This window comes from Paracoccus sp. 08, assembly GCF_024105395.1.
Classification (GTDB): Bacteria; Pseudomonadota; Alphaproteobacteria; order Rhodobacterales; family Rhodobacteraceae; genus Paracoccus; species Paracoccus marcusii.
This window is the reverse complement of record NZ_WEKR01000018.1, coordinates 41758-98638: the sequence shown is the minus strand read 5'-3', so window position 1 is coordinate 98638 and position 56881 is coordinate 41758. Positions and strand designations below refer to the sequence as shown.

Sequence of the window (56881 nt, the reverse complement as noted above, 5' to 3'; positions counted from 1 at the left end):
GGGTGTGGAAGTGGATCGGCAGGCCGACCTCCTCCTTCAGGGCCTTGATCAGGATGCGGGCGGCGGGCGGCTTCAGCAGGCCTGCCATGTCCTTCAGGCCCAGCACATGCGCGCCCGCGGCCTTCAACTCCTGCGCGGTTTTCACGTAATACTGCAGGTCGTATTTGGACCGGTCGGGGTCCAGCATGTTGCCGGTATAGCAGACCGTGCCTTCACAGATCTTGCCCGACTCGATCACGGCGTCCATCGCGACGCGCATGTTCTCGACCCAGTTCAGGCTGTCAAAGACGCGGAACACATCGACCCCGGTCTCGGCGGCCTGTTTCACGAAGAACTGCACCACGTTGTCGGGATAGTTGGTGTAACCCACCCCATTCGACGCGCGCAGCAGCATCTGCGTCATCAGGTTGGGCATCTGCGCGCGGATGTCGCGCAGGCGCTGCCAGGGGCATTCCTGCAGGAAGCGATAGGCCACGTCGAAGGTCGCGCCCCCCCAGCATTCCACGCTGAACAGCTGCGGCAGGTCCGCGGCATAGCTGGGGGCCACGCGGATCATGTCGATCGACCGCATCCGTGTCGCCAGCAGCGACTGGTGCCCGTCGCGCATCGTGGTGTCGGTGATCAGCAGCTGGGTCTGGGCGGCCATCCAGTCGGCCACGGCTTGGGCGCCCTTGGTCTCCAGCAGCTGGCGGGTGCCGGGCGCAGGAGCGGCCTTGGGGGCAGGTGGGACCGGCGCGCGGGCCTGGGCCGGGGGCAGGGCGCGGCCCGCGGTCTCGGGGTGCCCGTTCACGCTGATGTCGGCCAGATAGGTCAGGATCTTGGTCGCGCGGTCCTGACGCTTCTTGAAGTCGAAAAGATCGTCGGTCGTGTCGATGAACTTGGTCGTGTAGGTGTCGTCCAGAAAGGTCGGATGTTTCAGCAGGTTGATGACGAAGTCGATGTTGGTGCTGACGCCGCGCACCCGGAACTCGCGCAGCGCGCGGTCCATGCGGCGGATCGCCTGGTCGGGGGTCTGCGCCCAGGCCGTGACCTTGACCAGCAGCGAATCGTAATAGCGCGTGATGACGCCCCCCGAATAGGCCGTGCCGCCGTCCAGGCGGATGCCCATGCCGGTGGCCGACCGATAGGCGGTGATGCGGCCGTAATCGGGGATGAAGTTGTTCTGCGGGTCTTCCGTGGTCACCCGGCATTGCAGGGCGTGGCCCGACAGGGTGATGTCGGCCTGGCTGGCATGGCCCGTGGCATCGGCCAGCGTCTCGCCTTCGGCGATGCGGATCTGGCTTTGCACGATGTCGATGCCGGTGACCTCCTCGGTCACGGTATGCTCGACCTGGACGCGGGGGTTCACCTCGATGAAGTAGAACTGCTGGCTGTCCATATCCATCAGGAACTCGACCGTGCCGGCGTTCTGATAGCCGACCGCCTGCCCGATCTTCAGCGCCAAGCCACAGACCTCGGCACGCTGGTCCTCGGTTAGGTAGGGGGCGGGGGCGCGTTCGACGACCTTCTGGTTGCGGCGCTGCACGGTGCAGTCGCGTTCATACAGGTGATACAGGCCACCATGCGTGTCGCCCAGCAGCTGCACCTCGACATGGCGGGCGCGCAGGATCATCTTCTCCAGATAACCCTCGCCATTGCCGAAGGCGGCCTCGGCCTCGCGGCGACCCTCGCGGACCTTCTCGACTAGCTCGGCCTCGCTGTTGATCGGGCGCATGCCGCGCCCGCCACCGCCCCAGGACGCCTTCAGCATCAGCGGATAGCCGACCTCCGCCGCCTCACGCTTGATGGCGTCGAAATCCTCGCCCAGCACCTCGGTCGCGGGGATCACCGGCACGCCCGCCTCGATCGCCACGCGCCGCGCGCTGGCCTTGTCGCCAAGCGCGCGCATCGTGTCGGCGCGCGGACCGATGAAGGTGATGCCGGCCGCCGTGCAGGCATCGACGAAATCGGGGTTTTCCGACAGCAGGCCGTATCCCGGATGGATCGCGTCGGCKCCCGACAGCTTGGCCACGCGGATGATTTCGGGGATGGACAGATAGGCCGCGACCGGTCCCAGCCCCTCGCCGATGCGATAGGCCTCGTCCGCCTTGAAGCGGTGCAGGCCCAGCTTGTCCTCCTCGGCATAGACGGCGACCGTCTTCTTGCCCAGCTCGTTGGCCGCGCGCATCACGCGAATGGCAATCTCGCCCCGGTTCGCCACCAAAATCTTCTTGAACATGCCAAGCCCCCTTCCTCGTTGCCAAGCATCCTATCCGTGCTGCGATGCAGCGCAAGTGTTAGCGATAACCAGAAGCCTCCGCCCCGCGATCTGCGACCAAAAGCTGATAGGCCACGCAGCAGATGTTACGGTGCCGCAGCGATGTTCCGCCTTCGTTCGCAGATGGAACTTGCTTTTCGCCCAAGCGTCCCTATCTGATGCGACTGGTCAGAGGGGCACGTATGGAACAGAAGTTCATCGAGGTTCGCGGCGCGCGCGAACACAATCTGAAAAATGTCGACATGGATATCCCCCGCGATCAGCTGGTGGTGATCACCGGTCTGTCGGGGTCCGGCAAGTCGTCCCTGGCCTTCGACACGGTCTATGCCGAGGGGCAGCGCCGCTATGTCGAAAGCCTGTCGGCCTATGCGCGCCAGTTCCTGGACATGATGGGCAAGCCCGATGTCGACCATATCAGCGGCCTGTCCCCCGCAATCAGCATCGAGCAGAAGACGACCTCCAAGAACCCGCGTTCCACCGTGGGCACGGTCACCGAGATCTACGACTATCTGCGTCTGCTGTTTGCGCGCGCCGGGACGCCTTATTCCCCCGTGACCGGCCTGCCGATCGAGGCGCAGCAGGTCCAGGACATGGTCGACCGCACCATGGCCCTGCCCGAAGGGACGCGCGCCTATCTGCTGGCCCCCATCGTCCGCGACCGCAAGGGCGAGTACAAGAAGGAGCTGGCCGAGCTGCGCCGCCAGGGCTTTCAGCGGGTCAAGATCAACGGCACCTTCCACGACCTGGACGACGCGCCGACCCTGGACAAGAAGTTCCGCCACAACATCGATATCGTGGTCGACCGCATCGTCGTGCGCGAGGGGCTGGAGACGCGGCTGGCAGACAGTCTGCGCACCGCGCTGAACCTGGCCGACGGCATCGCCCATCTGGAGCTGGCGCAGGAGGAGGGGGCCGAGGGCGAACCCGAGCGCCTGACCTTCTCCGAGAAGTTCGCATGCCCCGTCAGCGGCTTCACCATCCCCGAGATCGAGCCGCGGCTGTTTTCGTTCAACGCGCCGTTCGGCGCCTGCCCGGTCTGTGACGGTCTGGGGGTCGAGCTGTTCTTCGACGACCGCCTGGTCGTGCCCGATGCGGCCCTGTCGGTGGACAAGGGCGCGATCGTGCCTTGGGCCAAGACCAAGTCGGCCTACCTGACCCAGACCATCAACGCGCTGGCCAAGCATTACGGCTTTGACAAGAAGACCCCGTGGAAGGATCTGCCCGACAGCGTCCAGCAGATGTTCCTACGCGGGTCGGGCAAGGACGAGATCAAGTTCCGCTTCGACGACGCCGGCCGTGTCTATGAGATCAGCCGCGTCTTCGAGGGCGTGATTCCCAACATGGAACGCCGCCTGCGCGAGACCGACAGCGCCTGGGTGCGCGAGGAGTTCGAGCGTTATCAGAACAACCGCCCCTGCGGCGCCTGCGGAGGCTATCGCCTGAAGCCCGAGGCGCTGGCGGTCAAGATCGCCGGCAACCACGTGGGCGAGGTCGTGCAGCTGTCGATCCAGGAGGCGCTGGACTGGATCACCGACGCGCCGAACCACCTGTCCAAGCAGAAGGCCGAGATCGCCGCCGCAATCCTCAAGGAGATCCGCGAGCGGCTGGGATTCCTGGTCAATGTGGGCCTGAACTATCTGACCCTGTCGCGCGCGGCGGGCACGCTGTCTGGCGGCGAAAGCCAGCGCATTCGCTTGGCCAGCCAGATCGGGTCGGGCCTGACGGGCGTGCTGTACGTTCTGGACGAGCCGTCCATCGGCCTGCACCAGCGCGACAACGACCGGTTGCTGACCACGCTGATGAACCTGCGCGACCAGGGCAACTCGGTGTTGGTGGTCGAGCATGACGAGGATGCGATCCGCCATGCCGACTATGTCTTTGACATGGGGCCGGGGGCGGGGGTGCATGGCGGCACGGTCGTCAGCAAGGGCACGCCCGCGGAAATCGCCGCCGATCCGAACAGCCTGACCGGCCAGTATCTGTCCGGCAAGCGCGCGATCGAGGTCCCCGAGACCCGCCGCAAGGGCAACGGCAAGAAGGTCACCGTGGTCAAGGCGACCGGCAACAACCTGAAAGACGTCACCGCCGAATTCCCGCTGGGCCGCTTCGTCTGCGTGTCGGGCGTGTCGGGGGGCGGCAAGTCCACCCTGACCATCGAGACGCTGTTCAAGACCGCATCCCTGCGCCTGAACGGCGCCCGCCAGACCCCCGCACCCTGCGAGACGATCCGGGGGCTCGAGCATCTGGACAAGGTCATCGACATCGACCAGCGCCCTATCGGGCGCACGCCGCGGTCGAACCCGGCGACCTATACCGGCGCCTTCACGCCCATCCGCGACTGGTTCGCGGGCCTGCCCGAGGCCAAGGCGCGCGGTTACAAGCCGGGTCGGTTCAGCTTCAACGTCAAGGGGGGCCGCTGCGAGGCCTGCCAGGGCGACGGTGTCATCAAGATCGAGATGCATTTCCTGCCCGACGTCTATGTCGAGTGCGAGACCTGCAAGGGCAAGCGCTATAATCGCGAGACGCTGGAGGTGCAGTTCAAGGGCAAGTCCATCGCCGATGTGCTGGACATGACCGTGGAGGACGCGCAGGAATTCTTCAGCGCCGTCCCCTCGATCCGCGAGAAGATGGACGCGCTGATGCAGGTGGGCCTCGGCTACATCAAGGTGGGCCAGCAGGCGACGACCCTGTCGGGTGGCGAGGCGCAGCGCGTCAAGCTGTCCAAGGAGCTGTCTCGCCGGTCCACAGGCCGCACGCTGTATATCCTGGACGAGCCGACGACCGGTCTGCATTTCGAGGATGTCCGCAAGCTGCTGGAGGTGCTGCACGAACTGGTCGACCAAGGCAATTCGGTCATCGTGATCGAGCATAATCTGGACGTCATCAAGACGGCGGACTGGATCATCGACATCGGCCCCGAGGGCGGCGATGGTGGCGGGGTGATCGTGGCGGCAGGCACGCCAGAGGACGTCGCGCAGGTCGAGGCTAGCCATACCGGGCGCTACCTTGGACCCATGCTGAACCCCGCCCGCAGCCGCGCCGCGGAGTAGGGCAGGGGATGCAAAAGAAAATCGCCGATGGTGCGTTTTTTCCTCTTGCACCCCCCGGCGGGCTTTCGTAAACACCCGCTCACCGAAGGCGAGACGGTGAAACGGATCGCAAGAGGAACTGGAGTGCGGGCGTAGCTCAGGGGTAGAGCATAACCTTGCCAAGGTTAGGGTCGGGCGTTCGAATCGCCTCGCCCGCTCCAAAAACAAAAGGCCAGACCTTCGGGTCTGGCCTTTGTCATTTATGGCCTGCGGCTTGGCATCAGGCGGCAATAGCCCGAATTCCATCATGATTGCCTGTTACAATGGTCTGGGTGATTCCGGGTGCACAAGCAGCCTTTGTTGGCACGCGGAGGATGATCCGCCGGATGCGGCGACCATGGTCAGTCCCGCTGCCCCGTACGCCGATCAATCGGTGACGACATAGGCCTATTCAACCATCGGCACCCTTGGCGTCCGTGCGCAGGCGATCACGGGGGACCGCCTGCGCAACCTTGTCAGCCGTCGACGCGAATGCGGGCGTTCTGCGGGTCGTGCGGGCTGTCCTCGGTCACCACCGCGTCATACAGCTCGCGGAACATCCGCACCTGAAGCTTGGTGCCGGGCGTCGCCAGGTCGGGGCGGACATAGCCCATGCCGATCTGCTTGCCGAAGGCCGCCGAATAGCCACCCGAGGTCAGGCGCCCGATCTTTTCCCCGTCCAGGAACAGCGCCTCGCGGCCCCAGGGGTCCGCATCCGCCGGCCCGTCGATCAGCAGCGTGACACAGGTGGACCGGATCCCCTTGGCCTGCATCGCGGCCTTGCCGCGGAACTCCTTGCCCAGGTCCACGAATCGGTCCAACCCCGCCTCCAGCGGCGTCGCATCCCGGCCCAGTTCGGTGCCGAAGGCGCGGTACGACTTCTCCTGGCGCAGCCAGTTCTGAGCCCGAGCGCCGACCAGCTTCATGCCGGACGGCTCTCCGGCGGCGATCAGCTTGTCGAACAGGTGGTTCTGCATCTCGATCGGGTGGTGCAGCTCCCATCCCAGCTCGCCGGTATAGGCGACGCGGATGGCCATGACCGGTACCATGCCCAGCTCGATGTTGCGCATCGACAGCCACGGAAAGCGCTTGTTCGACAGGGCGGTCGCAGGTTCCGCGTCACGGATCATCCGGGCCAGGATGTTCCGGCTCTCAGGCCCTGCCAGGGCAAAGACGCCCCATTGCGTGGTCACGTCCTGCACATGGACGTACTCGCCCCCGGCGGCCATGAAATCCTGCGCCGACTTCACAAAGTTGTCGCGGTCGTAATCGGTCCATGCCCCGGCGCTGACCAGGTAATAGTCCTCCTCTCCACGCCGTACGATGGTGTATTCGGTCCGCACCGTGCCTGCATCGGTCAGCGCATAGGTCAGGTTGATCCGCCCCACCTTGGGCAGCTTGTTGGTGGTCAGCCAGTCCAGGAATGCCGTCGCCCCCGGCCCGGTGACGGTGTGCTTGGCGAAGGCCGTCGCATCGACCAGGCCTGCCGTCTGGCGCACGGCCTCTGCTTCGGCCTTGGCGTATTGCCACCAGCCGCCGCGACGGAAGCTGCGGCTGTCATGGTCGTCAAAGCCCTCGGGCGCGTAGTAGTTCGGGCGTTCCCACCCGTTCACATGCCCGAACTGCGCGCCATGCGCCGCCTGCCGGTCATAGGCCGGGGATGTACGCAGGGGGCGGCAGGCGGGCCGCTCCTCGTCGGGATGGTGCAGGATGAAGACGTGGTCATAGGCCTCCTCGTTCTTGCGGGCGGCGTATTCCGTGGTCATCCAGGACCCGAACCGGCGGGGGTCCAGCGAGGCCATGTCGATCTCGGCCTCGCCCTCGGTCATCATCTGCGCCAGGTAATGGCCCACGCCCCCGGCTGCGGTGATGCCAAAGCTGAACCCCTCGGCCAGCCACATGTTGCGCAGGCCCGGCGCGGGGCCGACCAGCGGGTTGCCGTCGGGCGTATAGCAGATCGGGCCGTTGAAGTCGTCCTTCAGACCCACCGTCTCCGAGGTCGGAATCCGGTGGATCATCGCCATGTACTCCTCCTCGATCCGCTCCAGGTCCAGGGGGAACAGGTCGGCGCGGAAGCTGTCCGGCACGCCGTATTCGAAGCGCGCGGGTGCGCCCTTCTCATAGGGGCCCAGGATCCAGCCGCCGCGCTCCTCGCGGACATACCACTTGGCATCGGCATCGCGCAGGACCGGATGCTCGGGGTTGCCTTCGGCGCGCCAGCGCATCAGCGCGGGGTCCGGCTCGGTCACGATGAACTGGTGTTCGACCGGGATGGCGGGGATCTTGATGCCCAGCAGCTTGGCCGTGCGCTGTGCGTGGTTGCCGGTCGCAGTCACCACATGTTCTGCGTGGATGTCATAGACCTCTCCGGACGGGATCAAGTTGCCGCCGCGATCCACCATCTTTTCCACCGTCACGACCCATTCGCTGCCGGTCCAGCGATAGGCGTTCACCTGGATCTTGCGCTCGATCCGGCAGCCCGCCATCCGCGCGCCCTTGGCCATGGCCTGCGTCACGTCGGCGGGGTTGATGTATCCGTCGGTCGGGTGGAACAGTGCGCCCTTCAGGTCCTCGGTGCGCACCAGCGGCCAGCGCTCCTTGATCTGGGCGGGGGTCAGGAACTGATGCTCGATCCCGATCGTCTCGGCGGTGGCGGAATACAGCATGTATTCGTCCATCCGCGCATCCGTCTGCGCCATGCGCAGGTTGCCGCAGCGGGTGAAGCCCGCGTTCAGCCCCGTCTCGGCCTCCAGCCCGGCATAGAGCTTGACCGAGTAATCGTGGATATGGCTGGTCGCATAGCCCATGTTGAACAGGGGCAGCAGCCCCGCCGCGTGCCAGGTCGATCCGGCGGTCAGCTCGTCGCGTTCGACCAGCAGCGTGTCCCAGCCCGCGCGCGCCAGATGCAGCGCGATGCCGCATCCGACCGCGCCCCCGCCCACGACCAGAACCTTCACATGCGACGTCATCGCGCTCTCCTGTTGGAACCGTTTCGCCTGTGATGCCCCATCGGTGAAACGCCGCGTCAAAGGCGCCCGACATCTGCGGGCGAAAAACGACATGGCCTTGCCCAGACCCGCCCCCGTCGCTAGGTTGCGGCCCACGCCAACAAGGGGGCACCATGGACATCTGCCGCAGCACCGACGCCATGCGCGCCTGGCGCCGGGACGCGGGCCGCATAGCCCTGGTGCCGACGATGGGCGCGCTGCATCAGGGCCACCTGACCTTGGTCGCGCGGGCCCGCGACTGGCTGGACCGGCAGGGCGGCGGCCGGGTGGTGACCTCGATCTTCGTGAACCCCGCGCAGTTCGGCCCGAACGAGGATCTGGACAAGTATCCCCGGCAGGAAGCGCAGGACCTGGACCTGCTGCGCGAGGCCGGTTGCGACGCGGCGTTCCTGCCGCAGGCCTCCGACATCTGGCGCCCCGGCGCGCAGACCCATGTGCAGGTGACGCAGTTGGGCGGCATCCTGATGGGCCGCCTGCGCCCTGGCCATTTCCGCGGCGTGGCTACCGTGGTCACCAAGCTGTTCAACATCGTCCAGCCCCAGGCCGCGGCCTTCGGCGAAAAGGACTATCAGCAGCTGACCCTGATCACCCGCATGGTCGAGGACCTGGACATTCCCGTGTCCATCCTGCCCGTGCCCACCGTGCGCGAACCCGACGGGCTGGCCATGTCCTCGCGCAACCAGCGCCTGACGGCCGAGGATCGCGCAGCCGCCCCGGTGCTGGCCCGTGCGCTGAACCATGCGGCGGAATCGGTCGCGATGGGCACGCCCGTCAGCCTGCTGCGCCGCCAGATCCGCGCGATCCTGTCCACGGAACCGCGGGCCGACATCCGCTCGATCGACATCCGCGACGCGCGCGATCTGTCACGCATCGCCGTGGTGGGCGGTCCGGTGGCGATCCTGCTGGCCGTCCGTTTCGGCGACGTGCTGCTGATCGATCAGCGCACCGCCCATCCCTGACCCGCGCGGCCCCGCGCATCCCCTTGAAAGGCCGACCCATGTCCGCGCAAGCTCCCGTCCGCCGCGTCACCGCCCCCCAGATCGCCGACCGCAAGGGTGCGGCCCCCATCGTTGCGCTGACCGCCTATACCGCGCCGATGGCGGCAATGGTCGATGCCCATGCCGATGTGATCCTGGTGGGCGACAGCCTGGGCATGGTGGTCCACGGCCTGCCTTCGACGATCGGGGTCACGCTGGAGATGATGATCCTGCACGGCCAGGCCGTCATGCGCGGGTCCGACCGCGCCATGGTCGTCATCGACATGCCCTTCGGAAGTTATGAGGAATCGCCGGAACAGGCGTTCCGCAACGCCGCCCGCGTGATGGCCCAGACCAGCGCCGGCGCCGTCAAGCTGGAGGGGGGCGCCCGCATGGCCCCCACCATCCGCTTTCTGGTCGACCGCGGCATCCCGGTCATGGCTCATGTCGGCCTGACGCCGCAGGCCACGAACACGATGGGCGGCTTCAAGACGCAGGGCCGCGATCCGGCCACCTGGCCCGCCTTCGTCGCGGATGCCCGCGCCGTCGCCGATGCGGGCGCGTTCAGCGTCGTGGTCGAGGGGGTGATGGAGGCCTTGGCCGATCAGATCACCGATGCCATCGCCGTGCCGACCATCGGCATCGGCGCCAGCGCGCGCTGCGACGGGCAGATCCTGGTGCTGGACGACATGCTGGGCCTGTCGGGTCGCGTTCCGCGCTTTGTCCGCCGTTTCGGGGAACTGGGCAAAGAGGCCGACCAGGCCATCGCCGCCTATGCGGCCGCGGTCCGTGACCGCAGCTTTCCGGCCGCGGCCGAACTGTACCGTTAAGACGCGCTCAGTCGTCGCGCGGTTCGAAATCGGCGGTGGCGGCCAAGCGGGACAGCAGCAGCGGGATCAGCAGCAGGGCGGCAAGCCCCAGATAGATGGTGCCAAGGCTGAGGTGTTCCGCCAGGAAACCGATGCTGCCCGGCGCCAGCAGGATGCCGGAATAGCCCATCATCGTGACCACCGACAGGCCCATGCCCGCGGCCAGTCCCGGCACGTTCCCGGCCGCGGAAAAGGCGATGGGCACCATGTTCGCGATGCCGATGCCCGCCAGCGCGAATCCCGCGATCGCCGGGGCGGGGCTGCTCGACAGCCCGGCAAGGACCAGGCCCGCCATCGCCACGGCCGAACTGGCGCGCAGGGTGGTGACCGCGCCAAAGCGCCGGCGCAGCCCGTCGCCCGCAAAGCGCATCGCCGCCATCGTGCCCGCGCAGGCGGCAAAGCCCAGGCCCGCGACCGACAGCGACGCGCCCATCTCGCGCTGCAGATAGACGGCGGCCCAATCCAGGATCGCGCCTTCGGGAATCATCGCGGCCAGGGCCATCAGCCCGATCAGCCAGGGCAGGGGGCTGCGCGGCAAGCGCAGCGGCGCCTTGGGCGAGCCAGCCTCGGGGGCGTCCTCCAGCAGGCGGGACAGCGCCAACAGCAGCACCAGCGCAAAGACCGCGGTGATGACGACGGCATGGGCCAGCTCCCCGAATCGCTGGATCAGCCAGCCGCCCGCGGCGGCGCCGGCAAAGGCGCCCAGGCTCCAGAAGCCGTGGCAGGACGACATGATCGCCCGGCCGCGCGCGCGTTCCACCGCGACCGCGTTGGCGTTCATCGCCACGTCCATGCCGCCGACCATGCCGCCGAACAGCACCACGGTCGCCGCCACCATCCAATAGGTCGGCGCCAGAGAGATCCAGATCATCGACGGCGCGGCCAGCCACGCGGCCAGCCGCACGGCGCTGGCCGATCCGGCCCGTGCGACCATCGCCCCGAACAGCGGCATCACGCAGATCGAGCCCAGGCCCAGCCCCAGCACGATCACCCCGGCGCTGGCCTCGGTGATGCCAAGCCTTTCCATCAGGACGGGAATTTTCGGCGCCCAGCTGCCCACCAGCAGGCCGTTCACGAAAAACAGGGCCGACACGGCCCAACGCATCGTCATCACAGCATCGACGGCACGACCAGGTCGGGCGGGCGGTGCCCGTCGGCAAAGGTCTTGATGTTGATGATCACCTTCTCGCCCATCTCGGCGCGGCCCTCGACGGTCGCGCTGCCCATATGCGGCAGCAGGACGACGTTGGGCAGTTCGCGCAGGCGGGGGTTGATCTCGTGGCCATGCTCGAAGACGTCCAGGCCCGCGCCCGCAATCTCTCCGGCGCGCAGCATGCGGCGCAGGCGGCGGCGGTTGTGATAGTGGACCTGCATGCCGAATGCGGCGGCGCGGCGCGCGACGGCCTGGCCGATGCGGCCCATGCCCAGGATGCCAAGACGCCGCCCGCCGACGCGCCCGCCCAGATGGGCGGTGGGCGACCAGCCCTGCCAGCGTCCGGCCTGCATCTCGGCCAGGCCTTCGGGAATCTTGCGGGTCACGGCCAGGATCAGCGCCAGCGTCATGTCGGCGGTGTCCTCGGTCACGACGCCGGGGGTATTGCTGACCAAGACGCCGCGCTGGCGGGCGGACATCACGTCGATATGGTCGATGCCCGCGCCGAAATTCGCGATCAGCTTCAGCCGCTCGCCCGCGCGCGCCAGCATTGCGGCGGTGATCTGGTCGGTCACGGTCGGCACCAGGACGTCCGCGTCCTGCATCAGCGATACCAGTTGATCGGACGACATCTTGCGGTCGTCGTCGCGCAAGGCCACGTCGAACAGTTCGGACATGCGGGTCTCGACCGCCTCAGGCAGGCGGCGCGTCACGGCGACGCGCAGTCTGCTGCGGGGGGCTGCGGGGGTGGCGGGCATGGTCACCTCACTGTGTCAGAGCCTTGATCGGTCGCCTGCAGGCACGCCCTTCCCATCGGCGGACGCTTTTGGCAAACTGCCCGCGTTGAGGGGCAGGCACAAGACCCCAGAAGGGGCGTCCGCGCCCCGCACAGGACAGGAACGGACAACGCATGACGGCACGGCCAGGCAGGACGGGCGCAAGGGTGGCACTTGCGCTTGTGGCGATGATGGGGGCTGCCGCCCCGCAGGCGATGGCCCAAAGCGAACCGCGACAAAGCCAGGGTGCGACCGAACAGCGGGGTCCGGTGACCAACCTGCCGCTGCCCCGCTATGTCAGCCTGAAGGGCAACGAAGGCAACGCCCGTCGCGGGCCCAGCCTGTCGCACCGCATCGACTGGGTGTTCCGCCATGCGGGGATGCCGCTGCGGGTGGTGGCCGAATTCGGTCATTGGCGCCGGGTCGAGGACAAGGACGGGGCAGGGGGCTGGATCCACTATGCGCTGCTGTCGGGGGTCCGCACCGCACTGGTCACCCAGGACATGCTGGAACTGCGCGCCCGACCGCATCGCGATTCCGACATCGTGGCGCGGGCCGAGGCCGGGGCCATCCTGCGGCTGAACGAATGCGAACCCGAATGGTGCCGCGTGTCGGGCGGCGGCCAGCGGGGCTGGGTGCCCAAGACGGCGATCTGGGGCGTGGACGCGGGCGAAATCCGCGACTGATCCGCGCCGCATTGCAACAATTCGCCGCGCTTTCGATCCCCTGCGCCCGTTGACCCCGGACGGTCACGGGTCTAAACCGCACTCAGCCAACCCGTCGCGGGGTCAGCCGTGATCCCCGCGACCGACAAGGGGATCGTCACCCGTGCAAAACATTACGCAGGATTATCTGCCCGTCCTGGTCTTCGCGGCGATGGCATCGGCCCTTGCGCTGATCCTGCTGCTCTCCGCGTTCGTCATCGCCGTGCGCAACCCCGACCCCGAAAAGGTCAGCGCCTATGAATCGGGCTTCAACCCGTTCGATGATGCGCGGATGAAATTCGACGTGCGATTCTATCTGGTGTCGATCCTGTTCATCATCTTCGACCTCGAGGTCGCGTTCCTGTTCCCCTGGGCGGTCAGCTTCCAGGCGATCAGCGAGACCGCGTTCTGGTCGATGATGGCGTTCCTGGGCGTGCTGACCGTGGGCTTTGCCTACGAGTGGAAGAAAGGAGCCTTGGAATGGGCGTGATGGCAGGGGCGAATACCGCCGGACCCGATCGCGAATACGCGACCAAGGCCCTGAACGCGGAGCTGCAGGACAAGGGTTTCCTGCTGACCACGACCGAGGACATCATCAACTGGGCGCGCAACGGCTCGCTGCACTGGATGACGTTCGGCCTGGCCTGCTGCGCGGTCGAGATGATGCAGACCTCGATGCCGCGCTATGACCTGGAACGCTTCGGGACCGCGCCGCGCGCCTCCCCGCGCCAGTCTGACCTGATGATCGTGGCGGGCACGCTGACCAACAAGATGGCCCCGGCGCTGCGCAAGGTCTATGACCAGATGCCGGAACCGCGTTACGTCATCAGCATGGGCAGCTGCGCCAATGGCGGCGGCTATTACCATTACAGCTATTCCGTGGTGCGCGGATGCGACCGGATCGTGCCCGTGGACATCTATGTCCCCGGCTGCCCGCCGACCGCCGAGGCGCTGCTTTACGGCATCCTGCAACTTCAGCGCCGCATCCGGCGCACCGGCACGCTGGTGAGGTGATCATGGCGACCTATACCGATCCCGACGCGCTGGACCAGCTGGCCGAGCACATCAAGCTGCGCCGCCCGAACGAGGTCATCGGCACCGACGTGGCCTTTGGCGAACTGACCGTGACGGCCACGGCCAGCGGCATCCTGGATCTGCTGGATTTCCTGCGCAGCGACAGCAGCTGCCGGTTCTCCACGTTGGTCGACATCACCGCCGTCGATTACCCGTCGCGCCAGCAGCGGTTCGACGTCGTCTGGCACTTCCTGTCGATGTACCAGAACCACCGCATCCGCGTGAAGGTCGCCATCCGCGAGGATGAGATGCTGCCGACGCTGACCGCGATCTATCCCGCCGCAAACTGGTTCGAGCGCGAGATCTTCGACATGTTCGGGATCCTGTTCACCGGTCACCCGGACCTGCGCCGCATCCTGACCGACTATGGCTTTTCCGGCCATCCGCTGCGCAAGGACTTTCCGACCACCGGCTATGTCGAGGTTCGGTATGACGACGCCGAAAAGCGCGTGATCTATGAACCCGTGTCGCTGGTGCAGGAATACCGGCAGTTCGATTTCCTGTCGCCCTGGGAAGGCGTGCAATACGCCCTGCCCGGCGACGAAAAGGGGGCCGCGAAATGATGGACGGCGACATCCGCGCGAACAGCTATGACGACGGCAGCCACGACCTGGTGACCGGCGAACAGCGCATCCGCAACTTCAACATCAACTTCGGTCCGCAACACCCTGCCGCGCATGGCGTTCTGCGCATGGTGCTGGAGCTGGACGGCGAGGTCGTGGAACGCGCCGACCCGCATATCGGCCTGCTGCACCGCGGCACCGAGAAGCTGATGGAGAGCCGGACCTATCTTCAAAACCTGCCGTATTTCGACCGGCTGGATTACGTGTCGCCGATGAACCAGGAACACGCCTGGTGCCTGGCGATCGAACGTCTGACCGGTACGGTCGTGCCGCGGCGCGCCAGCCTGATCCGGGTGCTGTTCTGCGAGGTGGGGCGTATCCTGAACCACCTTCTGGGCCTGACGACCGGCGCGCTGGATGTCGGCGCCCTGACCCCGCCGCTATGGGGCTTCGAGGCGCGCGAGGATCTGATGATCTTCTATGAACGCGCATCGGGCGCGCGTCTGCACGCGGCCTATTTCCGGCCGGGCGGCGTCCATCAGGACCTGACCCCCGACCTGCTGGACGACATGGAGGCGTGGTGCGAACGTTTCCCCAAGGTTCTGGACGATCTGGACACGCTGCTGACCGAAAACCGCATCTTCAAGCAGCGGCTGGTCGACATCGGCATCGTGTCCGAACAGGATGCGTTGGATTGGGGTTTCTCGGGCGTGATGGTGCGCGGATCGGGCATGGCCTGGGACCTGCGTCGCAGCCAGCCTTACGAATGCTATGACGAATTCGACTTCAAGATCCCGGTCGGTACGAACGGCGACTGCTATGACCGTTTCCTGTGCCGGATGCAGGAAATGCGTGAATCGACGCTGATCATGAAGCAGGCGATCGCCAAGCTGCGGGCCGAAGGGCCGGGCGAGGTTCTGGCCCGCGGCAAGCTGACCCCGCCCAAGCGGGGCGACATGAAGCGGGACATGGAAAGCCTGATCCATCACTTCAAGCTGTACACCGAGGGCTTCCGCGTTCCCGCCGGAGAGGTCTATGCCGCCGTCGAGGCCCCCAAGGGCGAGTTCGGCGTCTATCTGGTCAGCGACGGCACCAACCGTCCCTATCGTGCGAAACTTCGTGCGCCGGGGTTCCTGCACCTTCAATCCATGGACTGGATGTCCAAGGGCCATCTGCTGGCCGACGTCCCGGCCCTGATCGCCACCCAGGATATCGTCTTCGGAGAGGTTGACCGCTGATGCTGCGCCGCCTGCACCCCGTCCAGCCGGACAGTTTCGAATTCACGCCTGCGAACCTGGAATGGGCGCAGGCACAGATCACCAAATACCCCGAGGGTCGTCAGCAATCGGCGATCATTCCTGTCCTGTGGCGTGCCCAGGAACAGGAAGGCTGGCTGTCGCGTCCTGCCATCGAATATTGCGCCGAACTGTTGGGCATGGCCTATATCCGGGCGCTGGAAGTGGCGACGTTCTACTTTATGTTCCAGCTGCAACCCGTTGGGACTGTTGCGAACATCCAGATCTGCGGCACCACGACCTGCATGATCTGCGGGGCCGAGGACCTGGTCGCGGTCTGCAAGCGCAAGATCGCGCCCACGCCGCATACCCTGTCGGCGGACGGCAAGTTCAGCTGGGAGGAGGTCGAGTGCCTTGGCGCCTGCGCCAACGCCCCGATGGCCCAGATCGGCAAGGACTACTATGAGGATCTGACGCCCGAGAGCCTTGAGGCGCTGATCGACCGCATGTCGGCCGGAGAGGTTCCGGTGCCCGGATCGCAGACCGGTCGCTTTGCCTCCGAACCCGTCAGCGGACTGACCAGCCTGGCCGATCTGAAGGGACAGGAGGGTCACAACGCCAGCGTGCAACTGGCCTCTGACCTGGGTGAGACGCTGAAGCGGATCGACGGGACCGAGGTTCCGATCCTGACGAAATGGCGCCGCAAGCCCGATGCCGCGGCGGACGACCAGACCGGGGTGGACACCGCGCCGGAACGCGAACCGCGCCCGTCGGACGGGGCACCGGTCGATTCGACCGGCGTGACCGAGCAGGAGGCGCAGGCCAGTTCGGCCGCGCGCCCGGTTTCGGCGCGCGAACCGGCCGATGTGCGCAAGGATGACAAGGACCGCGACTGACCGCAGCCCGACGACCCGCAGAAAGGACGCCAGCCATGACACCCGCCAGCACAACCACCGGAGCCGTCACGGCGCTGCTGGTCTTTCTGGGCATCGGCCTGTTCGGGCAGATGGGCTGGCTGGCGGCCTTGGTGCTGKCGCTGATCGCGGGTGGCCTGCTGGCCCTGATGATGGCTTGGCTTGGCGATCCCCGCGGGGTCCGAATGGACGAGCCGGACTGGGACGCGATGCCGCTGCCGTGTCAGCCTGTCGCGGCCGCGCCCGTCCGGCAGGCACCGGCGCCTGCGGCTGCGCCCGAGATTGCGCCGTCGGGGGATGCCATTCCGCCAGCCGCCCCGCGCGAGACGCCGGACGCCGCGCGCAGCATCTATGCCGGCGGGCCGGACGACCTGCGTGCCATAAAGGGCATCGGGCCGAAGGTCCAGCAGGCGCTGGAGCAGGCGGGCGTGACGCGGTTCGCGCAGATCGCCGCCTGGGACGATGCCGACGTGGATCGCATGGCGGCCGGGATCGGCCGCGCCGCGTCGCGTATCCGTAATGACGACTGGGTGGGGCAGGCGCGCGCGCTGGCCGCACGCAGGCAGGAGGCGGGGTGATGGCGGACCCCGCGCAGGACGCCCGCCAGATGCGGCTGGTCGCGATCGTGATCGCGACGACCATGCTGATCTGGCTCGCCATCCAGGCGATCGGGCAGCACTATGACTGGGCGGCGCGGTGGGCCTTTCTGGCCGACCTTGCCGCCATCGGCGCTTTTGTCTGGTCGCTGATCGTGACCTGGCGTATCTGGCGGCGCAGGAATGCGTGACGCCGGGAATAAAGGACGTATCGGATGCTGAAAGACCAGGATCGCATTTTCACCAACCTGTATGGCATGGGCGACCGCAGCCTGGCGGGCGCGCAGAAGCGTGGCCATTGGGACGGGACCGGCGACATCATCGGCCGCGGGCGCGACAAGATCATCGAGCAGGTCAAGGCTTCGGGGCTGCGTGGACGCGGCGGCGCAGGCTTTCCGACCGGTCTGAAATGGTCCTTCATGCCCAAGGAATCGGACGGCCGGCCCAGCTATCTGGTGATCAACGCCGACGAATCCGAGCCTGCGACCTGCAAGGACCGCGAGATCATGCGCCATGATCCGCACACCCTGATCGAGGGTGCGCTGATCGCAAGCTTCGCGATGAACGCGCATGTCTGCTACATCTACCTGCGCGGCGAATACATCCGCGAAAAGGAGGCCCTGCAGGCCGCCATCGACGAATGCTATGACGCGGGGCTTCTGGGCGCGAATGCGGCCGCGTCGGGATGGGATTTCGACCTTTACCTGCATCACGGTGCCGGTGCCTATATCTGCGGCGAGGAAACCGCGCTGCTGGAAAGCCTGGAGGGCAAGAAGGGCATGCCGCGCATGAAGCCGCCCTTCCCGGCGGGCGCGGGTCTCTATGGCTGCCCGACCACGGTGAACAACGTCGAATCCATCGCCGTCGTGCCGACGATCCTGCGCCGCGGGGCGGAGTGGTTCGCGGGCTTTGGCCGTCCGAACAACGCGGGCGTCAAGCTGTTCGGCCTGACCGGACACCTGAACGCGCCATGCGTGGTCGAGGAGGCCATGTCGATCAGCATGAAGGAGCTGATCGAGAAGCATGGCGGCGGCGTGCGCGGCGGCTGGAAGAACCTCAAGGCGGTGATTCCCGGCGGTGCCTCCTGCCCGGTCCTGACGGCCGAGCAGTGCGAGAACGCCATCATGGATTACGACGGCATGCGCGAGCTGAAATCCAGCTTTGGCACCGGCTGCATGATCGTGATGGATCAGTCGACCGACATCATCAAGGCGATCTGGCGCCTGTCCGCCTTCTTCAAGCACGAAAGCTGCGGCCAGTGCACGCCCTGCCGCGAGGGCACCGGCTGGATGATGCGCGTCATGGCGCGCCTGGTGTCGGGCGAGGCCGAGGTCGAGGAGATCGACATGCTGCTTGACGTGACCAAGCAGGTCGAAGGCCATACCATCTGTGCCTTGGGCGACGCGGCGGCATGGCCGATCCAGGGCCTGATCCGCAATTTCCGCGGAGAGATCGAGGATCGCCTGATCGCCAAGAAGACCGGGCGCACGGGCGCGCTGGCCGCGGAATGAGCATGACGGCGGCATATCACGATCCCCGCACGGGGTCGTGTCGGGCAATGCGCCCGGCCGGCGATTACGTGGAGGCACGTGATCACCGAGAGGATGCCGTGATGAAACGACCCATGCTTGCCGCCATCGCCCTGGCGTTCCTGGCCCTTCCTGCCGCCGCGCAGGTGCCGCTGAGCCAGGAGACCTACATCAACGACCGGCTGGTCCAAGCCCGTGTGGCCGACATGCTGCGCCGGGGATGCCCCGACATCAGCGCGCGGATGATCCGTGCCTTCAGCGAGGCGCGCGCGCTGAAACGCTATGCCCTGGATCAGGGCTATTCCGAGACCGAGATCGAGACCTTTCTGGACAGCCGCGAGGATCGCCGACGCATCTATGCCGAGGCAGACCGCTATATGGTCCAGAACGGTGTCGTGAACGGACAGCCGGAAACCTTTTGCCGCCTCGGGCGGGACGAAATCGCACGGCAGACGGTCGCAGGATCGCTGCTGAGTGCCAGATAAGGAAGTCATCATGGCCGAATTGCGGACAATCAAGATCGACGGCATCGAGATCCAGGTCGATCCGAACCTGACCTTGATCCAGGCCTGCGAGCAGGCCGGGATCGAGATCCCGCGTTTCTGCTATCACGAGCGGCTGTCCATCGCGGGCAACTGCCGGATGTGCCTGGTCGAGGTCGTGGGCGGCCCGCCCAAGCCCGCCGCCTCCTGCGCGATGCAGGTCAAGGACATGCGCCCCGGTCCCGACGGCGCCCCGTCCGAGATCCGCACCAACAGCCCGATGGTCAAGAAGGCCCGCGAAGGCGTGATGGAGTTCCTGCTGATCAACCATCCGCTGGATTGTCCGATCTGCGACCAGGGCGGCGAATGCGACCTGCAGGACCAGGCGATGGCGTACGGCGTCGATTTCAGCCGCTATCGCGAGCCCAAGCGTGCCTCCGAGGAGCTGAACCTGGGGCCGCTGGTCGAGACCCACATGACGCGCTGCATCAGCTGCACCCGCTGCGTGCGCTTCACGACCGAGGTCGCGGGCATCACCCAGATGGGCCAGACCGGTCGCGGCGAGGACAGCGAGATTACCAGCTATCTGAACGAGACGCTGGAATCGAACCTGCAGGGCAACATCATCGACCTGTGCCCGGTGGGCGCGCTGGTGTCGAAGCCCTATGCCTTCACCGCCCGCCCGTGGGAACTGACCAAGACCGAGACGATCGACGTCATGGACGCGCTTGGCAGCGCGATCCGCGTGGACACCAAGGGCCGCGAAGTGATGCGCATCCTGCCGCGCAATCATGACGCGGTGAACGAGGAGTGGATCAGCGACAAGACCCGCTTCGTCTGGGACGGTCTGCGCCGCCAGCGTCTGGACACCCCCTATCTGCGCGAGAACGGCCGCCTGCGCCCGGCCACCTGGCCCGAGGCGCTGACCGCTGCCGCCCGCGCGATGCAGGGCGGCAAGGTCGCGGGCCTGGTCGGCGACCTGGCCTCGGTCGAGGCGGCCTTCAGCCTCAAGACCCTGGTCGAGGGGCTGGGCGGTTCGGTGGAATGCCGCACCGACGGCGCGCGCCTGCCCGCGGGCAACCGGTCGGGCTATGTCGGCAATGCAGTGATCGAGGATATCGACACCGCCATGTCGATCCTGCTGATCGGGACCAACCCGCGCGACGAGGCGGCCGTGCTGAACGCCCGCCTGCGCCGGGCCTGGGCGCGCGGAGCGCAGGTCACGGTCGTCGGTCCGGCGGTCGATCTGACCTTCGATTATGACCATGCGGGCACCGACCGCGCGGCGCTGTCCGCCTTGCTGGACAAGGCCGAACAGTCCGAGGACGCGGGCATTATCATCATCGGGCAGGGCGCCCTGCGCGAGGCCGACGGCGAGGCCGTGCTGGCCGCCGCCCAGGCCTTGGCCCAGGCCACCGGTGCGCGCCTGCTGGTCCTGCACACCGCCGCGGGCCGCGTGGGTGCGATGGACGTGGGTGCCGTGACCGAGGGCGGGATGTCCGCCGCGATCGACGGGGCGCAGGTGATCTTCAACCTGGGCGCCGATGAGGTCGAGATCGCCGCGGGTCCGGTGGTCATCTATCAGGGCAGCCATGGCGACCGGGGCGCGCATCGCGCCGACATCATCCTGCCCGCCGCCTGCTATACCGAAGAGATGGGCCTGTTCGTGAACACCGAGGGCCGTCCCCAGCTGGCCATGCGCGCCAATTTCGCGCCTGGCGAGGCCAAGGAGAACTGGGCCATCCTGCGCGCGCTGTCGGCCGAGCTGGGCCAGACCCTGCCGTGGGACAGCCTGGCTCAGTTGCGTCGTGCGCTGGTCGAGGCCGTGCCGCATCTGGGCCAGGTCGATCAGGTCGTCGAGAGCGACTGGCAGCCCCTGCCGATGCGGGACCTGGGCCAGGCGGCCTTCGTGAACCCGATCCGTGATTTCTACCTGACGAACCCGATCGCACGCAGCTCTCCGCTGATGGGAGAGTTGTCGCGCATGGCTGCGGCGCGCCATATGCCCGCGTTGGCTGCGGAGTAACAAGGATGACCCCCACTGTTCGGACAAGCGCTTCGGTGACGGCCCTGATCGGGGCCGTCTTGGCCCTGTCGGGCTGCATGCAGACCTCGACCAGTGGGGGGGCGGAGGCGCGTCCTCCGGTGGCGGCCTCGGTGGCGGGGGGCGACAGGCTTGGCCGCGCCCGCGTGTCCAGCCAGTCGGGAGAGATCCTTATCCTGGAGGAGGACGGCAGCGTCACGACGATGGATCTGGACAGCCCCGGCGGCCGCGACGCCTTTGCTGTGACCGAGGCCGACCTCGAGGCGCTGAACCAGAACCTGGACCTGGATTTCGCAGGCCTGGTCGCGCCCAACCGCCCGCGGGAGAAGACCGCGCAGCAGAAGGCGCTGGAGGCGTTCGCCGCGCGGACCCAGCCCGCGCTGCCGGTGCTGGCCGAGGGGACCGAGATCGCGCCCGAATCCTTCATTGCCGTGCAGGTGGTGCCGCTGAACCGCGGCGCGGGGGCCGATCTGGTCGAGGTGACGGCCAATCTGCAGCAGGGGGTGGACGCGGATATCGCGTTCTCGTATGCCACCTGCGCATTGGCCGGTTGGGCCCGCGACAACGGCAACCCCTATGGTCGGCATGTCCGCACGCTGCAGGCTGAACGGAACGGCAAGCTGCTGATCGGATCGGCGTTCCTGCTGTCGGACAGCAAGCCGATGGGATTGCGGGTGATGGAAACGGAAGAGACCTTGCGCGAATGCGACGCACGCGGCATTCCAACGGCGTAAGGCAAAGGGACTGGCATCATGGCTGAATTTTGGGCATCCTCCTGGGGCATCGCGCTGATCCTGCTGGCGCAGGGCCTGGCGCTGATCGTCTTCGTGATGCTGTCGCTGGTCTACATGGTCTATGGCGACCGCAAGATCTGGGCGGCGGTGCAGATGCGCCGCGGACCCAACGTGGTCGGGCCCTGGGGCGTCCTTCAGACATTCGCCGACGCGCTGAAATTCGTGGTCAAGGAAATCGTCGTGCCCGCGGGCGCGGACAAGTTCGTGTTCTTCCTGGCGCCGTTCCTGTCGATGATGCTGGCGCTGCTGGCCTTCGTGGCGATTCCCTTTGCGCCGGGCTGGGTGATGGCCGACATCAACGTTGGCATCCTGTTCATCTTCGCGGTCTCCTCGCTGGAGGTCTATGGGGTGATCATGGGGGGCTGGGCGTCCAACTCCAAGTTCCCGTTCCTGGGCTCGCTGCGGTCGGCCGCGCAGATGATCAGCTATGAGGTCAGCCTGGGCCTTATCATCATCGGCGTGATCATCTCGGCAGGCTCGATGAACCTGACGGCCATCGTCGAGGCGCAGCGCGGGGCGGGACTGCTGTCCTGGTTCTGGCTGCCGCACCTGCCGATGGTCGTGCTGTTCTTCGTCTCGGCCCTGGCCGAGACCAACCGCCCGCCCTTCGACCTGCCGGAAGCGGAATCCGAACTGGTCGCGGGCTTCATGACCGAATACTCCTCGACCCCCTATCTGCTGTTCATGGCCGGCGAATACATCGCCATGTGGCTGATGTGCGCGCTGATCAGCCTGCTGTTCTTCGGCGGCTGGCTGTCGCCCATCCCCGGCCTGCCGGACGGCGCGATCTGGATGTTCCTCAAGATGGTCATCTGGTTCTTCATGTTCGCGATGGTGAAGGCCATCGTGCCGCGGTACCGCTATGACCAGTTGATGCGGATCGGCTGGAAGGTGTTCTTGCCACTGTCCCTGGGCTGGGTCGTGATCGTGGCGTTCCTTGCGAAATTCGAAGTCTTCGGGACCTTCTGGGCCCGTTGGGCAGGAGTGTAAAAGATGGCTTTCGACGTCGTCCGCGCCACCAAGTACTTCCTGATGGTGGATTTCATCAAAGGGTTCGGCCTGGGCATGCGCTATTTCTTCGCGCCCAAGGCGACCATCAACTATCCCCACGAGAAGGGTCCGCTGTCGCCGCGCTTCCGCGGCGAGCACGCCCTGCGCCGCTATCCCAACGGCGAGGAACGCTGCATCGCCTGCAAGCTGTGCGAGGCGATCTGTCCCGCGCAGGCGATCACCATCGATGCCGAACCGCGCGACGACGGCTCGCGCCGCACGACGCGCTATGACATCGACATGACCAAGTGCATCTATTGCGGCTTCTGCCAGGAGGCCTGCCCGGTGGATGCGATCGTCGAGGGGCCGAACTTCGAATTCGCCACCGAGACCCGCGAGGAGCTGTTCTACAACAAGGACAAGCTGCTGGATAACGGCGCCCGTTGGGAATCCGAGATCGCGCGCAACCTGGCGATGGACGCGCCCTACAGATGACCGATCCCTTCACCAAGATGTTTCAGCAGATGCTGAGCCAGGGACAGGAGATGGCGCGGACCTTCAATCCGGCGCTGGAGCATTTCGACGTCAAGGCGTTCGAGAAGATGTTTCCGACCATGCCCGCGGACATGCTGGAGATGTGGTTCGGCAAGACCTTCAACCGCGACGGTTTGGATGCGCGCACCCGCCTGCTGGTGACCATCGCGGCAATGACCGTGCAGGGCGCGCTGGCCGAACCGCAGATGCGCATGACCATCCGTCATGCCATCGAGGCAGGCGCCACCCCGCGCGAGATCGCCGAGGTGATCTATCAGATGGGCATGTTCGGCGGCCTGCCGGCGATGCAGAAGGCGCTGGAGATCGCCCAGGGCGTCTTTACCGAATCCGAGGGGAGCCCCCAGTCATGATGACATTCGCATTCTACCTGTTCGCCATCTCTGTCTGCACGGCGGGCTTCATGGTGGTGCTGGCGCGCAACCCGGTCCATTCGGTGCTGTGGCTGATCCTGGCCTTCCTGTCGGCCGCGGGGCTGTTCGTCCTGCTGGGCGCCGAGTTCGTGGCCATGCTGCTGATCATCGTCTATGTCGGTGCGGTCGCGGTGCTGTTCCTGTTCGTGGTCATGATGCTGGACGTGGACTTCACCAAGCTGAAGGGTGAGTTCGCGCGCTATCTGCCGCTGGCCGGCCTGATCGCCATCGTCCTGCTGGCGCAGCTGGCCATCGCCTATGGCGCGTGGGAAAGCAGCGACCAGTCGGCGACCCTGCGGTCCGTGCCGATGGCGACCGAGGTTATGAACACCAACGCGATCGGTCTGCTGCTCTATGACCGCTACATCCTGCCGTTCCAGATCTCGGGCCTGATCCTGCTGGTCGCGATGATCGGGGCGATCACGCTGACCATGCGGCACCGCACCAACGTCAAGCGCCAGGACGTGATCGCCCAGATGCACCGCGATCCGGCCAAGGCCATGCAGCTGCGCGACGTCAAGCCGGGGCAGGGGCTGTAAGCTTCCGCCCCAGCCAACGGAATATCAACGGGTGAGAGAGCCCGGAGGGACTGAACTGATGATCGGATTGACACATTACCTGGTCGTGGGCGCGATATTGTTCGTCGCCGGGATCTTCGGCATCTTCGTGAACCGCAAGAACGTCATCGTCATCCTGATGTCGATCGAGCTGATGCTGCTGGCGGTCAACATCAACTTCGTGGCCTTCTCGGCCCATCTGGGCGATCTGGGCGGGCAGATCTTCACCATGTTCATCCTGACCGTCGCCGCGGCCGAAGCGGCCATCGGCCTGGCCATCCTGGTCGTCTTCTTCCGCAACCGCGGCACGATCGCGGTGGAAGATGTCAACGTGATGAAGGGTTAGGGTCATGGCTCAGTTCATTCTTTTCGCGCCCCTGCTGGGTGCGCTGATCGCGGGCTTCGGCTGGCGCCTGATCGGAGAGCGCGGCGCGCAGATCCTGACGACAGCCATCCTGTTCGCCGCCGCGGCCCTGTCCTGGGTGGTCTTCCTGACCTTGGGCGAGCAGCAGAGCATACCGGTCATGGACTGGATCGTCTCGGGCGACTTCACCTCCGAATGGGCGATCCGCCTGGACCGCCTGACCGCGATCATGCTGATCGTGATCAACTCGGTCTCGGCGCTCGTGCACCTCTACAGCTTCGGCTACATGGCGCATGACGAGAATTTCGGCGATGACGAGCCCTACCGCGCGCGTTTCTTCGCCTATCTGTCGTTCTTCACCTTCTCGATGCTGATGCTGGTGACCTCCGACAACCTGCTGCAGATGTTCTTCGGTTGGGAAGGCGTGGGCGTCGCCTCCTATCTGCTGATCGGCTTCTATTTCAAGAAGCAGTCGGCGGGCGCCGCCGCGATGAAGGCGTTCATCGTCAACCGCGTGGGTGACTTCGGCTTTCTTCTGGGCATCTTCGGCCTGTGGTGGATGACCGGGTCGATCCAGTTCGACGAGATCTTCGCCCAGGTCCCGATGCTGGCCCAGACCGAGATGACCTTCCTGTGGCGTGACTGGAACGCCGCCAACGTGCTGGCGATCCTGCTTTTCATCGGCGCAATGGGCAAGTCGGCGCAGCTGTTCCTGCACACCTGGCTGCCCGACGCGATGGAGGGCCCGACCCCGGTGTCGGCCCTGATCCACGCGGCGACCATGGTCACCGCGGGCGTGTTCCTGGTCTGCCGGATGTCGCCGCTTTACGAATTCGCGCCCGAAGCCAAGATGTTCATCGTCTATATCGGCGCGACCACCGCCTTCTTCGCTGCGACTGTCGGTCTGGTCCAGAACGACATCAAACGCGTCATCGCCTATTCGACCTGTTCGCAGCTGGGCTACATGTTCGTGGCAGCAGGCGTCGGCGTCTATTCGGTCGCCATGTTCCACCTGTTCACGCATGCCTTCTTCAAGGCCATGCTGTTCCTGGGCGCGGGTTCGGTGATCCACGCGATGCATCACGAACAGGACATGCGGAACTATGGCGGGCTGCGCAAGAAAATCCCGCTGACCTTCGCGGCGATGATGATCGGCACGCTGGCCATCACGGGCGTGGGCATCCCGCTGACCCATATCGGCTTCGCGGGCTTCCTGTCCAAGGATGCCGTGATCGAGAGCGCCTTCGTCGGCAGCACCTATGCCTTCTGGATGCTGGTGATCGCCGCGCTGATGACCAGCTTCTATTCCTGGCGACTGATGTTCATGACGTTCTTCGGCACGCCGCGCGGCGATCATCATGCGCATGACCACGCGCATGAGAGCCCGCGCGTGATGACCGCGCCGCTGGTCGTGCTGGCCTTCGGCTCGATCTTCGCAGGCATGATCTGGTACAACAGCTTCTTCGAGGAGGAGGGCGTTGCCGGCTTCTTCGGGATCGAGGCCGCTGTCCACCACGAGGAGGCCGGCCATGCCGAAAGCGCCGCCGTCGCGGGCACCGGCACGGCCCTGGAAGGCAGCGTGGCCGAGGCCCCCGCAGCGGAGCCCGAGGGTGCCGCAACCCACGCCGCCGCAGGCGCGGCCGAGGATCCGGCCGACATCGCCAGCTATACCGTGACGCCCGGTGCGATCTACATGCGGCCGGACAACCACGTGATGCATGACGCCCACTATGTCCCCGCCTGGGTCAAGGTGTCGCCGTTCATCGCGATGCTGATCGGGTTCGGTCTGGCCTGGCTGATGTACATCCGCCGTCCCGAACTGCCCGGCCAGCTGGCGGCGCAACAGCGGGGCCTGTACCAGTTCCTGCTGAACAAGTGGTATTTCGACCAGGCCTATGACGCGATCTTCGTGCGTCCCGCACGCTGGATCGGCCGCAAGCTGTGGACGGCCGGTGACGGAGCCGTTATCGACGGCGCCATCAACGGGCTGGCCTTGGGAATCATCCCGCGCCTGACCCGGTTCGCCGGACGGGTGCAGTCGGGCTATCTGTTCCACTACGCCTTCGCGATGGTTCTGGGCATCGTGGGCTTGCTTATCTGGGTGATGATGCGGGGCGCGCACTGACATGACGAACCTTCTTTCCATCATCACCTTCCTGCCGATCGTGGCGGCGGGCATCCTGGCCCTGTTCCTGCGCGGCGACGACGCGGCATCGCAGAAGAACGCCAAGTGGCTGGCCCTGATCGCGACCAGCGCGACCTTCCTTGTGTCGCTGTTCCTGCTGTCGGGCTTCGAGCCTGCGAACACGGGCTTTCAGTTCGTCGAGGATCACGCCTGGATCATGGGCCTGCGCTACAAGATGGGCGTCGACGGGATCTCCGTCCTGTTCATCATGCTGACCACCTTCCTGATGCCGCTGACCATCCTGTCCTGCTGGGACGTCAAGATGCGGGTCAAGGAATACATGATTGCCTTCCTGGTGCTGGAAGGGCTGATGATCGGCGTCTTCGCGGCGCTGGACCTGATCCTGTTCTACCTGTTCTTCGAGGCGGGGCTGATCCCGATGTTCCTGATCATCGGCATCTGGGGTGGCAAGAACCGCATCTATGCCTCGTTCAAGTTCTTCCTCTATACGTTCATCGGCTCCGTGCTGATGCTCGTCGCGATGATCGCGATGGCACGCACTGCGGGCACCACCGACATCGCCCAGCTGCTGTCCTTCGACTTTCCATCCGAGACGATGGCGATCATGGGCTTCAGCATCGTCGGCGGCATGCAGACGCTGCTGTTCCTGGCCTTCTTCGCCAGCTTCGCGGTCAAGATGCCGATGTGGCCGGTCCACACCTGGCTGCCCGACGCGCACGTGCAGGCGCCGACTGCGGGGTCCGTGGTCCTTGCGGCGGTTCTGCTGAAGATGGGGGGCTACGGCTTCCTGCGCTTCAGCCTGCCGATGTTCCCGGTGGCGTCCGACCTGCTGCAGGGCGTCGTCCTGTGGATGTCCGCCATCGCGATCGTCTACACCTCGCTGGTGGCACTGGCACAGTCGGACATGAAGAAGCTGATCGCCTATTCGTCGGTCGCCCACATGGGCTATGTGACCATGGGCATCTTTGCCGCCAATCAGCAGGGGCTGGACGGGGCGATCTTCCAGATGCTGTCGCACGGCTTCATCTCGGGGGCGCTGTTCCTCTGCGTGGGCGTCATCTACGACCGCATGCACACGCGCGAGATCGACGCCTATGGCGGTCTGGTGAACCGGATGCCGGTCTATGCGCTGGTCTTCATGTTCTTCACCATGGCCAACGTGGGCCTGCCCGGCACATCGGGCTTCGTGGGCGAGTTCCTGACCCTAATGGGGACGTTCCATGCCAACACCTGGGTGGCCTTTGTCGCGGCAACCGGCGTGATCCTGTCGGCGGCCTATGCGCTGTGGCTTTACCGCCGCGTCACCATGGGCGCGCTGATCAAGGAAAGCCTGCGCACGATCACCGACATGACTCCGCGCGAACGCTGGATCTTTGCGCCGCTGATCGCCATGACCCTGATCCTGGGCGTCTATCCGCGCCTGGTCACCGACATCACCGGCCCCTCGGTCCAGGCGCTGCTGGTGAATTACAACGACGCGCTGCCTGCTGATGCGGCGACGGGCGACCTGGCCTCGGCCACCGCCAGCCATTGAGGAACGCACGATGACCGGTTTGGATATCTCCACCATTCTGCCCGAGCTGCTGCTGGCGATCTATGCGCTGGCTGCGCTGCTGGCGGGGGCCTATCTGGGCAAGGACCGGATCGCACGGCAGATCCTGTGGGCCAGCGTGGCGGCGCTTCTGGCGGCGGCGATGGTCGTGGGCATGGCCGACCGCCCGCAGCAGAGCGCGTTCTTCGGGATGTTCATGGACGACGCCTTCGGCCGTTTCGCCAAGGTCACGATCCTGCTGTCCGGCGCCGCGGTGCTCGCAATGAGCGCCGAGTACATGGAACGGCATCGCCTGATGCGGTTTGAATACCCCATCCTGATCGTGCTGGCGACCGTCGGCATGATGGTGATGGTGTCGGCCGGCGACCTGCTGTCATTGTACATGGGACTGGAGCTGCAGTCGCTGGCGCTGTACGTCGTCGCCGCGATGCGCCGCGAAAGCGTCAAGTCGTCCGAAGCCGGGTTGAAGTATTTCGTGCTGGGTGCGCTCAGCTCTGGCCTGCTGCTCTATGGTGCGTCGGTGGTCTACGGCTTTGCCGGCACCACGCAATTCGCCGGCATCATGCAGGCCGTTCAGGCCGGAAGCCTGCCCCTGGGCCTGCTGTTCGGTCTGGTGTTCCTGCTGGTCGGCCTGGCCTTCAAGGTGTCCGCCGTGCCGTTCCACATGTGGACGCCCGACGTCTACGAAGGCTCGCCCTCGCCGGTGACCGCGTTCCTGGCCACTGCGCCCAAGGTCGCGGCGATGGCGCTGATCGCGCGGCTGATGTTCGACGCCTTCGGGAACGTGCCGGCCGATTGGGGTCAGATCATCGCGGTGCTGGCGCTGCTGTCGATGTTCCTAGGCTCGATCGCGGGCATCGGTCAGCGCAACATCAAGCGTCTGATGGCCTATTCCTCGATCGCGCATATGGGCTTTGCACTGGTCGGCCTGGCTGCGGGCACCGCCTATGGGGTGCAGGCCATGCTGATCTACATGGCCATCTATGCGGTCATGAACGTAGGCAGCTTTGCCTTCATCCTGTCGCTGGAACGCGATGGCCGCCCGATCACCGACCTGGAGAGCCTGAACCGCTTTGCCAGCGCCGAGCCGCTGAAGGCGATGGCGGTCCTGCTGCTGATGTTCAGCCTTGCGGGCGTGCCGCCGCTGGTCGGTTTCTGGGCCAAGTACGGCGTGCTGTCGGCAGCGGTCGATGGTGGCATGGCATGGCTGGCGGTCGCCGGCGTGATCGCATCGGTCGTCGGCGCGTTCTACTACCTTCGCATCGTGTACTACATGTATTTCGGCGCCGAGACCGAGGGCGTGACCAGCCGCATGGGCAGCGTGCAGTACGCCGCCCTGCTGGTGCCGGCCTTCGCGCTGCTGCTGGGTTCGATCACCCTGCTGGGCATCGACGATGCCGCTGCGCTGGCTGCGCAATCGCTGGTCGGTCAAGCCACGGTTGCGGGTGAATAACCCGCCCGCCACATGGCCCCAGGGCGTGGCACGCCATGTCCTGGACCGTGTGGACAGCACCAACGCCGAAGCCTTCAGGCTGGCCCCGACGCTTGGTGGGCCGGCCTGGATCATGGCGCGCGAACAGCAGGCCGGCCGTGGCCGCCGCGGCCGCGCCTGGACCGATCCGCCCGGAAACTTTGCCGCGACGCTGGTCCTGCGCCCGCAGGGGGCTGCGGCCGATGCGGCGAGGTTGTCTTTCGTCGCGGCGCTGGCCGTGCATGACGCGCTGCGCGACCTCTGCGGTCCAGCGCTGAACCTGTCCCTGAAATGGCCCAACGACGTCCTGCTGAACGGCGGCAAGCTGTCCGGCATCTTGCTGGAGAGCAGCGGGGCAGGGGGACAGGTCGCGGTGTTGGCGATCGGCATCGGCGTCAATCTGGCGCAGGCCCCGGAGCCGTCCGAGGTCGAGGCCGGGGCGCTGCGTCCGGTCAGCCTGGCCGGAGAGACCGGCCTGACCGTGACGCCCGACGATCTGCTGGACGCGTTGGCCGTCCGTTTCGACGAAGGCATGCGGCAGATGTCGGCCTATGGCTTTGCGCCGATCCGCGCAGCCTGGCTGGCCCGCGCCGCAAGGCTGGGAGAGACGATCACCGCCCGCACCGGCACCGCTGAGATCACCGGGCGCTTCGACGGTATCGACGAAACCGGCGCCCTGATCCTGACGGGTCCGCGCGGCCGCCAGGCGATTTCCGCCGCAGACATCCATTTCGGGGGCTAGATCCATGCTGCTGTGCATCGATACCGGCAACACGAACACCGTCTTCTCGATCTGGGACGGAACGCGGTTCCTGTCCCATTGGCGGATCCGCACGGATCATCGGCGGACGGCGGACGAATACTATGTCTGGCTGTCCMCGCTGATCGCGGTGCAGCGGTTCGAGCTGCAGATCGACGCCTGCATCATCAGCGCCACGGCGCCGCGGGTGGTCTTCAATCTGCGGGTGCTGTGCAACCGCTATTTCGACACGCGGCCCCTGGTGGTGGGCAAGCCCGACTGCCTGCTGCCGGTGCCGCCGCGGGTCGATGCGGGGACGACCGTGGGGCCCGACCGGCTGGTGAACACGGTCGGCGCCTATGACCGGCACGGTCCGGACCTGATCGTGGTCGATTTCGGCACGGCCACCACATTCGACGTGGTCGACATCGACGGCGCCTATATTGGGGGCGTCATCGCGCCGGGTGTGAACCTGTCGCTGGAGGCGCTGCACATGGGGGCGGCGTCCCTGCCGCATGTCGATGTGACGATGCCCGCGACGGTGATCGGCACGAATACGGTTGCATGTATCCAGTCAGGCGTGTTCTGGGGATATGTGGGGCTGGTCGACGGTATCGTGGACAAGATCCGCGCCGAGCGCGACCGACCCATGAAAGTGATAGCCACTGGCGGGCTTGCGCCATTGTTCGATCAGGGGTTCGACCTGTTCGATGCGATTGAAGACGATTTGACGATGCACGGGCTTCGGCTCATTCACGACTTTAACAAGGAGATGGGAAATGGCTGAACGCCTGATCTATCTGCCGCTCGGCGGAGCGGGCGAAATTGGCATGAACGCCTATGTCTATGGATACGGCCTGCCCGGCAAGGAGCGGCTGATCCTGGTGGACCTGGGCGTAACCTTCGGCGACATGGAGGGCAGCCCGGGGATCGACCTGATCATGCCCGACCTGACCTGGCTGGAGAAGAATCGCCACCGGCTGGAGGCGATCTTCGTCACCCACGGCCACGAGGACCATATCGGCGCCATCGCGCATCTGTGGAAGCGGCTGGACGTGCCGATCTATGCGCGCCGCTTCACCGGGACGCTGGTGCGCCTGAAGATGGAAGAGCACGGCCTGCCGACCGAGGTGGTCAACATCACCGAGGCGCGCCCCGCCGTGACCAATGTCGGCCCCTTCGGCGTGCAGTTCGTGCCGATCAGCCATTCGATCCCGGAAAGCAGCGCGCTGATCATCGACACGCCTGCGGGTCGGGTCGTGCATACGGGCGACTTCAAGATGGACGTGACCCCGGTCGTGGGCGACGCCTTCGATCCGGTCGGCCTGTCGCAGATCGCCGCCGAGGGCAAGGGCGTCAAGGTCCTGGCCTGCGACAGCACGAACATCTTCTCGACCCATCCCGGCCGGTCCGAGGCGGTTCTGGCGACCCCGATCCTGGAATGGGTCATGGCGCAGCAGAACATGGTTGTGGCCACCACCTTTGCCAGCAATATCGCGCGTCTGAAAACGCTGGCCGATGCGGCCCGCGCTTCGGGGCGCAAGGTTTGCCTGTTGGGCCGCGCGATGCGGCGCATGGTCAGCGTGGGTTTCGACAGCGGCATCCTTAAGGATTTCCCCGAGACGATCGGGCCCGAGGAGGCCGCCAAGCTGCCGCGCAACAAGGTCCTGCTGCTGGTCACCGGCAGCCAGGGAGAGCGTCGCGCCGCCAGCGCGCAGCTGTCTCGTGGCCGCTATCTGGGCCTGTCACTGAAGGAGGGGGACAGCTTCCTCTTCAGCTCCAAGACCATTCCCGGCAACGAGAAGTCGGTCGGCCGCATCATGAATGCTTTGAGCGAGGCGGGCGTCGAGGTCTGGGACGCCGATGACGGGCTCTACCACGTCTCGGGTCACGCGAACCGGCCCGACATCGAGGCGATGCACGACCTGCTGCGGCCCAAGGTCGTGATCCCCATGCATGGCGAGCACCTGCACCTGCGCGAGCACGTGATGCTGGCCCGTGCCAAGGGCATGACCGCCGAGATCGTGACCAACGGCACGATGCTGGACCTGACGGGCGATCGCCCCAAGGTCTGCGATCAAGTCGAAACGGGGCGTCTCTATCTGGACGGCAACCTGCTGATCGGCGCGATGGACGGGGTCGTGCGCGACCGCATCCGCATGGCGCTGAACGGGCACGCGATGGTCAGCGTGATCGTGGACGAGGACGACAATGTCCTGCCCGATGCCTGGGTCGAACTGATGGGCCTGTCCGAGCGGACCCGTTCGGGCGGCGAGCTGGCCCGCCAGATCGAGGCCGAGCTGTCCGAGTTCCTGGAGCGTGCCGACGCCCGCACCGTGCGCGACGACGGCAAGATGGACGAGGCGATCCGCAAGATCACCCGCCAGGTCGCGATGGAGGAGATCGGCAAGAAGCCCGAGGTCACCGTCAGCATCAGCCGCCTGATGGCCGACTGACCGGAACCAGGCTTGCGTCCCGCGACGGGCCGGGGGGCCAGCCCCCCGGACCCCCCGATGTCCCACGGAGCGGAGGCGAAGGCTTGATCATCCCGCAGGGGGTCAGGGGGGTGCGAAGCCCCCCGGCCACCGCGGGACGCAAAGCCGCACAGGGGGCTTGAAACCGCACCGCGCTTGCGGCAATGCCCGGCGTCATGAGCGACACATCCGAATCCGGCTTTGATCCGAACCCGCCCCGCCGCAACTTCTATGGACGGCGGCACGGCAAGACCCTGCGGCAGAGCCAGAAGGGTTATCTGTCCGAGGACCTGGGCGAGCTGCGGCCCCGCGGCATCACCCTGCAGGACAACCCGGAACGCACCCCGGTCGATCCTGCCGCGATCTTCGGCAACGACCGTCCCGTCTGGCTTGAGGTGGGCTTTGGCGGTGGCGAGCACATGGTCCACATGGCCGCCACCTATCCCGACATCAACATCATCGGATGCGAGCCGTTTATCAACGGCGTCGCGATGCTGCTGGGCAAGATCCGGGCGGCGGGCGTGACGAATGTCAGCGTCCACCCGGGCGATGCGCGCGACCTGATGGATGTGCTGCCCGATGCCAGCGTCGAGCGCGCCTTCCTGATGTATCCGGATCCCTGGCCCAAGGCGCGCCACCATCGGCGGCGGTTCGTGACGCCCGAACACCTGCGCCCCCTGGCCCGCGTGATGCGCCCCGGCGGGATCTTTCGCGTCGCCAGCGACATCCCGGACTATATCCGTCAGACCCGCGAGGAGGTACCGCCCGCCGGGTTCGAGACGCTCGACGACACCGCTGTCGCATGGGACGACTGGATCAGCACCCGTTACGAGCAGAAGGCCCTGCGCGAGGGGCGTCCGCCCCATTACGTGACCTTTCGCCGTCTGTAAGGAAAGGCCCGCCGAAGCGGGCCTTTTTCATTCCACGGTGACGGATTTTGCCAGGTTGCGGGGCTGATCGACATCGGTGCCCTTGGCGACCGCCGTGTGATAGGCAAGGTACTGCATCGGCACGGCATAGAGAATCGGCTGGAACACTCCGCCGCCGGTGGGCAGGGCCAGGCTGGCGGTGATGCCGTCGCCCGCCGCCGCAATCCCCGCCGCGTCCGAAATCAGCAGGACCTGGCCGTGACGGGCCATCACCTCCTGCATGTTCGAGATGGTCTTGTCGAACAGCGCGTCATGCGGCGCCAGCACCACCACCGGCACGTCGCCGTCGATCAGCGCGATGGGGCCGTGCTTCAGCTCTCCGGAGGCATAGCCCTCGGCGTGGATATAACTTAGCTCCTTGAGCTTGAGCGCGCCTTCCAGCGCGACGGGGTACAATGCGCCCCGGCCCAGATAAAGGACGTCGCGGGCCTGCGCCAGCCAGTCGGCCTGCATCCGGCAGTCGTCCGACAGGGCCAGCGCCTGCGCCAGCAGCGCGGGGATGGCGCGCAGGTCGCGCAGATGGGCCGTCAGGGCGGCATCGTCGAGCCGACCACGGTCATGCGCCGCCTTCAGCGTCAGCACGGCCAGCACGGCCAGCTGGCAGGTGAAGGCCTTGGACGATGCCACGCTGACCTCGATCCCCGCCAGGGTTGGCAACGCCATGTCGGCGTCGCGCGCGATGGCCGACGTGCCCACGTTCACCAGCCCCACGGTCCGCGCGACCTTGCCGCGGGCATAATGCAGGGCGGCCAGCGTATCCGCCGTCTCTCCGGACTGGCTGACGGCGATGAACAGGCTGCGATCCGACAAGGGCGGTTCGCGATAGCGGAATTCGGAGGCGACATCGATGTCGCAGGGCAGGCCCGCCAGCTGTTCGAACCAGTATTTCGCCACATGCCCCGCCAGATGCGCGGTGCCGCAGCCGACCAGGGTCACCCGGTCCAGGTCCGCGAAATCCAGGCCGTCCGGCAGGACGATGCGGTCGCCCTTGACGTAATGGTTCAGCACGTCGCCGATCACCACCGGCTGTTCGGCGATTTCCTTGGCCATGAAGTGACGGTGCCCGGCACGGTCGATGACGGTCGCGCCGACATCGATGCGGGCGGTGGCGCGGTGGACCTGGTGGCCCTCCGCGTCCCAGATCTGCACGCCCGCGCGTGTCAGAACGGCGTGGTCGCCATCCTCCAGATAGGTGATGCGGTCCGTGAAGGGCGCCAACGCCACCGCGTCCGAACCAAGATACATCTCCTTGTCGCCATGGCCCACGGCCAGCGGGCTGCCCTTGCGGGCCGCGATCAGCAGGTCGGGCTGATCCTGGAACAGGAAGGCCAGCGCAAAGGCCCCCTGCAGGCGGGCCAGCGTGGCACGGGCGGCCTCCACCGGCGACAGGCCCTGATCCAGGTGATGCGCGGTCAGGAGCGCGACGGTTTCGGTGTCCGTCTGCGATTCTGGCATGATGCCCCGATCGGCCAGTTCGGCGCGCAGTTCGCGAAAGTTCTCGATGATGCCGTTATGGACGACGGCGACGGGGCCGGACTGATGAGGATGGGCGTTGACCTCGGTCGCGGCGCCATGGGTGGCCCATCGCGTGTGTCCGATACCCGCATGCCCCGTCAGCGGCCGATGGACCAGCAGGTCCGACAGGTTGACCAGCTTGCCCACCGCGCGCCGGCGCGACAGCTGTCCGGTCGCGTCCACGGTCGCCACGCCGGCGCTGTCATAGCCGCGGTATTCCAGCCGCTTCAGCGCATCGACCAGCTGCGGGGACACCTCGTGGTTGCCCAGGATTCCGATGATGCCGCACATCAGCGCGCCTCCTTCTTCAGCCGCAGCGCCGCCATCAGGCGGGTCGCCAGGCCCGGTTTCGTGACCTGGCGGGCCCGGCCAATGGCCAGGGCGCCGTCCGGGATGTCCTCGGTGATGGTGCTGCCCGATCCGGTCATGGCGTCCGCGCCGACATGGACGGGGGCCACCAGCATCGTGTCGCTGCCGATGAAGGCGCGCGGGCCGATCGTGGTCCGATGCTTGGAGACGCCGTCGTAATTGCAGGTGATGGTGCCAGCGCCAATATTCGTGTGCTCGCCCACATGGGCGTCGCCCAGATAGGTCAGATGGCCGACCTTGACGCCCTCGTCCAGGACGGCGTTCTTGATCTCGACGAAGTTGCCGACATGGACATCCGTGCCCAATTCGGCGCCGGGGCGCAGACGGGCAAAGGGTCCGACGGTGGCCCCTTCACTGACATGACAACCCTCCAGATGGCAAAAGGGCAGGATCTCGGCGCCCGATTCCACCGTCACGCCGGGGCCGAAGACGACGTTCGGCCCGATCACGGCGTCGCGCCCGATAACCGTGTCCAGCGCCAAAAAGACGCTGGCCGGATCGGTCAGGGTCACCCCGTCTTCCATCAGGGCCGCACGGGCACGGGCCTGGAAGGCGGCCTCGGCTGCTGCCAGTTCGGCGCGGGTATTGATGCCAAGCGTCTCGGCCTCGTCGCAGATCACGACGTCGGCGCGGCGCCCCTCGGCGCGGGCCAGGGCCACCAGGTCGGTCAGATAGTACTCGCCCGCGGCATTGTCGTTGCCCAGGCCCATGATCAGGCGGCGCAACAGATCGGCCTGCAGCGCCATGACGCCGGAATTGCACAGCACGATCTCGCGGGTCGCGGCGTCGGCGTCCTTGTACTCGACGATACGCTCCAGCCCGCGGTCGGTGACGACCAGCCGCCCATAGCGGCCGGGATCGTCCGCCTCGAAGCCCAGAACGACCAGATCGGCGGGGTGGGCTGCCAGTTCGTCCAGCGTGTCCTGGGCGATGAAGGGGGTGTCACCATAAAGGATGATCACCCGTCCCTCAAATCCTTCCAGGCTGGGCAGTGCCTGGCGCACGGCGTGCCCGGTGCCCAGCTGTTCGGCCTGCAGCACGGTCGCGGCCTCGGGGTCCAGCTTGGCCACCGCCCGGGCGACGGCGTCCGCGCCGTGGCCCGTCACGACCACGATCTGTTCGGGCTGCAGGTTGCGCGCCGCGCGCAGCGCATGCCCGACCAGCGGCACCCCGCCAAGACGGTGCAGGACCTTGGGCAGGTCCGATTGCATCCGGCTGCCCTGTCCCGCCGCCAGAACCACGACCGCCAATCCAGCTTCCGACATCACCGCCCCCATCGCCTGTTTGCTTTTTCTTCATGGCGTTCTAATCGGGGCGGGACGCGCTGGAAAGGCCCGGCGCGGTCACCTTTGTTTTCCGAACATTTCCACGGGGGATGGCGCATGGCGGGTACGGTGGTCTTCGATCTGGACGGAACGCTGGCGGATACGTCGGGCGATCTGGTCGCGGCGGCGAATGCGTGCTTTCGCGCGCGGGGCCTGGGCGACCTGCTGGACCCGGTCGCGGATGCGCTGATCGCGTTTCATGGCGGACGGGCGATGCTGCGGGCGGGCTATGGCCGGATGTCGAGCGACACGCTGCTGCCCCCCGGTGCCGAGGATGAGGATTTCGACAGCCTGCTGTCCCATTACGGTGCGGCGATCGCCGTGCACACGCAGCTGTATCCGGGGGTCGAGGCGGCGCTGGACCGTCTGGCCGCCGACGGGCACCGCCTGGCCGTCTGCACCAACAAGCCCGAGGCCCTGGCCGAGACGCTGCTGCGCGAACTGGGCATCCGCGACCGGTTCGGCGCCATGATCGGCGCGGACACGCTGCCGGTGCGCAAGCCCGACCCGCGCCCCTATCAGGCCGCCGTCGAGGGCGCGGGCGGCACCGTCGCGCAGTCCTTCCTGGTGGGCGATACCGAGACCGACCGCAAGACGGCCGCGGCTGCCGGGGTGCGCGTCGCACTGGTCAGCTTCGGTCCCGAGGGCGAGGCGATCTCTCGCCTGGCGCCCGAGGTTCTGCTGGCGCATTTCGACCAGCTGCCCGCCATCGCCCGCGACTGGCTGGGCTGAGGGCCTATTCGGCCTCGTCAGCGGACTTGGCGTTCAGCTGGCCATAGTTCTGGGCGCCGATCGTCTCGAATAGGTGGATCTGCGTCTCTAGGAAGTCGATATGGCCTTCCTCGTCCTGGATCAGCTCCTCGAACAGCATCTTGCTGGGATAGTCGCCAACGGCATCACAATGGTCGCGCGCCTCGATGTACAGCGTGCGCGCGTCATGTTCTGCAGCCAGATCGCTGTCCAGCGTCTCGCGCAGGGTCTGTCCGATTCGCAACGGGTCCAGACGCTGCAGGTTGGGATGACCCTCCAGAAAGATGATCCGCTGGATCAGCTTGTCGGCGTGGTTCATCTCCTCGATGGATTCGGCGCGCGACTTGGCCGCGATCTTGCCGAAGCCCCAATCCTCCTGCAGACGATAATGCAGCCAGTACTGGCTGACCGCCGTCAGCTCAGAGCGCAGTGCGGCGTTGAGATACTCGATGACCTTGGCGTCGCCCTTCATGGGTGGCATCCTTCTTGCTGTCGGTTCTGGCCCGCAAAATCGGCGGTGCGACGCCCAGCTTATCGCACGCGCGCATGGTGTCCAGAAACAGCGGCATGCAGCCCCCGCAATCGGCGCGCTTGCCCAGGGCGTGATAGATCTTGCCCGGCGTGATGATGGTCTGGGCATCCGCCGCGCGCATCCAGTCGATGGCGGCGCGGATGTCGTGATCCGAGATCATGGCGCAGTGGCAGACGATCATGGCGGGCTCCTGTCGGGCGGAGACTTACCAATTCTGTCGGGCTTGTAAAGTCCGACGTTTTCGCTTTGGCATCACGGCTGCTTGACGCGGGCGCGGGCGGGCCGCAAAACCCCGTGCCATGAAGCTGTCCGATTTCGATTTCGACCTGCCCGCCGACCTGATCGCCACGCGGCCCGCCAAGCCGCGCAGTTCCGCACGTCTGCTGCTGGCGGAAGGCGGGGCCATCACCGATCGCCATGTGGGCGATCTGCCGCAGATCCTGCGCCCCGGCGACCTGCTGGTGCTGAACGACACCAAGGTCATTCCCGCCCGCCTGACCGGCACCCGCGCCCGCCAGACCCCGCAGGGCGAGGCCGTGGCGCGGATCGAGGTCACGCTGCTGGAACCCGCCGCCGAAGGCTGGCAGGCGCTGGCCAAGCCGCTGCGCAAGCTGCGCGTGGGCGAGGTAATCCGGTTCGGCGACACCCTGTCCGCCACCGTGGCCGAGATGACCGCGACCGGCCTGCGCTTGGTGTTCGACGCCACGGGTGATGCGTTCGATGCGGCGCTGCAACAGGTGGGGGCGATGCCCTTGCCGCCCTATATCGCGGCGCTGCGGGCGCCGGACGACCAGGACCGCGACGACTATCAGACGGTCTGGGCCGCGCGGCAGGGCGCGGTCGCGGCCCCCACGGCCAGCCTGCATTTCGACGCCCCCCTGCTGGAGACGCTGGCGGCGCAGGGCGTCCAGTTCGTGCATGTGACCCTGCACGTGGGGGCGGGGACGTTCCTTCCGGTCAAGGTCGACGACGTCACCACCCACCGGATGCACGCCGAATGGGGAGAGGTGTCCCCCGAGGCCGCCGAGGCGATCAACCGTGCCAAGGCGGAGGGCCGCCGGGTGATCCCGGTGGGCACCACCGCCCTGCGCCTGATCGAATCGGCCGCCCCCCGGGTCGGGCGGATCGCGCCGTTCCGGGGCACGACCGACATCTTCATCTATCCCGGTTATCAATTCCGGGTGACCGACGGGCTGATGACGAACTTTCACCTGCCCAAATCCACGCTGCTGATGCTGGTTTCGGCCCTGATGGGGTCCGAGAAAATCCGGGAAATCTATGGACATGCGGTCGAACGGGGCTATCGTTTCTTCAGCTATGGCGACGCGTCGCTGCTGATCCCCTGAGGTCGGTTTCCTGCTGGCATCGGGGCCCCGTCGGGCATAGGTCGGGCATTCCGCCCCCACGCCCCTGAACAAGACGAGACCCGCGATGATTTCGGTGTTGCGCACCACATGGCCGCTGCTGCTTGGCATCCTTCTGCTGATGGTCGGCAACGGCATGCAGGGCACCCTGCTGGGCATCCGCGGCGGGATCGAGGGCATCCCGACCTTCCAGATGTCCATCGTCATGGCCAGCTATTACGGCGGGTTCCTGCTGGGCAGCCTGACCGTGCCGGACCTGATCAAGAACGTCGGCCATGTCCGCGTCTTTGCCGCCCTGGGGTCGCTGATCAGCGCCGTGCTGGTCCTGTTCGCGGTCGAGCCCCACTGGATCAGCTGGACGGTCCTTCGGTTCCTGATCGGGTTCTGCTTCTGCGGAGTCTATGTCACGGCGGAAAGCTGGCTGAACGCCGGCTCCACGAACGAGAACCGCGGCCAGGCGCTGTCGCTCTACATGATCGTGCAGTTGCTGGGCATCGTGATCGCGCAGGCCCTGCTGAACGTCAGCAGCCCGGCGGGCTATCTGTTGTTCATCATCCCGTCGGTGCTGGTGTCGCTGGCCTTCACGCCGATCCTGCTGTCGGCCCAGCCCGCGCCGCAGTTCCAGACGATCAAGCGGATGTCCTTTGCAAAGCTGTACAAGGCATCGCCGCTGGGCTGCGTGGGGATCTTCCTGATCGGGGGCGTGTTCTCGGTCCTGTCGGGCATGTCGTCGGTCTGGGGCGCCCAGATCGGGCTGTCGGTGGCGCAGATCAGCCTGTTCGTGGCCGCGATCTATGCGGGGGGCCTGGTCCTGCAATATCCGATCGGCTGGATTTCGGACCGCTATGACCGGCGCAAGCTGGTCCTGGGCATGTCCGCCATCGGCGGGCTGTGCGGTCTGGTGACCGTCGCGGCACAGCCCGGAACCCTTGGCCTGGTCATCGCTGGGGCTATCATGGGCGGGGTCGCGAACCCGGTCTATGCGCTGCTCTTGGCCTATACAAACGACTATCTGGATCAGTCCGACATGGCGTCGGCATCGGCGGGTCTTCTGTTCATCTATGGCATCGGCAGCATGGGCGGGCCGATCATCACCGGCTGGATGATGGGTATCATCGGGCCCGACGGGTACTGGGTCTACATGGGCGTCCTGCTGGCGCTGCTGACGGCCTATGCGGGATGGCGCACCACTCAGCGTCGTGCCCTGACCCCGGACGAACAGGGCAGCTTTGCTGTCATCACGCCCAATGCGACCCCCCTGGCGGTCGACGCGGTGCTGGAGGAGGCGCAGTCGGACGACCCGTCGCCCCAGCCTGCGACCTGACCGCCCGCTTGCCGCCTTGGGGCAAATGGTTTAACGCTGAACTATAATTCATCAGCGGGGGACCCGATGGCCCAGAATTTCGACTTGGTGGTGATCGGCGCAGGGCCGGGCGGCTATGTGGCCGCGATCCGGGGCGCGCAGCTGGGCCTGAAGGTGGCCTGCATCGAACGCGAGCATCTGGGCGGCATCTGCCTGAACTGGGGCTGCATCCCGACCAAGGCCATGCTGCGCTCCGCAGAGGTCTATCACCTGATGCACCGGGCCAAGGAATTCGGGCTGAAGGCCGAGGGGCTGGGCTATGACCTGGACGCGGTCGTGAAGCGGTCGCGCGGCGTTGCCAAGCAGCTGTCCGGCGGCATCGGCCACCTGTTCAAGAAGAACAAGGTGACGGTGATCATGGGTGAGGCCAAGCTGGCCGGCAAGGGGAAGGTCACCGTCAAGACTGACAAGGGCACCGAGGAGGTGACCGCGAAATCCATCGTGCTGGCCACCGGCGCGCGGGCGCGCGAGCTGCCTGGGCTGGAGCCGGACGGCAAGCTGGTCTGGAACTACAAGCACGCGCTGGTCCCGCCGCATATGCCGAAGAAGCTGCTGGTCATCGGATCGGGCGCCATCGGCATCGAATTCGCCAGCTTCTTCAACACGCTGGGCGCCAAGACCACCGTGGTCGAGGTCATGGACCGCGTCTTGCCCGTCGAGGATGCCGAGATCAGCGCCTTTGCGAAGAAGCAGTTCGTCAAGCAGGGCATGACGATCATGGAAAAGGCTGCGGTCAAGAAGCTGGACCGCAAGGGCTCGACCGTCACCGCCCATATCGAGGTCGGCGGCAAGGTCGAGACGCAGGAGTTCGACACGGTGATTTCCGCCGTGGGCATCGTCGGCAACACCGAGGGGCTGGGCCTGGAGGAGGCCGGGATCAAGGTCGATCGCACCCATGTCATCACGGACGAATACTGCCGCACCGGGGTCGAGGGCGTCTATGCCATCGGCGATCTGGCCGGCGCACCTTGGCTGGCGCACAAGGCCAGCCATGAGGGCGTGATGGTGGCCGAGCTGATCGCGGGCAAGCACCCCCATGCGATCAAGCCGGGCAGCATCGCGGGCTGCACCTATTGCCACCCCCAGGTCGCATCGGTGGGCCTGACCGAGGCCAAGGCCAAGGAGCAGGGGCTGGACATCAAGGTCGGCCGCTTCCCCTTCGTCGGCAACGGCAAGGCCATCGCGCTTGGGGAACCGGAAGGCATGATCAAGACCATCTTCGACGCCAAGACGGGCGAGCTGCTGGGGGCGCACATGGTCGGCGCCGAGGTGACCGAACTGATCCAGGGCTATGTCATCGGGCGCCAGCTTGAGACGACCGAACAGGACCTGATGGAGACGGTCTTCCCACATCCCACCCTGTCGGAAATGATGCACGAATCCGTGCTGGACGCATACGGGCGCGCCATCCACTTCTGATTACGGTTGGAACACGGGAATGAAGGGGGGGCGGTTTCGCCCCCTTTTCTCGTCAGTCGGCCGGTGTCAGCGTGGTGATGCCCGCGGCCGCGGCGCGGGCCAGGTCGGGGTCCAATGACATGCCGATGTATTCGCCCCGCCGCCACAGGCCAGCCAGGTCGTCGTAATGGCGCGACAGCGGATGACCCGACTGTCCGGTCGAGGTGATGAACACCGAACTGTCCGGGTCCGCCAGGTCGATCACGCTGCGATAGCCGGCCCCGCCGATCGCCTGATAGGGGTCGTCGCCGGTGCCGATCATGCCGGTGCGGGCCACGGTGAACTCTCCGCCTGAGATCGACTGGGTGATGTTCATGATCCAGCCAAGCGCGGGCAGCGCGCCCAGGCCCGGATGCACGTGACGCGCCTGATGCGCGTCGCCCCACCGCCAGCTGGTCACGTCGGGACCGTATTCGGCGGTCAGGTCCAGGATGGCGCGGTCCAGCGACTGGCGGGCAATGGTCGCGCAATCCTCGGTCGCGGCGCTTTGGACCACGTCGCACCAGGCGGCGGCACCGTCGCGATCGCGGAACACCGCGTCGATGAAATGCGGTTGCAGGCGGATCAGGTCGTCGGCCAGCGGCCCCAGCTCGTCCCGGACCAAGCGGTCCTGCAGCGCGCCCATCCAGGCGGCATAGATCAGGGGTTCAGGCAGGTGCTCGTTCATGGCGCCGTCCCATTCGGCCAGCAGGGTCAGGGCGTCCTGACGCTGGCGTTCCGGGGTGCCGGGCGCCGCCGGATCGCCAGTGAACCACAGGTTCGCCCCCACCAGCGGCAGCAGGGCGCGGGCCGCAGGGCTAACGACGTCCAGCTGTGCGGCGATAAAGCTGTCGCGGGAATGTACCTCGCGCCCGCCCAGCAGCCCGGACAGCCGGTCATGACGCAGCCCGTCGGCCTCCGGCTCCTCCGTCGCGAGGGCAAGGCCGTCCTGCGGGCGACGCGCCTGGGTCGCCAGCGACACGGTGCCCTGCCATGCGGTTTCGGTCAGCCAGCCGGGCGAGGGCAACGCGCCCTTGGTCGGATGGTCGTCGGCCCGCTGGGGTGCCGCACCTGCGGCCAGCCGGGTGACCGTCTCTCCCTGCGCCAAGGTCACGTCCAGCGCCGGGGCGACCACGTCGGCCAGGGCGCGGGTCGCCTGATCGGCGTCGCCGGCCCGCATCAGCGCCATCAGCGCGGACATCGTGCGGTCGCGCTGCGACAGCCCCGTCCAGCGCAGCGACGGGACATGCCCGATGGGCGTCACGTCGCGCAGCCCCGGGTCCAGGCCCGGGACGACGGGGCCGTTCTGCGTCTCCCGCAGGGTGATGGTTTGGGGGGGCGCGTCCAGCACGCGGATCACCTCGGTCCGGGTCCGGAACTCCGTCCAGCCCTGCGTGCCGCGATAGCGGTCGGTGTTGCCAGGCTGGACCTCCTCTATGGCGATGTCGGCCACGTCCAGGTCCAGAGGCGTAAGCGCCCAGGACAGCGTCGGATTGCGCCCGGACAGGACCAGCGGCATGCCGGGCACCGTGGCCCCGATCACCCCGCCGCCTTCCAGCTCCAACCGTGCCAAATAGTACAGCGACGGGACCGTCAGCCCGGCATGCAGGTCGTTGGCCAGCAGCGCGGCCCCCGCGGCCGTCCGCTGCGCCTCGGCGCCGAAGGCATTGCCGCCAAGCGCCTGTTCGGGGCGCAGGAAGCCAAGCGGGTCGTAATCCGCCTGCGGGTCCAGGCGCCGTTCGGGCGCACCAAGGCGGGCACCGGGAAACAGCCCCGCATAGTCGGGCAGGGCGGCAGGTATGCCGGCCCGGTCGACGATCTGCATGCCGCGTTCGGGCCAGGCCAGGGCCAGCCGGGCGCGCAGGATTTCTTCTCCCGCGGAATCGGTGCCGGCCGCCGCCATCAGCTTCAGGATCGCCAGCGAATCGGCGGGCTGCCAGAAGGTGATGACATCCGGGAACAGGAAGAATTCGGGCGCGCCGCGCCCCATCGCACCGTCGTTGACGATGCGGATCCACTGGTTCACCCCGTCGGCATAGGCCTGCAGCGCCGCAAGGGTGTCGTCGTCCTGCACCTCCAGCGAAGCCTGAGCCGCGCGCTGCAGGCCCAGCCTGCGGATCAGGTCGTCGGCGGGCAGGGCGCGAGGGCCATGGACCTCGGCCAGCCGGCCCTGCGCCGCGCGGCGCAGCAGGGTCATCTGGAACAGCCGGTCCTGCGCATGGGCCAGGCCCAGGGCAAAGAACACGTCCGCGTCGGTCTTGCCGAAGATGTGCGGCACATTCTCGGTCGAGCGCACGATCTCGACCGGGGCGGTGATGCCCGTCACCGGATAGCTGGCGGTATAGTCGGGCAGGGACCGCACGGCAAAATACCAGACCAGCACGGCGGACAGAACCGCCAGGACGATCAGCGCGATGGTCAGCCGCAGAAGCCAGCGAAACAAGGTCAGCATGTGCGGGCAGGTCCTTGGCCGGGGGCGCGGCACGGGTTGACCCTGCCGCGCATGGATGGTGGTGTGTTGCATAGGACAGGCGCGCGGGCATTTCAACGCACCCCCGCGCGACGGGCAGCGACCCGAGGGAGATTTGCATGGCCAAGACGGCGTTTCTGGGACTGGGCGTGATGGGCTTTCCGATGGCCGGGCATCTGGCCGCGGCGGGACATCAGGTGACGGTGTTCAACCGCAGCCCGGCCAAGGCCGAGGCCTGGGTCGGCCGGCACGGCGGCGCCTCCGCCGCGACCCCGCGCGAGGCGGCGCAGGGCGCGGATCTGGTGATGTGCTGCGTGGGCAATGACAACGACCTGCGCCAGGTATGCCTGGGGCCCGACGGGGCATTCGCGGGCATGGCGCAGGGTGCGGTCTTCGTCGATCACACCACGGTCTCGGCCAAGGTGACGGAGGAGCTCGCGCAGGCGGCGGCAGAGGCGGGCATCGGCTATGTCGATGCACCCGTATCCGGCGGTCAGGCGGGGGCCGAAAACGGCCAGCTGTCGATCATGTGCGGGGGCACGGTCGCGGATTTCGATCGCGCCGCGCCGGTCATCGATGCCTATGCCAAGATCTGTCGCCGGATGGGCGATGTGGGCGCGGGACAGATGACCAAGATGTGCAACCAGATCGCGATCGCGGGGTTGGTTCAGGCGCTGTCGGAATCGCTGGCATTCGCGCAGAAGGCGGGGCTGGACGTGGCCGATGTCGTCGAGGTGATCAGTCAGGGTGCGGCCGGCAGTTGGCAGATGGTCAACCGTCATGCGACCATGCATCGCGGCGAATTCGAACACGGGTTCGCCGTCGACTGGATGCGGAAGGATCTGGCGATCTGCCTGCAGGCAGGGGACCAGCTGGGTGCGGCGCTGCCGGTCACGGCACTGGTCGACCAGTTCTACAAGGATGTGCAGGCGATGGGCGGCGGCCGGTGGGACACCTCATCCCTGATCGCGCGGCTGACCCGCTAGGGCCGGGGAACGACAAAAGGCGGGATGCCCGCCTCTAACGAAGGGACTTGGGGGATGACGGATCACAGCTTTGCCGGACAGATCGAGTTCGAGATCACCGGCGTGAACGAGCAGGAAGCCACCGGAGAGATGACCGTGACCGCGGGCATCCTGAACCCGTTCGGAACCATCCATGCGGGCGCGCTGGTCTGGTTCGCGGACGTGGTCGCGACGAACTTGGTCCTGGGCGGAGAGCAGCCGCAGGAGGGCATGGACAACTTTCCCGTGGCGATCACGCTGAACGCCCAGCTGCTGACCAACCGCCGCGACGGGGTTCTGACCGCGCTGGCATCCTGGATGCGGCGCGGGCGTCGCATCTCGACCGTGCGCACGCAGGTCACCGATGCGGACGGGGCGGTGCTGCTGGACCTGACCTCGACCCATGTCAGTGCCCGCTGACCCTGCGGCACCATCGCGCCGGGCGGGTTGAAACGCCCGGCAATCGCGTCATCATGGCGCCATGATGGAGGAGACGTCATGGACGGTCTGATGATGCACCGCTCGCTGCTGCAAAGCGGGCTTCTGGATTTCGCCGCCGAGAGCTTTCCCGAAGCGCGGATCGTGTCGCGCCGGGTCGAGGGAGACCTGCACCGACAGAGCTGGGCCCAGATCCGTGCCCGCGCGGTCCAGCTGTCCTTCGCGCTGGAGGGTTTGGGCGTGGCGCCTGGCGACCGGGTCGCGACGCTGGCCTGGAACGGGCACCGCCATCTGGAAATCTATCACGCCGTGCCGTCCATCGGAGCGGTCTGCCACACGATCAACCCGCGGCTGTCGGCCGACCAAATGGTCTTCATCGCGCATCACGCGGGCGACCGGCTGCTGTTCACTGACCTGAGCTTCGTGCCGCTGCTGGAAAAGCTGCAGGACCGCCTGCCGTCCATGCGCTGTGTCGTCATGACCGACGCGGTGCACATGCCGCAGACGACGTTGGATGCGCTGTGCTATGAGGACCTGCTGGCGGGGCAGCCGACCGAGCGGGTCTGGCCGGATTTTCCGGAAACGACCGCATCGGGCCTGTGCTATACGTCCGGGACGACGGGCGATCCCAAGGGCGTCCTGTATTCGCACCGATCTAACATGCTGCACGCGCTGGCCACGGCGGCGGTGCTGGGCCCGGACCTGGGACCGCAGCCGCGCATCCTGCCGGTGGTGCCGCTGTTTCACGTCAACGCCTGGGGTCTGCCCTTCACGGCCCCGCTGATCGGGGCCAGCCTGATCATGCCCGGCCCGGCGCTGGACGGAGCCAGCCTGTGGGACCTGTGCCAGGCCGAGGGCGTCGAAAGCGCCTGGGGCGTGCCCACCATCTGGCAGGGGCTGTTCGCCGAGATCCAGTCCCGCGGGGCCAAGCCCGCGGCGCTGCGCCACATCGTCGTCGGCGGCAGCGCGATGCCCCGCAGCCTGACCGAGGGCTTTGAACGTCTGGGCATCGACGTGAACCACGCCTGGGGCATGACCGAGACCTCTCCGCTGGGCAGCCAGGGGTCGCTGACGCCGGCGCAGCGCGATCTGCCGTTCGACCGGCGCATGGCGCTGAAGCAGGCGCAGGGGCGGCGGGTGTTCGGTGTCGAGATGAAGATCGTGGACGACGCGGGCACCCGCCAGCCTCATGACGGCCAGGCCATGGGAGAGCTGTTCGTGCGCGGCAACACCGTGGCCGCCGGTTATCACGACAATGCCGGTGCGACGGCGCGCGCCATCGACGCCGACGGCTGGTTCGGGACAGGCGACATCGCCTCGATCAGCGCCGACGGCATCCTGACGCTTCGCGACCGGGCCAAGGACCTGATCAAGTCGGGTGGCGAATGGATCAGTTCGATCGACGTCGAGAACCTGGCAGTCGCCCATCCGGACGTGGCGCAATGCGCGGTCATCGCGCTGCCCCATCCGAAATGGGATGAACGCCCGCTGCTGGTGATCAAGCCCAAGGGGGCCGCCCGACCTGGGCTGGAGGAGATGCGGTCCCATCTGGGCGCGCATCTGGCCAGCTGGCAGCTGCCCGATGACGTCGTCTATGTCGACGAGATGCCCCTGACGGCGACCGGCAAGATTAGCAAGCTGACCCTGCGGGAGCAGTTCCGCGACCACGTCCTGCCCGACCTGCGGGGCCAGGCGGCTGACTGACCGAAGGGCGGGTCAGGGATCCTGCGCCTGCAGGGTGGACAGCACATAAAGGCGCAGGGCCGTGGCCAGCCCGATCTGCGGCGGCCGGGCATGGTCGATCTGTCCGATCAGCGCGGCGCGGGTCAGGTCGCGCGCCGCGGCCTGGGTCGCCAGCGCCTTCCAGAACGCATCTTCCAGCGACACCGACGTGCGGTGCCCGTCGATGGTCACCGACCGCTTCAGCGGCGGCGTCATGGCGGGCAGGTCGATCATTCGTCGGACGTGTCGCGCCGATGCGCGTCCAGCACGCGGGCCGCGCGGTCGCGTTCGGCCTGGCGCGCGTCGCGCAGCGGCTTGGCCTCTCCGTGCAGGGCGGCGTTCGCGTCGCCCTTGGCACGCTTGGCGTCGCGGTCGCGGGCCTTGCGGGCCTGGCGCAGGTTGATGATGCGGGTCATGGCGGTCCCTGAAACGACGAAGGGCGCGCCACTGTGGCGCGCCCCCCGGCCTTGGGTCAAGAGGGTCAGCCCTTGGGGCTGATCATGTCCTCGGGGCGGACGACGCGGTCGAAGGTCTCTCCGTCGACGAAGCCCAGGGCGATGGCCTCCTCGCGCAGCGTCGTGCCGTTCCTGTGCGCGGTCTTGGCGACCTTGGTGGCGTTGTCATAGCCGATGGTGGGCGCCAGCGCCGTCACCAGCATCAGCGATTCGCGCATCAGCTGGTCGATGCGCTTTACGTTGGCCTGGGTGCCCACGACCATGTTGTCGGTGAAGCTGGACGCCGCATCGCCCAGAAGCTGCATGGATTGCAGCACGTTGTAGGACATCATCGGGTTGTAGACGTTCAGCTCGAAATGCCCCTGCGACCCGGCAAAGCCCACGGCGGCGTCGTTGCCCATCACATGTGCGCAGACCATGGTCAGCGCCTCGGCCTGGGTCGGGTTTACCTTGCCCGGCATGATCGACGATCCGGGCTCGTTCTCGGGCAGGATCAGTTCGCCCAGACCCGAACGCGGCCCCGACCCCAGCAGGCGCATGTCGTTGGCGATCTTGAACAGCGATCCGGCCACCGTCTTCAGCGCGCCCGAGAACATGACCATCGCGTCATGGGCGGCCAGCGCCTCGAACTTGTTCGGCGCGGTGACGAAGGGCAGGTCGGTGATCTTGGCGATTTCCGCGGCGATGGCGGTGTCCCAGCCCTTCTTGGTGTTCAGGCCGGTGCCGACGGCCGTGCCGCCCTGGGCCAACTCATAGATGTCGGGCAGGCAGGCCTTGACCCGCTCGATCCCCTTGCGGACCTGATGGGCATAGCCGCCGAATTCCTGACCCAGGGTCAGCGGCGTCGCATCCTGGGTGTGGGTGCGGCCGATCTTGATGATGCCCTTGAACTCGGCCGACTTGGCCTCCAGCGCGGCGGCCAGCTTCTCCAGACCCGGCAGCAGCGTGTCGCGCGCCAGCATGGCGATGCCCACATGCATCGCGGTCGGGAAGGTGTCGTTCGACGACTGGCCCATGTTGCAATGGTCATTCGGGTGGACGGGTTTCTTGGACCCCATCTCTCCGCCCATGATCTCGATCGCGCGGTTGCTGATCACCTCGTTGGCGTTCATGTTCGACTGGGTGCCGGACCCGGTCTGCCAGACGACCAGCGGGAAGTTGTCGTCGAACTTGCCCTGGAACACCTCGGTCGCGGCCTGCTCCATCGCATCGGCCAGATCGGCGGGCAGGTCGCCCGAGGCGCGGTTCACCCGGGCGGCGGCCAGCTTGATCGCGCCCAGGGCGCGGATGATCGGCACCGGCTGGCGTTCCCAGCCAATCGGGAAGTTGATGATCGAACGCTGCGTCTGCGCGCCCCAGTATTTCGAGGCGTCAACCTCCAGCGGGCCGAAGCTGTCGGTTTCGGTGCGGGTCTTGGTCATCGGGTCGCTCCCTCACGGTTTCGGGGCGGGTTGTAGCGGTCCGGGCCATCGGGCGCAATTCGTATGCAACGGTATGCTGGCGCAAACAGCCCCTTCAGTCGTCCAGCGCATGCATTGCCGCGCGCAGGCGCGGGGTCAATGCGTCGGGCAGGGGCAGGATCGGTCGGGGCGGCTGCGCGTCGGTCAGGTCCATCAGCCGGGCGCAGGCATGAACGACCCGCAGGCTGCCATGGGCTTGGAACAGGTCCCACATCGGCTGGAACCGGGCCTGCCAGCGGGCCGTTTCGGGCCGGTCGCCCGCACGGGCGGCGCAGGCCMGGGTCAGCGTCTGGTCGGGCCACAGGCCCGCCGCCACGCTGAACCAGCCGTCGGCATGGTTCAAAAGCGCGTCGGGACAGCCCCAGTCGCCACTGTAGCCGATGGCGAAATCGGGCGGCAGATCGGTGCGCAGGGCCGCGATCTGGCCCGCGAAGTTCCCGCCCGCGGGCAGCGGCATCTTGACCGCCGTGACGGTCGGCAGCGACGCCAGCCGGGCGATCAGCGCGGGCGAAAAGGTGAAATGCGTGGTCGATGGATTGTTGTAGATGCAGATCGGCAGGTCCGACGCCCCTGCGACGGTTTCGAAATGCCCAAAGACCTCATCCTCGGTCAGGGGGGTGTAGGACATCGGCGCCAACAGCAGGCCCGTCGCCCCCGCATCTGCCGCATGACGCGCCAGCGCGGCCGAGGTGTCACTGCGCAGCGCGCCCACGCCCGCGATCACCGGCACCCTGCCGCCGGCGGCGTCCAGCGCGGTCTCCAGAACCTTCCGGCGCTGGTCGGCCTCCAGATAGGCATAGCCGCCCGTCGATCCCAGCACGCCGATGCTGTCCACGCCCGCCCGCGCAAGGCGCAGGATCAGGCGGCGCAGGTCGGCGGGCAGGGGGTGGCCCGCGGCGTCGGTCGGCGTGATCGGAAAGGCCGACAGGCCGCGCATGGTCATGGCGCTATTTCCGCCAGCGGTCCAGGCGCACGACATCGGCGCCGCCCGACGGGGGCGTGTCGTCGCCGTCATCCTCGGCGTCCAGCTGGTATTCGGCGTCGGCCTCGGCGTCCTCATCCTCGTCGTCGTCGCTGTCCTGCGTCTCGAAGCGCAGGCCGAATTCGACGGAGGGGTCCACGAAGGTACGCAGCGCATCGAACGGGATCTTCAGCGGCTCCGGCTGGTTGCCGAAGTTCAGCGTGATGGTGAAATGGTCGGGCTGGATCGTCAGGTTGTCGAACCAGTGCTGGATGACGATGGTCATCTCCTCGGGATAGCGTTCGCGCAGCCAGTCCGCCATCTCGACACCATCGTCGCGGGTGTCGAAGGTGATGAAGAAATGATGCTCTCCGGGCAAACCGTCGCGGGCGACCTGGCGCAGCACCTCGGCGATCAGCCCCTGCATCGCGCGATGCATCATTCCGCCGTAATCCAGTCCCGATCGCGCCATGACGTCACCCTACCTTTTCTTGCCGGCAAGCATAGGGATATGACCGGGGATGAAAAGGGGGGCGGAGGTGGATTCCGCGTCCTCTCACGCCGCGCGGTCCAGCAGGTCCCGCCGCAACGCGCGCAGATCGGCCGCCATGGTCGCCGCGGGCTTTGGGCCGAACCATTCCAGCGACGCACCCATCCCCGCCGGCACCGCGCGCAGGAACGCCGCATAATCGACGACACCCGTCAGCAGCGGGCACATGCCGTCACGGCTGCCGCGCGGATCGTGGACGTTGTCCGGGTGAAAGACCGACAGGCGGTCGCGCGCGGTCACGGATTTCAGGTGCAGGTGATCGACATGTTCGCGCAGCGCGGCGAATGCAGATACGGGGTCGGCCCCCGACTCCCACACATGCAGCACGTCGAAGTTCACGCCGATCGCGGGATGGTCCAGCGCATCCAGCAGGTCCAAGGTCGCGGGCAGGCTGTCGGCCAGGGTCTGCGGATGCGTCTCGACCGCGATGCGCAGGCCGCGGTCATGGGCCATGTCGGCCGTCGTGCCCAGGTCGCGCAGGATCGCGCGGCGCTGATCCGCCCCCGCCTGATCGCGCCCCACGCCCCCCGCGAACAGCCGCAGCCGTGGCGCGCCCCAGGGCCGGGTCAGGTCCAGCAGGTCGGCCGCTTCGGCGCGGCTGAAACCGGGAGTGCCCAGGGGCAGATAGCCCGCCAGCATCGGCACCGGGGGACGCTGCGGCAGGTCACACCATTCGACAGCCAGCGTGCGGGCATGCGGGGCCCAGATCTCCAGCCCGTCGAACCCTTCGCGGGCGACATAGCGGGCCAGGTCGCGGGCGGTCACGTCCAGGTGGCGGAAGGCCACGGAACAGGCATTGATCCTCATGCGCGCGCCCCCTGCCAGCGGTCGAACCACTGGCCCACGGTGGCCTTGATGCCCCGTTCCAGCAGGGTCAGCCGGTCCAGATCGGCCAGCACCTGCAGCAGATCGTCGCCGTCACCGCCGCGGGCAAAGGCCACCGCGCGCAGATGGGCCGCGTTCAGCCCGCCATGCAGCGCCGCGATCCGGTCGCAGCATTCCTCGAACGCATCGTGATCGGCGCCCTCGATGTCGCCGAAGATCGCCAGCGCGTGCTCATAGGCGTATTTGCGGATCGCGATGACCGGCAGTTCGCGCAGCGCGGGTTCCAGATCGGCGCGCGGCAGGTCGGCGACATGGGCCTGCACGATGCGGCGGATCGCGTCGATCAGCGTCACGGCCTGCGCATCAAAGGTCGCGTGGTGCATCGCGGCGATGGTCGCGTCGTCCGCGGGATGCGCGCCCGCATTGTCGAAGGAAAAGCCTCCGGCCACGGTGGGTGCCAGGAATGCCGCCCGCAGGTCGCGGGCGGGCAGCGGCCCCTCCCACCGGAAATCCGGGTCGCGCATCAGCCAGGTGTCGGGGTCCGCCGTGGGCTCCAGCAGGGCATAGTGGGGAAAGCTGGCCTGGGCGAACTTGTTGTCGCGTTGCGGCAGCAGTGCCATGTCGACCATCGGCATGACGTAGCGGCCGGGCTGCCAATCGGCCAGCAGCGCGTGCAGGCGGCCCAGGTTCCGCGCGCCCGGCGCGGCATCCTCATGCCAGCGCGTCACCTGCAGGCCGAACAGGCGACCAGCCCAATGCAGATAGAAACCGTGATCGATCCCCGGCGCGTGATAGGACAGGCGCATCCTGTCGTCGACGATCACCTGCCCGTCCCACAGGCCCAGATACAGCGGGCGGTGGTCGATCCCGTCGCGGTCCTTCAGCGCCTGACACAGGCAGCTGACGACGCAATGGACCTTGATGTCGACAGGTTCATCGGGCGCGGGGGTCACGCCCGCCAGCGCCATCGACAGCGCCTGCACGGTCATTCCGGGGGCACGGTCGAACGTATCCTCGGCCATGGTGATGCCCGCCTCGTCCAGATGCAGCATCAGCGTCATCAGGGCGACCGAATCCAGGCCCAGGTCATGGCCAAGCCGCGCCTCGGGACCAAAGGCCGCCATGCGCGGGCAGGCCATCGGACCGGCCAGGATCGCGCGGATGCGGTCCTGCATGTCCTGCGGGGCGGGGATGGGGCGGGGGTCGGTCATGCGGGGGCCTCCGACAGGGTTTCGGCAAGGGCGCGGCGGGCGATCTTGCCGTTCGCGCCACGCGGCAGGGCGGGCAGGCGGACCAGACGCACCGGCCGCTGGCGCGGCGACAGCAGGGCCGCCAGATGGGCATCCAGCCGCGCCTCGGCGATGTCGCCGGAATAGGCAAGTGCCGGGCGCTGATGCGCGACGGGGTCCGGGACGGCGAATGCCACCGCGTCGGTGATGCCCGGCAGGCTCAGGGCCGCGGCCTCGATCTGGGCGGGATAGACGTTCAGGCCCGCGACATCGATCACCTCTGCCTGCCGCCCGGCAAAGATCAGGTGGCCGCGGGCGTCGATCACGCCCAGATCGCCGGTCTGCACCGTCGCGCCTGCGGCATGGACGGAGACGGGGCCGGGTGCGTCCCGCCCGGCCTGCAGGCGGACATGCGGCAGGGGCAGGCCCATGTCCTCGGGCCGGTCGGGGTTCTGGGCGATGGCCAGGCATCCCGCCTCGGAACAGCCGTACTGCTGGAACAAGTGGCGCGCCGCCCCGCGGATCGCGTCAAACCACGGCTGCGGCAGCACCGTCCCCGACGACATCACCGCGTGCAGCCCCTGCGCCCCGGCCAACCGCGCCAGCACATGCAGCAGCGGCGGTGCGGCATAGATCAGCGGATCGCGGATCCGGGCCAGCTGGCGCAGGATGGCGCGCGGGTTGGCGTGGTTCAGCACCACCGGAGCATGTCCCCGTGCCTGTCCGACAAGCACACCGGCGATCAGTCCATAGGAATGGGTGATCGGGGCCGCGATCACCGGCGTCATCCCGGCCGCCTGCGGAAAAGCGTGCAGATAGGAGTCGATCTCGGTCTGGATGGCGGCCCAGCTGCGGGCGATGATCTTGGGTGCGCCGGTGGTGCCCGAACTAGTCTGGATCAGCACCCCACCCGGCGCATGCGGCGCGTCCTGTCCCAACCCCTGCAGACCCGCATCGGTCATCATCAGGTCGCAGCCCGCCCGCCTTGCCAGATCGCGCGCCTGATCGGGGGGCGTTTCCGGGTGGATCGGATGACAGGACGCGCCCGCATCCCGCAGGCGCAGGATCTGCGTCAGGCAGGCCGCGCGGTCAGTCATCAACAGTCCGATGCGCGTGCGGTCGGGGTCGCGGCCGGCCAGCAGGTCGGGGGCGTCCGGGCCGAACGGATCGAACAGCGTGTCGTTCAGGTGGAACAGGCGGGTCATGGCGGGCTCCTTCAGCGGGTTCGGCGCAGGGTGGGTTTCGGTGCGGCCCAGCAGCCCCGCGGCCAGGCTTTCCGCAGGAACGGTTGCGGCGTCGGTGCACAGGCTGGGAGCATGGGGCAGGGCGGCGCGGGCCAGCCGCCAGAAGATCGCTTCGGGCAGATGGCCGGTGCGGTGCAGCAGATCCGCCAGATCCGACAGCACGTGGGTAACCAGGCAGTCGGCAACCAGATCGCGCAGGTCGGTGGCCCGGCCCATGCGGTGATAGGTGCCGTCCGGTGCCCCCGCCATCGCCGGTTCGATGGCCGCAAGGTCCGGGGCGGGCAGGCTCAGCCGGTCCGGCAGGTACTCCAGGCTTTCGCTGAAATCGCGGGCCACCAGCCCGGTCGGCCAGCCGCCGTCATGGGTGATCAGCAGGTTCTGGCCATGCGCCTCCAGCGCGATCCCGTGATGGGTCATCAGGCGCCAGACGGGCTGCAGGATCGTCAGCAGCCGCGCGGTCCACGCCTGGGTGCCATGCGCGGCCAGCCAGGGCGCGATCAGTGCGCGCCCGTCCGGCTGGGTCAGCGACAGGGCCGACAGGGGCATGGCACCTGGGGGCGGGGGGCTGCGCCGGATCACGGCCAGCCTGCCGCCCAGCAGGTCGCGTGCGACGATGGCCGTGCCATGTTCCGGCAGGATCGTCAGCCCGGCCAGGTGCCGATCGGACGCCACCACGCGTTCCAGCCAGTCCGAGATGGCCGGCGCCACCGCCACCGACCACGGCACCAGGTCGCGGACCGAGGAGGTCACCCCCACGCCAAGCGACAGCTTCAGGTGATCGCCCCCGTCGCAGGCGGCCAATGTCCGCAGCGACGCCGTGGCCTGCATCCGCGGCCCGTCCGCCGGAAGCACCTTCAAGGCCCCGCGCGCCATCAGCGCCTGCACCGCCGGGTCACGTTGCAGGCGCCGCCACTGCCACGGATGGACCGGGATGGCCCCCGGCGGCGCCCAGCCCTGCGCGGGGTCAGTACCTGCGCGTGTCACGATTGCGTGGTCGACCGACAACCAGACCGGCACGATGGTCCTGCCGCCTTCGGGGCCGAAGGCGGCATTGTCGGCGTCCGAAAACCCGGCGCGGGACTTGAAGCCGGGATGATAGGGATGCCCCTCGATCAGGCTCGCCTCCAGCGCCGGGCCGGTCAGCGACAGGCGGTCGTTCCGAACCGGCCCCGCCGCGCGCAGGAAATGCGCGCTGCGCCGCATGGCGGTCATCAGCGCCGCGGGATCGTGGCCGGCCCTGGCCAGCGCGCGTTCCAGGTCGTCCGGTTTTAGCAATCCGCCGGTGGTATCGCGCGGGTCGTCCAACAGCCTGACACGGCCGCTGGCCTGCAGGCGATATGGCGCCCGGATGGCCAGGCCGCCCACTGTCCAGCCGCCCTGCGCCGGGCGCAGGATGCGTTCGAAGGCCAGAGCCTCTATCGTCTGGCGCAGGGCGCGGGTCTCAGGCGACATCGGACAGCAACCCGGCATGGACCAGCGCGGGCAGGGGGTTCGGCACGCGGATCATCGGTGCGCGTTCCCCGGGGATCAGCAGTTCGTCCACACCGCCCAGCTGGGTCAGCAGATTTCCCTTGGCGGGCAGATGCGGCTGCGTCAGCCAGCGGCGGGCCAAGGCGCCGCCATGACCCGGCAGGCGGG

Annotated in this window: 52 protein-coding genes and 1 tRNA gene (1 of these 53 cut by a window edge); 35 read left to right on the top strand and 18 right to left on the bottom strand. The window is 67.1% G+C overall.

What is annotated here, in order from left to right:
• Window positions 1–2218, bottom strand: partial view of a pyruvate carboxylase gene (locus GBO37_RS08535; protein ID WP_252928394.1) — the 5' portion only. The gene continues 1217 nt to the left of window position 1, outside the view; only the first 2218 of its 3435 coding nucleotides appear in the window; its start codon is at window positions 2216–2218; its stop codon lies beyond the left edge, outside the window.
• A 221-nt stretch (window positions 2219–2439) separates the two neighbouring features.
• Between GBO37_RS08535 and uvrA the strand changes: the two genes are divergently transcribed.
• Together uvrA and GBO37_RS08525 are read left to right on the top strand one after the other, a co-directional pair.
• Complete coding sequence (gene uvrA, locus GBO37_RS08530) at window positions 2440–5307, top strand: excinuclease ABC subunit UvrA (RefSeq protein WP_252928391.1); 2868 nt, start codon at window positions 2440–2442, stop codon at window positions 5305–5307.
• Between the two features lie 125 nt (window positions 5308–5432).
• Window positions 5433–5507 (top strand) — tRNA-Gly (locus GBO37_RS08525).
• Window positions 5508–5801: 294 nt separating this feature from the next.
• Here the strand turns inward: GBO37_RS08525 and GBO37_RS08520 are convergent.
• Window positions 5802–8294 carry an FAD-dependent oxidoreductase gene (locus GBO37_RS08520; protein WP_252928389.1) on the bottom strand — a complete coding sequence of 831 codons (2493 nt, stop codon included), beginning with the start codon at window positions 8292–8294 and terminating at the stop codon, window positions 5802–5804.
• Window positions 8295–8446: 152 nt separating this feature from the next.
• Between GBO37_RS08520 and panC the strand changes: the two genes are divergently transcribed.
• Together panC and panB are read left to right on the top strand one after the other, a co-directional pair.
• The gene (gene panC, locus GBO37_RS08515; protein ID WP_252928386.1) at window positions 8447–9292 is read left to right on the top strand and encodes a pantoate--beta-alanine ligase; all 846 of its coding nucleotides are present in this window, start codon (window positions 8447–8449) and stop codon (window positions 9290–9292) included.
• Window positions 9293–9330: 38 nt separating this feature from the next.
• Window positions 9331–10140, top strand: coding sequence for a 3-methyl-2-oxobutanoate hydroxymethyltransferase (gene panB / locus GBO37_RS08510; protein WP_252928384.1), 810 nt, complete (start codon window positions 9331–9333; stop codon window positions 10138–10140).
• 7 nt (window positions 10141–10147) lie between these two features.
• Here panB and GBO37_RS08505 read toward each other — a convergent pair whose 3' ends face one another.
• Both GBO37_RS08505 and GBO37_RS08500 read right to left on the bottom strand, forming a co-directional pair.
• The gene (locus GBO37_RS08505) at window positions 10148–11290 is read right to left on the bottom strand and encodes an MFS transporter (protein WP_127898884.1); all 1143 of its coding nucleotides are present in this window, start codon (window positions 11288–11290) and stop codon (window positions 10148–10150) included.
• The gene (locus tag GBO37_RS08500; RefSeq protein ID WP_252928382.1) at window positions 11290–12090 is read right to left on the bottom strand and encodes an NAD(P)-dependent oxidoreductase; all 801 of its coding nucleotides are present in this window, start codon (window positions 12088–12090) and stop codon (window positions 11290–11292) included. The genes GBO37_RS08505 and GBO37_RS08500 overlap by 1 nt, the downstream gene beginning before the upstream one ends.
• 233 nt (window positions 12091–12323) lie before the next feature.
• Here GBO37_RS08500 and GBO37_RS08495 point away from each other — a divergent pair, with 233 nt between their 5' ends.
• From GBO37_RS08495 to trmB, 24 genes are all read left to right on the top strand, one after another.
• Entirely contained in the window at window positions 12324–12794 is a 471-nt protein-coding gene (locus tag GBO37_RS08495) for an SH3 domain-containing protein (RefSeq protein WP_240542551.1), read from the top strand.
• A gap of 190 nt (window positions 12795–12984) precedes the next feature.
• Window positions 12985–13302, top strand: a complete 318-nt coding sequence (ndhC, locus tag GBO37_RS08490; protein WP_206692694.1) for an NADH-quinone oxidoreductase subunit A — start codon at window positions 12985–12987, stop codon at window positions 13300–13302.
• Window positions 13302–13826: an NADH-quinone oxidoreductase subunit B family protein gene (locus GBO37_RS08485; protein WP_176695081.1), complete on the top strand. Its 525-nt coding sequence runs from the start codon at window positions 13302–13304 to the stop codon at window positions 13824–13826. Before ndhC ends, GBO37_RS08485 begins: the two co-directional genes overlap by 1 nt.
• 2 nt (window positions 13827–13828) lie before the next feature.
• Entirely contained in the window at window positions 13829–14449 is a 621-nt protein-coding gene (locus GBO37_RS08480) for an NADH-quinone oxidoreductase subunit C (RefSeq protein WP_045998808.1), read from the top strand.
• Window positions 14446–15687, top strand: a complete 1242-nt coding sequence (locus GBO37_RS08475) for an NADH-quinone oxidoreductase subunit D (RefSeq protein ID WP_045998809.1) — start codon at window positions 14446–14448, stop codon at window positions 15685–15687. The genes GBO37_RS08480 and GBO37_RS08475 overlap by 4 nt, the downstream gene beginning before the upstream one ends.
• Complete coding sequence (gene nuoE / locus GBO37_RS08470) at window positions 15687–16580, top strand: NADH-quinone oxidoreductase subunit NuoE (RefSeq protein ID WP_045998810.1); 894 nt, start codon at window positions 15687–15689, stop codon at window positions 16578–16580. Before GBO37_RS08475 ends, nuoE begins: the two co-directional genes overlap by 1 nt.
• Before the next feature lie 35 nt (window positions 16581–16615).
• On the top strand, window positions 16616–17176 hold the full coding sequence (locus GBO37_RS08465; protein WP_252928378.1) for a hypothetical protein: 561 nt from the start codon (window positions 16616–16618) through the stop codon (window positions 17174–17176).
• Window positions 17176–17385 (top strand): DUF5337 domain-containing protein, encoded by a 210-nt coding sequence (locus GBO37_RS08460; RefSeq protein WP_045998811.1) that lies wholly within the window; start codon window positions 17176–17178, stop codon window positions 17383–17385. Before GBO37_RS08465 ends, GBO37_RS08460 begins: the two co-directional genes overlap by 1 nt.
• Window positions 17386–17409: 24 nt before the next feature.
• Entirely contained in the window at window positions 17410–18705 is a 1296-nt protein-coding gene (gene nuoF, locus GBO37_RS08455) for an NADH-quinone oxidoreductase subunit NuoF (RefSeq protein ID WP_127898879.1), read from the top strand.
• A gap of 101 nt (window positions 18706–18806) precedes the next feature.
• A complete protein-coding gene (locus GBO37_RS08450; protein ID WP_127898878.1) occupies window positions 18807–19208 on the top strand; it encodes a DUF5333 domain-containing protein in 402 nt (133 codons plus the stop codon).
• Between the two features lie 10 nt (window positions 19209–19218).
• Window positions 19219–21231 carry an NADH-quinone oxidoreductase subunit NuoG gene (nuoG, locus tag GBO37_RS08445; protein ID WP_252928377.1) on the top strand — a complete coding sequence of 671 codons (2013 nt, stop codon included), beginning with the start codon at window positions 19219–19221 and terminating at the stop codon, window positions 21229–21231.
• Between the two features lie 35 nt (window positions 21232–21266).
• Complete coding sequence (locus GBO37_RS08440) at window positions 21267–21983, top strand: hypothetical protein (protein ID WP_252928376.1); 717 nt, start codon at window positions 21267–21269, stop codon at window positions 21981–21983.
• An 18-nt stretch (window positions 21984–22001) separates the two neighbouring features.
• Window positions 22002–23033, top strand: a complete 1032-nt coding sequence (gene nuoH / locus GBO37_RS08435; protein WP_045998816.1) for an NADH-quinone oxidoreductase subunit NuoH — start codon at window positions 22002–22004, stop codon at window positions 23031–23033.
• Between the two features lie 3 nt (window positions 23034–23036).
• Window positions 23037–23528, top strand: coding sequence for an NADH-quinone oxidoreductase subunit NuoI (nuoI, locus tag GBO37_RS08430; RefSeq protein WP_045998817.1), 492 nt, complete (start codon window positions 23037–23039; stop codon window positions 23526–23528).
• Window positions 23525–23938: a carboxymuconolactone decarboxylase family protein gene (locus tag GBO37_RS08425; RefSeq protein WP_045998818.1), complete on the top strand. Its 414-nt coding sequence runs from the start codon at window positions 23525–23527 to the stop codon at window positions 23936–23938. The genes nuoI and GBO37_RS08425 overlap by 4 nt, the downstream gene beginning before the upstream one ends.
• Window positions 23935–24537 carry an NADH-quinone oxidoreductase subunit J gene (locus GBO37_RS08420; protein WP_252928375.1) on the top strand — a complete coding sequence of 201 codons (603 nt, stop codon included), beginning with the start codon at window positions 23935–23937 and terminating at the stop codon, window positions 24535–24537. Before GBO37_RS08425 ends, GBO37_RS08420 begins: the two co-directional genes overlap by 4 nt.
• 58 nt (window positions 24538–24595) lie before the next feature.
• Window positions 24596–24901, top strand: a complete 306-nt coding sequence (gene nuoK / locus GBO37_RS08415; RefSeq protein WP_042248542.1) for an NADH-quinone oxidoreductase subunit NuoK — start codon at window positions 24596–24598, stop codon at window positions 24899–24901.
• Window positions 24902–24905: 4 nt separating this feature from the next.
• Window positions 24906–27044 (top strand): NADH-quinone oxidoreductase subunit L, encoded by a 2139-nt coding sequence (nuoL, locus tag GBO37_RS08410; RefSeq protein ID WP_252928374.1) that lies wholly within the window; start codon window positions 24906–24908, stop codon window positions 27042–27044.
• A 1-nt stretch (window position 27045) separates the two neighbouring features.
• Window positions 27046–28599, top strand: coding sequence for an NADH-quinone oxidoreductase subunit M (locus GBO37_RS08405; RefSeq protein WP_252928373.1), 1554 nt, complete (start codon window positions 27046–27048; stop codon window positions 28597–28599).
• A gap of 10 nt (window positions 28600–28609) precedes the next feature.
• Window positions 28610–30070, top strand: a complete 1461-nt coding sequence (gene nuoN, locus GBO37_RS08400) for an NADH-quinone oxidoreductase subunit NuoN (protein ID WP_252928372.1) — start codon at window positions 28610–28612, stop codon at window positions 30068–30070.
• A 25-nt stretch (window positions 30071–30095) separates the two neighbouring features.
• Window positions 30096–30830 (top strand): biotin--[acetyl-CoA-carboxylase] ligase, encoded by a 735-nt coding sequence (locus GBO37_RS08395; RefSeq protein ID WP_252928371.1) that lies wholly within the window; start codon window positions 30096–30098, stop codon window positions 30828–30830.
• Between the two features lie 4 nt (window positions 30831–30834).
• Entirely contained in the window at window positions 30835–31614 is a 780-nt protein-coding gene (locus GBO37_RS08390) for a type III pantothenate kinase (RefSeq protein ID WP_252928370.1), read from the top strand.
• Window positions 31607–33283: a ribonuclease J gene (locus GBO37_RS08385; RefSeq protein ID WP_252928368.1), complete on the top strand. Its 1677-nt coding sequence runs from the start codon at window positions 31607–31609 to the stop codon at window positions 33281–33283. Before GBO37_RS08390 ends, GBO37_RS08385 begins: the two co-directional genes overlap by 8 nt.
• Before the next feature lie 194 nt (window positions 33284–33477).
• Window positions 33478–34191 carry a tRNA (guanosine(46)-N7)-methyltransferase TrmB gene (trmB, locus tag GBO37_RS08380; protein ID WP_148912088.1) on the top strand — a complete coding sequence of 238 codons (714 nt, stop codon included), beginning with the start codon at window positions 33478–33480 and terminating at the stop codon, window positions 34189–34191.
• Between the two features lie 27 nt (window positions 34192–34218).
• Here trmB and glmS read toward each other — a convergent pair whose 3' ends face one another.
• Both glmS and glmU read right to left on the bottom strand, forming a co-directional pair.
• Complete coding sequence (glmS, locus tag GBO37_RS08375) at window positions 34219–36036, bottom strand: glutamine--fructose-6-phosphate transaminase (isomerizing) (protein WP_252928366.1); 1818 nt, start codon at window positions 36034–36036, stop codon at window positions 34219–34221.
• Entirely contained in the window at window positions 36036–37379 is a 1344-nt protein-coding gene (gene glmU, locus GBO37_RS08370; RefSeq protein WP_252928364.1) for a bifunctional UDP-N-acetylglucosamine diphosphorylase/glucosamine-1-phosphate N-acetyltransferase GlmU, read from the bottom strand. Before glmU ends, glmS begins: the two co-directional genes overlap by 1 nt.
• 117 nt (window positions 37380–37496) lie before the next feature.
• On the opposite strand from glmU, the gene GBO37_RS08365 reads away from it, so the two are divergent.
• Complete coding sequence (locus GBO37_RS08365; RefSeq protein WP_252928362.1) at window positions 37497–38171, top strand: HAD-IA family hydrolase; 675 nt, start codon at window positions 37497–37499, stop codon at window positions 38169–38171.
• A gap of 4 nt (window positions 38172–38175) precedes the next feature.
• On the opposite strand, the gene bfr is transcribed toward GBO37_RS08365, so the two are convergent.
• Window positions 38176–38661, bottom strand: a complete 486-nt coding sequence (bfr, locus tag GBO37_RS08360; RefSeq protein WP_127898866.1) for a bacterioferritin — start codon at window positions 38659–38661, stop codon at window positions 38176–38178.
• Entirely contained in the window at window positions 38609–38902 is a 294-nt protein-coding gene (locus GBO37_RS08355) for a bacterioferritin-associated ferredoxin (RefSeq protein WP_127898865.1), read from the bottom strand. The genes bfr and GBO37_RS08355 overlap by 53 nt, the downstream gene beginning before the upstream one ends.
• A gap of 118 nt (window positions 38903–39020) precedes the next feature.
• Here GBO37_RS08355 and queA point away from each other — a divergent pair, with 118 nt between their 5' ends.
• The 3 genes from queA to lpdA all read left to right on the top strand — a co-directional run bounded on the left by queA (window position 39021) and on the right by lpdA (window position 42867).
• The gene (gene queA, locus GBO37_RS08350; RefSeq protein WP_127898864.1) at window positions 39021–40067 is read left to right on the top strand and encodes a tRNA preQ1(34) S-adenosylmethionine ribosyltransferase-isomerase QueA; all 1047 of its coding nucleotides are present in this window, start codon (window positions 39021–39023) and stop codon (window positions 40065–40067) included.
• Between the two features lie 85 nt (window positions 40068–40152).
• Window positions 40153–41409: an MFS transporter gene (locus tag GBO37_RS08345; RefSeq protein WP_045998830.1), complete on the top strand. Its 1257-nt coding sequence runs from the start codon at window positions 40153–40155 to the stop codon at window positions 41407–41409.
• A gap of 66 nt (window positions 41410–41475) precedes the next feature.
• Complete coding sequence (gene lpdA, locus GBO37_RS08340; protein WP_045998831.1) at window positions 41476–42867, top strand: dihydrolipoyl dehydrogenase; 1392 nt, start codon at window positions 41476–41478, stop codon at window positions 42865–42867.
• A 52-nt stretch (window positions 42868–42919) separates the two neighbouring features.
• Here lpdA and GBO37_RS08335 read toward each other — a convergent pair whose 3' ends face one another.
• Complete coding sequence (locus GBO37_RS08335) at window positions 42920–45337, bottom strand: penicillin acylase family protein (RefSeq protein WP_252928360.1); 2418 nt, start codon at window positions 45335–45337, stop codon at window positions 42920–42922.
• Between the two features lie 137 nt (window positions 45338–45474).
• Here GBO37_RS08335 and GBO37_RS08330 point away from each other — a divergent pair, with 137 nt between their 5' ends.
• The 3 genes from GBO37_RS08330 (at window position 45475) to GBO37_RS08320 (ending at window position 48501) form a co-directional block, all read left to right on the top strand.
• The gene (locus GBO37_RS08330) at window positions 45475–46341 is read left to right on the top strand and encodes an NAD(P)-dependent oxidoreductase (protein ID WP_252928359.1); all 867 of its coding nucleotides are present in this window, start codon (window positions 45475–45477) and stop codon (window positions 46339–46341) included.
• Between the two features lie 54 nt (window positions 46342–46395).
• Window positions 46396–46779 carry a PaaI family thioesterase gene (locus tag GBO37_RS08325; RefSeq protein ID WP_252928358.1) on the top strand — a complete coding sequence of 128 codons (384 nt, stop codon included), beginning with the start codon at window positions 46396–46398 and terminating at the stop codon, window positions 46777–46779.
• Window positions 46780–46857: 78 nt separating this feature from the next.
• Window positions 46858–48501 (top strand): long-chain fatty acid--CoA ligase, encoded by a 1644-nt coding sequence (locus tag GBO37_RS08320; RefSeq protein ID WP_252928357.1) that lies wholly within the window; start codon window positions 46858–46860, stop codon window positions 48499–48501.
• 12 nt (window positions 48502–48513) lie between these two features.
• Here GBO37_RS08320 and GBO37_RS08315 read toward each other — a convergent pair whose 3' ends face one another.
• The 9 genes from GBO37_RS08315 to GBO37_RS08275 form a co-directional block, all read right to left on the bottom strand.
• Entirely contained in the window at window positions 48514–48753 is a 240-nt protein-coding gene (locus tag GBO37_RS08315) for a ribbon-helix-helix domain-containing protein (RefSeq protein ID WP_084693622.1), read from the bottom strand.
• Window positions 48750–48935, bottom strand: a complete 186-nt coding sequence (locus GBO37_RS08310; protein ID WP_252928356.1) for a DUF4169 family protein — start codon at window positions 48933–48935, stop codon at window positions 48750–48752. Before GBO37_RS08310 ends, GBO37_RS08315 begins: the two co-directional genes overlap by 4 nt.
• 65 nt (window positions 48936–49000) lie before the next feature.
• Complete coding sequence (gene fumC / locus GBO37_RS08305) at window positions 49001–50395, bottom strand: class II fumarate hydratase (protein WP_252928355.1); 1395 nt, start codon at window positions 50393–50395, stop codon at window positions 49001–49003.
• A 94-nt stretch (window positions 50396–50489) separates the two neighbouring features.
• Entirely contained in the window at window positions 50490–51377 is an 888-nt protein-coding gene (locus GBO37_RS08300; RefSeq protein ID WP_252928354.1) for a dihydrodipicolinate synthase family protein, read from the bottom strand.
• Between the two features lie 4 nt (window positions 51378–51381).
• Window positions 51382–51867, bottom strand: coding sequence for an SspB family protein (locus GBO37_RS08295; RefSeq protein ID WP_045998839.1), 486 nt, complete (start codon window positions 51865–51867; stop codon window positions 51382–51384).
• An 84-nt stretch (window positions 51868–51951) separates the two neighbouring features.
• The gene (locus tag GBO37_RS08290) at window positions 51952–52752 is read right to left on the bottom strand and encodes a sugar phosphate isomerase/epimerase (RefSeq protein ID WP_252928353.1); all 801 of its coding nucleotides are present in this window, start codon (window positions 52750–52752) and stop codon (window positions 51952–51954) included.
• Window positions 52749–53981, bottom strand: a complete 1233-nt coding sequence (locus tag GBO37_RS08285; protein WP_252928352.1) for a DUF6005 family protein — start codon at window positions 53979–53981, stop codon at window positions 52749–52751. Before GBO37_RS08285 ends, GBO37_RS08290 begins: the two co-directional genes overlap by 4 nt.
• Complete coding sequence (locus tag GBO37_RS08280) at window positions 53978–56695, bottom strand: IucA/IucC family protein (protein ID WP_252928350.1); 2718 nt, start codon at window positions 56693–56695, stop codon at window positions 53978–53980. The genes GBO37_RS08285 and GBO37_RS08280 overlap by 4 nt, the downstream gene beginning before the upstream one ends.
• On the bottom strand, window positions 56685–56881 hold a 197-nt coding region (locus GBO37_RS08275; RefSeq protein WP_252928348.1), incomplete at its 5' end, for a hypothetical protein. The genes GBO37_RS08275 and GBO37_RS08280, both read right to left, overlap by 11 nt.

What these genes read in the sequence shown, in the direction of transcription:
- uvrA (WP_252928391.1), top strand. Translation starts at nt 2,440, where the DNA reads ATGGAACAGAAGTTCATCGAGGTTCGCGGCGCGCGCGAACACAATCTG.
- GBO37_RS08520 (WP_252928389.1), bottom strand. Translation starts at nt 8,294, where the DNA reads ATGACGTCGCATGTGAAGGTTCTGGTCGTGGGCGGGGGCGCGGTCGGA.
- panC (WP_252928386.1), top strand. Translation starts at nt 8,447, where the DNA reads ATGGACATCTGCCGCAGCACCGACGCCATGCGCGCCTGGCGCCGGGAC.
- panB (WP_252928384.1), top strand. Translation starts at nt 9,331, where the DNA reads ATGTCCGCGCAAGCTCCCGTCCGCCGCGTCACCGCCCCCCAGATCGCC.
- GBO37_RS08505 (WP_127898884.1), bottom strand. Translation starts at nt 11,290, where the DNA reads ATGACGATGCGTTGGGCCGTGTCGGCCCTGTTTTTCGTGAACGGCCTG.
- GBO37_RS08500 (WP_252928382.1), bottom strand. Translation starts at nt 12,090, where the DNA reads ATGCCCGCCACCCCCGCAGCCCCCCGCAGCAGACTGCGCGTCGCCGTG.
- GBO37_RS08495 (WP_240542551.1), top strand. Translation starts at nt 12,324, where the DNA reads ATGGCCCAAAGCGAACCGCGACAAAGCCAGGGTGCGACCGAACAGCGG.
- ndhC (WP_206692694.1), top strand. Translation starts at nt 12,985, where the DNA reads ATGGCATCGGCCCTTGCGCTGATCCTGCTGCTCTCCGCGTTCGTCATC.
- GBO37_RS08485 (WP_176695081.1), top strand. Translation starts at nt 13,302, where the DNA reads ATGGCAGGGGCGAATACCGCCGGACCCGATCGCGAATACGCGACCAAG.
- GBO37_RS08480 (WP_045998808.1), top strand. Translation starts at nt 13,829, where the DNA reads ATGGCGACCTATACCGATCCCGACGCGCTGGACCAGCTGGCCGAGCAC.
- GBO37_RS08475 (WP_045998809.1), top strand. Translation starts at nt 14,446, where the DNA reads ATGATGGACGGCGACATCCGCGCGAACAGCTATGACGACGGCAGCCAC.
- nuoE (WP_045998810.1), top strand. Translation starts at nt 15,687, where the DNA reads ATGCTGCGCCGCCTGCACCCCGTCCAGCCGGACAGTTTCGAATTCACG.
- GBO37_RS08460 (WP_045998811.1), top strand. Translation starts at nt 17,176, where the DNA reads ATGGCGGACCCCGCGCAGGACGCCCGCCAGATGCGGCTGGTCGCGATC.
- nuoF (WP_127898879.1), top strand. Translation starts at nt 17,410, where the DNA reads ATGCTGAAAGACCAGGATCGCATTTTCACCAACCTGTATGGCATGGGC.
- GBO37_RS08450 (WP_127898878.1), top strand. Translation starts at nt 18,807, where the DNA reads ATGAAACGACCCATGCTTGCCGCCATCGCCCTGGCGTTCCTGGCCCTT.
- nuoG (WP_252928377.1), top strand. Translation starts at nt 19,219, where the DNA reads ATGGCCGAATTGCGGACAATCAAGATCGACGGCATCGAGATCCAGGTC.
- nuoH (WP_045998816.1), top strand. Translation starts at nt 22,002, where the DNA reads ATGGCTGAATTTTGGGCATCCTCCTGGGGCATCGCGCTGATCCTGCTG.
- nuoI (WP_045998817.1), top strand. Translation starts at nt 23,037, where the DNA reads ATGGCTTTCGACGTCGTCCGCGCCACCAAGTACTTCCTGATGGTGGAT.
- GBO37_RS08425 (WP_045998818.1), top strand. Translation starts at nt 23,525, where the DNA reads ATGACCGATCCCTTCACCAAGATGTTTCAGCAGATGCTGAGCCAGGGA.
- GBO37_RS08420 (WP_252928375.1), top strand. Translation starts at nt 23,935, where the DNA reads ATGATGACATTCGCATTCTACCTGTTCGCCATCTCTGTCTGCACGGCG.
- nuoK (WP_042248542.1), top strand. Translation starts at nt 24,596, where the DNA reads ATGATCGGATTGACACATTACCTGGTCGTGGGCGCGATATTGTTCGTC.
- nuoL (WP_252928374.1), top strand. Translation starts at nt 24,906, where the DNA reads ATGGCTCAGTTCATTCTTTTCGCGCCCCTGCTGGGTGCGCTGATCGCG.
- GBO37_RS08405 (WP_252928373.1), top strand. Translation starts at nt 27,046, where the DNA reads ATGACGAACCTTCTTTCCATCATCACCTTCCTGCCGATCGTGGCGGCG.
- nuoN (WP_252928372.1), top strand. Translation starts at nt 28,610, where the DNA reads ATGACCGGTTTGGATATCTCCACCATTCTGCCCGAGCTGCTGCTGGCG.
- GBO37_RS08385 (WP_252928368.1), top strand. Translation starts at nt 31,607, where the DNA reads ATGGCTGAACGCCTGATCTATCTGCCGCTCGGCGGAGCGGGCGAAATT.
- trmB (WP_148912088.1), top strand. Translation starts at nt 33,478, where the DNA reads ATGAGCGACACATCCGAATCCGGCTTTGATCCGAACCCGCCCCGCCGC.
- glmS (WP_252928366.1), bottom strand. Translation starts at nt 36,036, where the DNA reads ATGTGCGGCATCATCGGAATCCTGGGCAACCACGAGGTGTCCCCGCAG.
- glmU (WP_252928364.1), bottom strand. Translation starts at nt 37,379, where the DNA reads ATGTCGGAAGCTGGATTGGCGGTCGTGGTTCTGGCGGCGGGACAGGGC.
- GBO37_RS08365 (WP_252928362.1), top strand. Translation starts at nt 37,497, where the DNA reads ATGGCGGGTACGGTGGTCTTCGATCTGGACGGAACGCTGGCGGATACG.
- bfr (WP_127898866.1), bottom strand. Translation starts at nt 38,661, where the DNA reads ATGAAGGGCGACGCCAAGGTCATCGAGTATCTCAACGCCGCACTGCGC.
- GBO37_RS08355 (WP_127898865.1), bottom strand. Translation starts at nt 38,902, where the DNA reads ATGATCGTCTGCCACTGCGCCATGATCTCGGATCACGACATCCGCGCC.
- queA (WP_127898864.1), top strand. Translation starts at nt 39,021, where the DNA reads ATGAAGCTGTCCGATTTCGATTTCGACCTGCCCGCCGACCTGATCGCC.
- GBO37_RS08345 (WP_045998830.1), top strand. Translation starts at nt 40,153, where the DNA reads ATGATTTCGGTGTTGCGCACCACATGGCCGCTGCTGCTTGGCATCCTT.
- lpdA (WP_045998831.1), top strand. Translation starts at nt 41,476, where the DNA reads ATGGCCCAGAATTTCGACTTGGTGGTGATCGGCGCAGGGCCGGGCGGC.
- GBO37_RS08335 (WP_252928360.1), bottom strand. Translation starts at nt 45,337, where the DNA reads ATGCTGACCTTGTTTCGCTGGCTTCTGCGGCTGACCATCGCGCTGATC.
- GBO37_RS08330 (WP_252928359.1), top strand. Translation starts at nt 45,475, where the DNA reads ATGGCCAAGACGGCGTTTCTGGGACTGGGCGTGATGGGCTTTCCGATG.
- GBO37_RS08325 (WP_252928358.1), top strand. Translation starts at nt 46,396, where the DNA reads ATGACGGATCACAGCTTTGCCGGACAGATCGAGTTCGAGATCACCGGC.
- GBO37_RS08320 (WP_252928357.1), top strand. Translation starts at nt 46,858, where the DNA reads ATGGACGGTCTGATGATGCACCGCTCGCTGCTGCAAAGCGGGCTTCTG.
- GBO37_RS08315 (WP_084693622.1), bottom strand. Translation starts at nt 48,753, where the DNA reads ATGATCGACCTGCCCGCCATGACGCCGCCGCTGAAGCGGTCGGTGACC.
- GBO37_RS08310 (WP_252928356.1), bottom strand. Translation starts at nt 48,935, where the DNA reads ATGACCCGCATCATCAACCTGCGCCAGGCCCGCAAGGCCCGCGACCGC.
- fumC (WP_252928355.1), bottom strand. Translation starts at nt 50,395, where the DNA reads ATGACCAAGACCCGCACCGAAACCGACAGCTTCGGCCCGCTGGAGGTT.
- GBO37_RS08295 (WP_045998839.1), bottom strand. Translation starts at nt 51,867, where the DNA reads ATGGCGCGATCGGGACTGGATTACGGCGGAATGATGCATCGCGCGATG.
- GBO37_RS08290 (WP_252928353.1), bottom strand. Translation starts at nt 52,752, where the DNA reads ATGAGGATCAATGCCTGTTCCGTGGCCTTCCGCCACCTGGACGTGACC.
- GBO37_RS08285 (WP_252928352.1), bottom strand. Translation starts at nt 53,981, where the DNA reads ATGACCGACCCCCGCCCCATCCCCGCCCCGCAGGACATGCAGGACCGC.
- GBO37_RS08280 (WP_252928350.1), bottom strand. Translation starts at nt 56,695, where the DNA reads ATGTCGCCTGAGACCCGCGCCCTGCGCCAGACGATAGAGGCTCTGGCC.